The organism is Candidatus Beckwithbacteria bacterium, from assembly GCA_012797845.1.
Taxonomy (GTDB): Bacteria; Patescibacteriota; Microgenomatia; order UBA1400; family UBA1449; genus JAAZOH01.
Map to the genome: position 1 here is coordinate 1 of JAAZOH010000010.1, position 47,332 is coordinate 47,332.

Consider the following 47,332-nt stretch of genomic DNA (forward strand, 5'->3'; position numbering starts at 1 on the left):
AAAGTCCCTGGCCTCGCCTTGCTCACCATGAAGTCATGGAAAAATATGGCACTGACAAACCAGATTTGCGCCAGGATAAAAATAACCCTAACGAGTTGGCTTTCTCTTGGACTTTAGATTTTCCTTTATTTACGCAGCAATCTGAGGATGATTTTTTCCACGGTTCTGGTAGTGCCAAATTTGCTCCATCCCACCACATGTTTACCGCCCCGCATCCGGATGATATTCCTCTTTTAGACACTGACCCAACCAAGGTTCGAGGCTTGCAGCATGATTTAGTTTTGAATGGATATGAAGTGGGCGGTGGCAGCATCCGAATCCACCAGCCAGAAATTCAACAAAAGATTTTTGACTTGATTGGTTTTAGTAAAGCTCAAAGCCAGCAATTTGAACACCTACTTACCGCTTTCCAATATGGTGTCCCGCCTCATGGTGGCATTGCTCCTGGTTTTGACCGGCTTTTGATGGTTACTTTAGGCGAACCCAATTTACGGGAAGTTATGGCTTTTCCTTGTGCCACTTCTGGTATCACTGCTGTAGTTAATGCACCATCGCAAGCTACTGACGAGCAGCTCAAAGAGCTTGGGGTTCAGGTCCGCTCAATGGGTAGTAAGCCAGCTGGCTCAGTCTTTGAGCAAATCAAAAATTATCTGGAAACAGAAAAAGTTGCTTTCGAAATATTTGAGCATGAGCCTGTTTTCACCTGTGAGCAAGCTATTGCTATTTCTAAAACTAAACCAGAAGAAAACGCAAAAGCGCTGCTTTTAGAAGCTGACGATCAAGCCATTATGACCGTGCTATCAGCTGACAAAAAGTTAGATTTAAAAGCTCTTAAGCAGATTACCGGTAAAAAGGATGTTTCAATCGGTAGTAAGGAGTTGCTTAAAAAAGCTACAGGCTTGGAACCTGGCTCAGTGCCACCATTTGGCAGTTTATGGAAACTTCCGACTTATCTCGAAGAGGGTTTTAGTAAAGCTGAGACAATTTATTTTAATGCCGGCTCTCACACTCAAACTATTAAAATGAGTATGGCCGATTTTATTAAGGTAGAAAAACCTCAGATCGCCAGTTTTGCTAAATAAAAACTAATAGTTTCAAGTTTGCCTTGATACACAAGTTTTCGTGTTAAGATTAGTTTATGCCCAAAATCAAACAACTCAGAAAATTTTTCCAAAAACTGTTTAAAGCTAAAATTAGACTAATTGCCACAGTTGGGCTAGTATTATTTTTTTTCACTATTCCTTCTCGACTAATCTACTCTTTTCCACCGCTAGAACCCAAACACCCACCCAGTAGAGAGATTGATCTACAAATCCCGGAACCAGATCTATATCCAATCAATGTTACTGACGAAGCAGCCCCATATTTTTCAGCTCGCTCAGCTATAGCAGTTGATGTGGATAGCAAAGCGGTTATCTATATGAAAAATCCTGATGAAAAACTTTTACCAGCCTCAACTACTAAAATGGTTACAGCCCTGGTTGCTCTAGATAATTACCAACTTGATCAAGTTGCTAGCATTAGCTCACCACTACGGGAAGGTCAAATTATGGAGCTGTATGAAGGTGAGCAAATCACGGTCAATAATTTACTGCACGGTTTATTGGTCTATTCGGGCAACGATGCTGCTTATGCACTAGCTGAGCTTGATCCCAATGGGGTTGATGGATATGTCGCTAAAATGAATCAAAAGGTTATAGATTTAGGTTTAAAAGAAACTCATTTTACCAACCCAACTGGTCTTGATAATGGTAATCATTATTCCAGTGTTCACGACTTGGCATTAATTGGCGCTGAGCTAATGAGCAAACCGGAGTTGGCTCAAATTGTCCAAATTCAAAATGAAGTTGTTACTGATACTTCCGGAGAAATAACTCACGAACTAACTACAATCAATGAGCTTCTGGGTCAAGTTGAGGGGCTTAAAGGCATAAAAACTGGCTGGACTGATGCAGCCGGGGAATGCTTAGTTTCCTATACTGAACGAGATGGTCATAAAGTTATCACTGCCGTTTTGGGTAGCTATGACCGCTTTGGCGAAACTCGAAGTTTAATCGAATGGGTTTTTGGCAATCATGAATGGAAGAAAGTAACGTTGCCAAAAGAGATTAATCCTTAGGAAACTTAACAGCAACAACATTGCCATCATTAACTATTGCTCTGCCCCCTTTTTCACCAAGTTGTTTAAACCCTTCAATTGTTTTTATAGAGTTCGTTCTTACTGTTCCTACAAGTTTGCCAGCTGCTTTATCGGGATCAACTCCAGTCAATCTAGCTTTGACCTCGAATTGATTTGGAGATTGCCTATTATGTTCCATAAGATATTAATTGAATTATAATAACATTACTCCACCATTACAAAACTATCTTTAGTTTTATTGAGTTCATCAGCACTGTAACTAGATAAACTAAAGTATTGATTATCTATAGATCGCTTGAGTAGATATGTTTCTTCACCAACATCATAAAAGTCTAAAGAAACTGTTTCGCCATTGCTTTTACCAATAGCCAAACTAAAGATTGGGTTTCCAAAAGTGTATTCTTGTAGTTCCGGCTCCAAAACAAGATTTTCAGACACTAGTGGATTAAGTTTCATCACAAAAGTATTTAAACCATCATTGTTAATCTTACTTTCTTGATCGTCTTTAAATTGCCATTTACCATCTTCTATTTGATCAGCTTCAAAACTACCATTAGCGCTAGAAAAGGTTAGGTTTTTAATATCTTTACTGTCAATATCAACCACATCAAGATTAAACCATTGATGAGGATCAAAACTAATAGTAGGTAAGTTTCGCAAACCATAAATAGTAGTTTGATCTGGAATTCTAACTGTGGTTTCTGTGCCCGTAGAGTTACCAATCCAAATCGTCAAGGTTTTCCCTGAACCATCTTTTAGCGTTACAACTTTGGCTGTATCTTTAGTCAGAGAAAAATTTTCTTGCAACTGCTGCGACTCACCAACTATGATTGGCGAAGTTGTAGGTAAAAAGCTGGCAACCAATTCATCAACTTTAGCTAAATCCGCTGATTTGCTAGCTACCTGCCAACTACCGTCTTTTTTAATAAACGTTAGACTTTGACCTTGCTGAGCTAAATTAATATAGATAGGGTTGTCTTTATCAAAACCTTGAACATATTGTAAATAGTTATTTGGTTGATGAGCGCGATAGTTTTGCCATAAATTTCGGCCAAAAATAGCAGCAATGCCAATCAGTAAAACTAGAACTAGTTGCACTAAAGTTTTTGAATTCATGTATTCGTGTCATTCTGAGTCCTGAGTTTATCGAAGGGCGAAGAATCTTTTTGATAAGATCTCTCTGGACAAGCTCGGGATGACAAAATTCCACTTAAACTTTATACGTTCTCTTAGCTAATATTCTTCTTCGTCGTAAATACCAAACCCCAAAAGCAGCTACCAAAATTGGTGGCGCAAATAAGTTTCCATACTGAACTATGATTGGCTGCGATGGCTTAGTAAAAGTAAAGACCGGCGTATCACCAATTTTTCGCGGAATACTAGCTAAATCATCAGGAGCTGCTGTCCAATCTATAATAGCTGAAGTAAAGTTTTGATTGCCAGGATCTCGACTCATAAATTGATCAGAAATAAAATCACTGTCTCCAACCACTACTATTTTTGAGTTTTGCTTAATTGCGGCCGCGGCCACCAATTCTTGAGCTTGCCCACCCGTAAACGTTTCGTCGGTAAATTGCTCTGGCAAAATAGTGTAGCTGCCGCTTTGTACGCCACCGTTAGGGCTAGTTTCTAAAAGTTTAAATTGATTAACATCTTTAATCTCATTTAGTTTTAAACTATTGGCCCAAGCCATACTCACTGATTTCACTTCACCTAAACCAGGAAAATTAGTATCAGCCGGAATGGCTTTGATCCATAAAGGATAAGGCACTAAGTAAGAAATTCCATTACCTCCACCCAAAGAAATCGTTTCATTTAAAGCTGTATCATAAACAATATCTTGATTGAGCGTAATACCATAACTATCTAAGATTGATTCAAAGCCAGTGATATAGGGAGCAGCCGAGCCAGTACTAGGATCAATGTGGTGATTTTCTATAAAAAGTAAAGCTTTACCACCACTTGCTAAATAATCTTTAAGCTTAGCGGAAGCCGTAGCTGATAAAGGTTCTTGCAAACCATAGATCATGATAGCCTGAGCTGAAATAGTGGCTTCAGGCTGATCCAAAGAAATACTAGTCAAATTATATTGGGTTTCCAGATTTTGCCGCAAAACCTCAATACTATTATCGATAACAGGTTGTGCCTGCGGCAGTGTGTACATAGCTAGGGTTGACTGGTTGGTACTTGTCATTTTTCTAATCCGTCTGGTCAGCTGGTATTCCAAATCTGAAGTATCTTGGACAAATGGAATGGTTTCTTTTTTATCACCATAGCTGATTTGTAATCCAAAGTAACCAGCTTGGACCGCATAAGCATTTACTCCCAAAGTATTAAACTGGATTTCCTGGATCCCATTTTCTACGGCCAAATCTTTATCTTCTTTATTAGTGTCTGGATATTTAATGGTAACTTTGACCTTACCTTGGCTCAAACGACTATAGTCAGTCAAAACATCTTTAACTTTTTGGACATTGCTTTGAACTGGACCTGGCAAATTTTTAGATACATACAAGGTTACATTCACAATATCTGGCAACTGGTTTAACGTTTGTTTAGTCCCCTTAGACAAGGTAAAAAGTCGATTAAAAGTCAGATCTAAACGAATTGGATATGAATACATCAAAACATTGGCCACGATAGCAATACCAATAATTAAACCTAATCCTAAGTTAAGTTGGCTACGTTTAGCTAAATTTTCAGTAGTTTTACGCTGGGACAATCTAATCACCGCTATCATTAAAAAAGCACCGGTTAAGCTAATAAAGTAAAGTAAATCTCGCAAATCCAAAACTCCCCGACCAATATTTTCCATATGAGGCAGAATAGCCAGTTGAGTGATAAACGGAGCAATAAATTGCGGTAATGACAATAGTACAAAATCAAAACCGATGAGAATAAAAACAAAGTTAATAGCAGCTGCCAACAAGAAACTAGAAACCTGAGATGAGGTCAAAGATGAAGCCGCAATACCAATAGCTAAAAAAGCTCCCCCTACAAATAAAGCTCCTAAATATTGAGCAATTACCACCCCAGGATCAGGATTCGAAAAAATAAAAGTGGTAATGGGCATGGAAATAGTTGTAGCCAACATGACAGCAAAAAAGCCTAGAGAACCCAAAAATTTACCCAATACAATTTCTAATTCGGTTACCGGATGGGCATAGAGTAGTTCTAAGGTTTTGTTTTTTTGCTCTTGGGCAAAAGTTCGCATAGCAATCACTGGCGCAAACAGCAGTAAAGCAAAAGGCAAAAAGTCAAAGTAGGGTCTCAGTGAAGCTTGGTTAGCTAAAAAAGCACTGCGAAAATAGAGAAAAAAAGTAATCAGCAAAAAGGGCGCAATCAAAATATAGCCCATGCTGGAGTTGAAAAAACTCAATAGTTCTTTTTTGGCAATAGAAATAATGGGTTTTGCATTCAACATATGTTTCCTTTACTCTTGAGTTAGCTTCGTAAAAATATCCTCCAAATCAACCTGTCTTCTCGTCAATTCATACAGCTTCCAGTTTTTGGTTTTAGCCAGCTCAAAAATCGGTAATCGTAGGTCTTCATCACTAGAAGTAGTGAGATAAAAACGATGCCCTACATCTTCTTTACTTTGTTCGATAGTATCTAAACCAGGCAAGGCTTTTAGATCAGTTTTTATATCCTTGCCACTGGCTACAAATTCATAGCTTTGTTGACCAGAAGCCAGTTTATCCAACTGGGAAGTTGGCGAATCAGCTACAATTTGACCCTTGTTGATAATGATAATGCGCGAGCACATTCTCGTAATTTCAGATAATACGTGTGAACAAATTATCACGGTGCGTTTTTTACCAATTCCTTTAATAAGATCATGAATTTCCCGACGTTGATTGGGATCAAGACCTTCAGTTGGTTCATCAAGGAGAAGAATTTCTGGCTCAGCCAAAATCGCCTGAGCTAATCCGGTTCGTTGTCGATATCCTTTGGAAAGCTCAATAATTGGACGGTAAAAAACGTCACGAAGCCCAGCTGCTTCAACTGCTTTTTTAATCTTTTGTTCACTATCTGTTGGAGTGATTTTTTTGATTTTAGCCCAAAATTTTAAAAACTCTTCTACAGTCATATCGTCATAAATTGGATTGTTTTCCGGTAAATAACCAACCTGACCATGCTGACTGACGTCTTCACTAAAAAAATCTTGACCATTAACCAAAACCTGACCCTTGCTGGGTGGCAACACTCCAGCAATCATCCGCACAGTTGTAGTTTTACCAGCTCCATTGGGACCCAAAAAACCTACCACTTCACCTGGCTGAATTGAAAGACTAATGTCCTTAATTACTGTTGTACTATCAAAGGTTTTGGAAACTTGCTTGAGTTCAATCATGTTCGTTTTATCATCTCGAACGAAGTCGAAATTCTCTTAAAAAACTTCTCAACTACGATCTACATGACAAAAACAATCTTTTCAATTTAGTTTTTATAGAACAAGTTTAATTTTTTTTCAAGTAGTTATTCGACTTTCAAAAGTTCTATTTCAAAAACCAAAGTCGCTCCTGGTGGAATTGATCCTATCCCTTGATCTCCATAAGCCAGTTTAGCTGGGATAAATAATTGCCGTTTACCACCTACTTTCATTCCCACAATACCCATATCCCAACCCTTAATCACTTGACCAGCTCCAATTGTAAAACTAAAGGGCTCACCTCGATCCACAGAACTATCAAATTTTTGACCATTGGTTAAAGTTCCGGTGTAATGAACAGTAACTTTAGAACCTTCAACTGCTTCAGTCCCAGTTCCTACTACTAAATCTTTGCCTTGCAATTCATCAACCGTGGTTAGCTCTTGTTTTTTAAGCTGAACCTCTTCTGAGTTTTGAGATTGCTCTGCTGTAGCTGGAGACTCAATATCCTCTGGATCAATTTGTAAATCAGGCATATCTTCTGCTCCCAATATTGGAGTACCTGGTTCCCGCAAAGGTCCACTATTATATTTTTTGGCAGCTTCTGCTTGAGATTTTTTACCAATTGTTAAATCACTAGAGACATTAGTGAGCGTATCGTTTTGCCCACAGGCAGACAGTAGTAATCCCAATAAAATAATCAAACTGATAAAGGTTTGTTTCACTTTCATAGCCAGGATAGATATAGCGCAAAGTTTGACAGAAGTAAACTATTAAAAACCAATCAGAATAGTTAGGGTGTTATTTTTGATTCGAGCTACACCACCATCAATTTTTTCTTCAATCTTTTGACCACTCTCTTCTTCAATTTGAATAGTTCCCTCAATCAGTTCTGTATAGAGTGGTGTGTGCTCTGGGAGTAGGGCTAAATCAGCAATTTTACCTGGAGCAAAAACCCGTTTAGCTTTACCTTCATAAACAACATGGTTCGGATCAACAATAACAACATCAAGAAAATTCTGTTTCTTAAGTGGCATATTTTTTAGCCTTCTTTGGCTCGCTTTTGAGCATCTTCAATTTCACCAATCATATAAAAAGGATCGTCAGACAAGTCATCATATTTACCTGATAAAATTTCCTTAACCCCTTTGACCGTGTTTCCTCGTTCCACATAAACACCAGGCACATTAGTAAATTGCTCAGCTGTATAAAATGGTTGGCTCAAAAATTTTAAGATTTTTTTAGCCCGAGATACGGTAATTTTTTCAGCCTCAGACAATTCGCCCTCTCCTAAAATAGCAATAATGTTTTGTAAGGATTTGTGCCGCTCCAATACTTTTAAGGCTGCCTTTAAAGTATTGTAATGTTCACTTCCCAAAACGCTTTCATCCAAAGTTGAACTAGATTGCAAGGCATCAACTGCCGGAAAGATTTTCATCTGAGCAATTTTTCGGGACAAAACCACTACTGAGTCTAGATGAGAAAAGATAGCCTGAATAGCCGGGTCTGAAAAATCATCAGCTGGCACATACACAGCCTGAACAGATGTAATAGCTCCTCCAGGCGTTGAGACAATCCGCTCCTGGATTTCACCCAGTTCTGAATTCATAGTTGATTGATAACCAGTTTCTGAAGGAATTCGACCTAAGACTGTGGAAATCTCAGCTCCGGCCTGAATAAATCGGAAAATATTATCAATAAAAAGCAGGATTTCTTTACCGGTTAAATCACGAAAATATTCAGCTAAAGTAACTCCGGTCAACGGGGTTCGAAACCGCATAGCCGGATATTCATTCATTTGCCCTAAAACAATTGCTACATTTTCCAACACATTTGTTTCTTTTAAAGTTAAAAATAGCTCATTACCTTCCCTGGTTCGTTCACCTACTCCAGCAAAAACCGATTTAGTACCATGCTTGACCGTAGTATTGTGAATAATCTCGGTCACTAGCTGGGTTTTACCTACACCAGCTCCTCCAAAGAAACCAATTTTGCCACCTTTAATAAATGGGGTTAAAAAATCAATACCTTTAATTCCAGTTTCAATAATCTCAGTCGGGCTTTTAACTTCATCAAAGGTTGGGCTGGGTACATGAATAGGAGCCGTTTCGGTAGTCTTAATGGGTCCAAGCTCATCGAGTGGATGACCAAAAACATTCACAATCCGACCTTGCATAGATTCACCTACTGGTACTCGCAATACATCGCCAGTATCTCGAACCGGCAAACCCAAAGACAGCCCTGAAGATGGTAACATTGAAAGACATCGCACTGTATGGTTTGATAAATGTTCAAATGCCTCAAGTATCAGCTTTTCTTTATTTTGAACTTCTAAAGCATTGTAAATATCAGGAACATGGAGGGGAAAATGGACATCAACCAAAGCTCCACGAATAGACACGATTCGACCAATGTGTTCGATTTTTCCATTATTTTTTGTGTCTTTTGATTCTGTCTTAACATTAGGAGAGGCAGGTGACATAGACTTACTATACCATTTCTCTATTTGACTTTGAAAAGCACTAGACTACGTTCTTTGGAGAAATTAATCACTTCTAGCTCCGAACCAGCAAAGTTAATAAAACGTTGATTTTTTTTGACCAGACTTTTTTCTATCGTTTGATCTTTAGCTTCGGTATTTAAATTGTACACAATGTATTTAATCCCAGCTTTTTTAAGATAACTAGCAATAGCTTGGTAATTTCCATCACTAGCTTCATACAAACCATTAAATTGGTCCAAAAAATTATCTGCAATCACCCGGTGAAAATAATCATCAATAAAGTAGTGCAGGTAACCACCCACCATTAGCACATATTTTTGACCAGAAACAATTTCCGGATCAGTATTAATGACAGTTGCCATAGCTAAATGATTAGTCAAAGTTGCATTAATCATTTGTTCTCGATCAAGTTTGCCAGTTGCAAAATAAAGTTGGGCTGAATGACCATAACGTTTTAGATCAATCAACAAGCAAAATAAGCAGTTGATAACAACTAGCCACATAATAGTTTTATGGATTTTAGGAAAAGCTCGGCTACCATCAATAAGTAGGGCGAGCAAAATTGAAAGACCAGCAAACATACCAATGCCATACCAAACTCCACCCTTACCACCAATTACCCAAGCCAATACATAGGTAATGGAATACAAACTAACAATGATAGCTTTTGAACCCATGTTAAGTTTTTGATAGGTTTTAGGAAAAAGAAACCAAGCTAGTAATAGCAGTGGTAACAAGACTAAAAAGAGACTAGTAATATGTAAATTAAGTACCGATCGGTTTTGCAACATGGTCACATCCCAAGGTAAAGAGATATATCGAGCTATAGGAATTTGTGCTAAATTTTTAGGTAAAAATCGCTCTAAACCAAACCAACCGGTTTCATAGCCTTCATAACGACTGAAATCTTCATAGATACCAGTAAAAATAGACTCATCTAAGTTTTTTACTCTTGCTCTTTGTAAAAGATTGCCCCGATTAACAATAAAGTCATCACTCCCCCAAATAAGATCTGAATAATGGATATGTTGCCAGTGATGTTCTTGTAAATGGATAAAAATCCAAGGAGCCATAACTAAAATAGCTACCAAAACTGCCAACAAACTAGTGCTTAAATTTTTAACGATTTGTTTTTTATTGGTATTAAAAAACAAATCGTATAGATAGATAACCAGCATAGCTAGGGCTGCAAACCCAGCAACGACTTTAATTGTCATTGAAAAACCTAAAAACAAAGCACTAATAAGTAAATAAATAAATTTTCGCTTTTTTCTCCACTCAAAATAAGCCAGCCATGAAAGCACAAGAAAAGCTAATAAAGTTGCCTCAACTCGAGGTTCCCAGGTATTGTAAAAACTAAATAAAGAAGTGGAGTATAAAACAGCTATTGCTAAAAATCCCACTGTCTAATTTTTGACTTTTTTACCAACTAAAATAATTGCTACCGAACTTAGCAAACCTCCCCAAAGTGCTACATACAAAGCTAGCATTTCTCTAAACTGAGACAGGCTAAAAAAATCTGCCACTAAATATGCGCTACTGTATATCAACTCAACCGGATAGGCATATTGTCCATGAATAAATTGGCCACTACGAGCCAATTCCTTAGCTACCGCAAAATACTGCACCATACTATCCCAACCTCCGGGAATTGCCTGCATCATAATAGAAAAATTCAAAGTCAGTACCACAAACCAAAACCAAGCTCCCCAAAATTGCCAACTTTTTAAACTTGTCTTCCAGGTAAAAGTTTGTAAGCCTAAAGTTTTAATTTGAACAAAATTAAAGTAATTCAGTCCAATTCCAAATAAAAAAATTGCAATAACTAAGAAAGAGTTGAACATATTTATCAACGCCAAAATTAAAAATACGAAGGTCAACACAACGTAGCCAAAACCAAGCGATAAAACGACAGTTTGAGCCGATAGTTTTTTATTTGTTTCCATTTTTAAAAGCCTGTAAACAAAACTACCAAAACCATAACAAGCAAAAGTCAAACTAAGCAGCCAAAGTAAAATAGTTATGATTTTAAAACATAAACTTATACTGACTAAAAAAATGTCTGAGAGAGATACAATCCCTTTCATGAATCCACTAAACAACAAGCCATTAAAAACCAGAACGGCAAAAAAGATAAACAAATCCAAGATCGTAAATTTAATATGTAACTTTTGTCCTTGAATTTGATTGCGGCTATGTAAATAGGCTAAAAAACCACCGGTATAAAGAAGGGGGATAAGTACCCACACACTACTATTTTTAAGCGTTGGCAGGTATTCGGAATGAAATTGGGGATTATAGTAATAAAAGCTGACAACACCAATCCAAAGCAAGCTTAGAGCCAAAAATAGATACTGCAAAACTTTCATAAATTTAGAATTTATAGTTACTCAGCCCACAACGCTCTACCAGCCTGAACTTCTTGAATTTTTTTATCAATTTGCTTACGCCGGGCTTTGTTATACTCCATTTGTAAATCTTTGAGCAAGTCTTTAGCGTTGTCTGAAGCAGTTTGCATGGCTACCATTTGTGCTGAGTAAAGCGATAATTTAGAATCTAAAATTTGCTGACGGAATAGTGAATATCGCAATTTAGCTGTCACACTTTCAATAAGATCATCTAAATCTGGTTCAAAAATAAATTTACCTTCATTTTCTTCCTCTTTTTCCTTATCTTCCTCAGTTTCAATGGCTGGTTCTGCTAATTCCAAAAAGACTACTTCCCTTGTGGCGGTATTAATGTATTTAGAATAAACCAGATAGATTTGGTCATAATACACAAACATGCTAATTAAACGCTTTAGATCTTCAATTTGCACTTCTTCCGGAATATCATATGGATAATAATTGAGATTGGGATTTTTACTAACTTGTCTACGAAAATAATCTTGGCCTTTTGAGCCAATAACGAAGTAATCAGCTTCGAGATGTTCTGGCAAAATCTTTTCCAATTTAGCAATAATTTCAGTATTGTACGAACCGCATAACCCCTGATATGAACTAACTACAATAATGGCCTCGCGACGCTTAACGCCAAATCGTTGACTTAATTTTTTATCAATCTTTTCTAATTCTTCAATAAATTGAAGTTGCTTCTCTCGCTTCAGCTCCCGCAAAATCAAAGTAGCTTCATCTACAAAACGCCGACTGGCTAGCACTGCTTTGCGCAAAGAGGTCATCCGCATAGTTGCAATTTGTTGCAAGCTATTGGCAAAACCGCCAACTGAAGCTACCACTATTTGTTGCTCTTTAATTTCATTGACTTTAGCCATAGCAGTAAAAACTAAAAACTAATCGCATAATAAGAAATTTTTTAATAGCGCAGAGATTTTTACACTTTTTCAAGGCATTATTTGTCGATAGTACTAGCCGTACTTGAGGCAAATAATAACGCAGAAAAAATGTAAAAGATCAAGTTGATAAAGATTTGTCATTGTGCAATTAGTTTTAAGCGCTTTTTTCCTGAACTGGAGTGCTTTGATTTTGATTAGCTTGACTTGGGGCGGGCGTAGTTGCCTGAGGTGGTTGGGCTTTATAAAGTGCAAAAAGCCGATCGACTTCGGCATCAATTTCTTTAAGATCTTTAGCTTTATCACAAAGGGTAATAAATTCATCACCAACTTGCTTTCGATAAAAGATCAGGAAGTTTTTCCTAAAATCTCCTAGCTCGGTTAGCTCCATTTCATCTAATTTACCCGAATTGGCCATGTATAAAAATATAATTTGCTCATCCCAGGAATAGCTAATCTCAGAGTTTTGAGCCAGCATTTCTCTGACACGTTTACCTCGATTTATTTCTCGTAATGTTTCTTCAGCCACTTCGGTATTGATAGTTTCAAATGATTTTACTTCAGCATAACGGGCTAAAGTTCTTGAGGTTAGTTCGCCTATTTTTTTCATAAGTGAAGTTTGGACCTTGCTTCCAATACGGGACACTGAAGCTCCGGAATTAACTGCCGGTAAAATTCCTTCATGCATCATATTGGCATCGAGATAAATATGACCATCCGTAATTGACATAAGATTAGTAATAATATAGTCGGAAATATCCCCAGATTGAGTTTCAGCAATTGGCAAAGCTGTGATCGAACCAGCTCCTAATTTTTTACTAATTTTAGAAACTCGTTCAAGTAGTCTGGAGTGCAAAAAGAAAATATCACCAGGATAAGCATCTCTACCAGGAGAACGTTTAAGTAGTAGCGAAACCTGACGATAAGCTTTGGCTTGTTTAGAAAGGTCATCGTAAACAATCAAAGCATTTTTACCTTGATACATATAATGCTCAGCAATAGCTGTACCCACATATGGAGCCATATATTGTAGGGACGGTGGCTCATCAGAAGTGGCAATAACCATAGTGGTGTATTCCATAGCTTTTCGTTCCTGTAGTAGTTGCAGTGTGGCTTTGGCTTTGGCAGCCTGAATTCCTACCCCTACATATACGCAGATAATTCCATGACCTTTCTGGTTGCTAATAATATCAATAGCTAAACGACTCTTGCCAGTTTTGCGATCACCAATTACTAGCTCTCTCTGTCCTCGACCGACAGGAATGGTAGTATCAACCACCATAACTCCAGTTTTCAGTGGCTCATAAATTGGTTCACGAGCCATAACTGAGGGGGCAGGAAATTCCACATCGCGGTAAGCTTCTGGTTTTATACTGCCCTGCTCATCAATCGGTTGGCCCAAGGGATTAATAACTCGACCTAATAGAGATTTTCCTACTGGCACTTTTAGTTTTGAGTTATTAGCAACAACCTGATCACCTTGCTTGATTTTGGTGTAATCGCCCAAAACTACAGTTTCTATATGAGTATCCTCAATCCCCAAAATCATAGCTTTTTCCGTTCCAGTAGAAGTTTTAACAGTTACAATATCTTCAATCCGAGCATGGGTAAGACCAGCTACTTTACAAACTCCATCGCCAATATAAATAACCTCACCAATCTGAGTAATACCTTCTTCAACTTCTTCAGGAAAAGAAAAGTCTAAAAGTTGTGTAAAACTGGTTTCAGCTTCTAGGTCTCGCTTACCTAGATTTTCAGCTTCTGCAAAAGGATCATAAATGAACGTATTTGGAGGAAGTACAGGATCTAATTCTGGCTTGATATGAGTACTTTGTAGAACTGATTCCAACGTTGGTGCAATCTTTTTAGCAGGCATAAGTAACTTTATTATAACGTACCAAACTAGGACATCATATTAGAATTAGTAATTGCAATTTTATATCAATATTCTTAAATAGATTAAAAAGTATCAAAATTTTCACGATATTTTAATATTATTTAAGATAAAAACAATAAGACTTCCTCTGAAACTCCTACTTGACAATGCCTGATCAAACTCCTTAGTATGGAATATGTAGTATTAATTATTAGCTTATTCTCAACGGGTAATACGTTGAGAAAGGAGGTGAGATTATGAAAACTGCCCGAATTTTATTAGGCACATTATTAGCATTTGTACTGGCTTTAATACCAGGCTCTGCTTATGCAGCTGGTTTACTTGAAGATATTACTATCAATATGTCTTCAGCAGCACCCAGTACTTCATCAACTCATACCTATTCCCTAACAGTAGGAAGTGATAGTACTACTATGAGGACAGTGACTTTAAGTTACTGTAAAGAGGCCTCCGGAGCTTGTACAGCTCCAACTGGTTTGAGTTTAGCTAGCGCTACTCTCGGAACTATGGGAGGAGCTTCTGATGGCAATTGGAATTTATCAACTGCTGATAATGTTGCTACCTTAACTCACACAGACGTTGCTTCATCAACAGATGCTTGGAGTGATGGTGATGTTATTATTTTTGATATTCAAAGTATCACCAATCCAACTGTAGCAGGCTGTAGCGGCTCTGGAGGCACATCTGGAACCTGTTATATTCAAATTGCTACTAAAAACTTAACCGGAACAACTATTGATGATGGGGTTGGTTCAATCAGTGTTATTACTGAAGTTACCGTTACCGCTAGAGTTGATCCTACTTTCACTTTTGTAGTAGCAGGAGTAAATAGCAGTACTGTCAATAATGGCATTACTACATCAGTTAGCTCTGCTTACAATACTCTGCCATTTGGTAATTTAACTGCAGGCACCCCTAAATATGCTGCACATAAGTTAAATGTAACAACCAATAACAATGGGGGTTATTTTATTAAAATGAAAATGACCACTCAAATGACAGGAAAGTATAGTGGTAACAATATTGATCCATTTGCTTACAATAGTGTTAGCTGGTCATCACCAGCAGCTTGGACAAATCCAGGTGCTACTACTCCAAATACCAACACTGCTTGGATTGGAGCTAATACCACAGATACTGATATCTCTGGTTGGTCACTAAGTCCATCTGGTAAGTTTGGTCCAGTTCCAACTGGTTCAGATAATTATGTTGTGGTTATGCAAGATGCAAATCAAGATGATGGCTCAACAGCTATATATGTTACATATGCTATTCAAGCCAATACCTATCAACCTACTGATCTGTACACTGGAACTTTGATGTATAACGCTTTACCGACGTACTAAACAAATCTACAAAGTTTGTTTATACGTCCGGACGTAGAATGTAAACACCCCCTTGGCCAAGGGGGTGTTTTTTTATTGTTTAGCACTTGACTGAGGTAGCCAATTATTTATTTATCCGCTATTATTGAAATAAGCAATTATTCGATTGCTTATTTTTCTATGGTAAGAGTTCTCAATAAACTAATATCAAGTTTTATAATCATCTTATTTTTGTTTTACATTTTCCCAAGCTCCTCATTTGCCTGGTGGGATAGTTCATGGCAATATCGTTTTAAATATACAATAGATAACTCTGGTGTTGGAGAAACTTTAACCGATTTTCCACTTCATATTGATTTAACCAATGACGCTCCAGCCCATTTCTGGGCTTATGTCGCTGCTGGGGGCACTGATATCAGAGTTATCGATGAAAATGACAGCACTAACCTTTCTTCCCAAGCTCATTTAGAGGGTTTTGATAAAGCTAGCTCCAAAGGACATCTTTGGGTAAAAAAAACTATTACTACCACCGGCAATGCCGATTTTGTCTGGGTTTATTATGGGAATTCTGGAGCTAGCTCTGCTTTCTCCGACACTACTAAACAAAATACTTATAACAATAATTATGCAGGTGTCTGGCACTTGGACGAAACCTCCGGAACACATTACGATGGTACGACCAATAACAAGGACTCAACTTCAATAACAATAACCACTCAAGGCAGTGCTATTGGTCAAATTAATGGTTGTGATTTATTTGGCGGTAATTCCGATTCGATCTCAATGGGAGATGTTTTAGATTTTGAACGCACTAATCCCTTCACCTTTGAAGCCTGGATAAAAAATTCAGCGACACATCAGGAACCAATTATTTCAAAACTTGCTAGTTCCTCCCCGAATAATGGTTTTGAGTTTGGCTATAACGCCTCAACTCCCAATGTTCTCTATTTCGCTTTAGCCAACAATTATAGTACTAATGCTATTGTTGCTTATGGCTCAAAGGCTGTAAACGATGGAATATGGCATTATGCGGTAGTGAGCTACAATGGTTCATCTAATGGATCTGGAGTAAATTTTTATGTTGATGGTAGCTTGGGCAATGGCTCTGTTCCCAGAAATAGCCTTAGCGCTACAACACTAACTGCATATGATTTTAAAATAGGTTATCGAAGTTCAACTATCTACTCTGGAAACTCCAATGTTGATGAGGTAAGAGTTTCCAATATTGTGCGTTCCGCTGAATGGGTCGAGTTTGCATATAAATCTGATGGGGGAAATGGTGGAAGTAGCGAAGATACTCAGTATATTATTTCTGCAGAACCAACTGGAGCTGATGTGGTTTTAGCTAGTGATTGGTCAACAAATGTTGACAACTCGGCCACAGGCGAAGGTCAGACTGGGGTCGTAGCAGTAGGAGTTCAAAATGAAAGTTATCGCATTGCTACATTTAATGCTGATTTTGATCAAAGCTTAGACTGGAGTGATTTGACAGTAGACAGTGATGGTAGCAAGGCTTTATTCCACTATGATGGTGGTTTTACTAGTTTACCGGGATCTTCGGGAAGTACCTATACCCTTTACATTCCCACAAACAATAAACCTTACATTAGAATTTGCCCAGACGCCACAAGTCTTGAAGAAGTTACAAGTGCTTGTAGTAATGGTTATCTTTTGACAACTAATGACATTAATGTAAGCAAGGTGATTGAAGGTGAAACTGAGTACTATAAAGTCTCAGGGCTTAGTTCTACTGGAGGAGAAGGCGAAGATCCGAGTATTAGTTTTTCTGTTATTGGAGTTGGAGCTAGTACTGTTACTAATGGTATCACCACTTCAGTAGGAAGCGACTATAATACTTTACCTTTTGGTAATTTGATTTCAAATACTCCTAAGTATATGGCTCATTATCTTTCAGCCAGCACCAACGCAAACTCAGGCTATACTGTTTATGTCAAACTTTTAAACACTCTTCAGGGCGAATATCCAGCAAATATGATTGATCCTTTTGATGGTAGTTGGACTACCCCTCAAGCTTGGTTTAGTCCAACCGGAAGTGTTCCAAATATTAATACGGGTTGGATCGGAGCTAATACTAGCGACACTAGAGTTTCCGGCTGGAGTGATGGCTCTGGGAAATTTGGCCCTTTAAGCACTATATCTCATCCGGTTATGTACTCATCAACTATTGATACCGGTACAAATGCTTATGTTACCTATGCCATTGAAACCAATGTCCATCAACCTTCAGATTTATATATGGGAACCATTATCTATAATATTTTACCCACTTATTAGAAAAAGTATTTAGAGAGTTCGTTTGTTTTCGACTAAATTATATTGCACTGTTGCTGAGCTTTCACTTTGTTCAAACCGCAATTCAATAAGATCAATGTCTTTGACATCAACTTTTCGTTTATAAGTAAAATGACCAACTGAATCGGTTTTAACCGCATGAACTTCAACCTGTTCTCCTAGTACTGATTCTCCACTCCCATCTTTATTTTTTGTTTTAGTGTTGTAAGTACTAGGGGTAACAACTGCCGAAACCATCACATTTAAGTTTGCAGCCGGCGCAGCTCCTGAAACAATCAGCTCTCCAGATTCTGATGCATAAGAAACATCTGCAATTTCAATTGGAGCTATTTTTGGTTCTTCTTGCTGAGGTACAGCTGCTTCTTGGATTTTAGCTACGGCTTCATTAAGTTTTTCTTCTGCAATTTGCACTTGCTCTTCTTTAGGTTCATCCAGCTGGCCAGCATACTTAGAAGCAGTATAAATCCCCACAGGTAATATCAAAACCATAAGTAGGATTAGAATTTTATCTAAAAAATCAGTTTGCATAATGCTTGCCCTAGCTTTAGTAAAAGTGTTTAAATAATAAAGGAACGGGTATATAAAACATGTAATCTAAGCCATACTATAGCAAGCTACCTATGTCCAAGCAAGTTATTATTCATCCAAGCATCACTGGTTTTTTACTTATTTTTGTACTGCTAATCCAAATAGCATTCACTCGTTTTTTACCTCAGGGAAAAGTATTAGGAATTAGCCTGGATTTAAATGAATCAAAAATTATTTCTTTAGTAAATTTACAGCGCCAAAAAGAAGGACTAACACCTCTTAAACCAAACGATAAACTGGCGGCGGCGGCTAAGGCTAAAGCCAATGATATGTTTGAATTTGGCTATTGGGATCACTATTCTCCAACCAAACGCCCTCCTTGGACTTTTATTTTAAATGCTGGTTATGATTATCACTATGCTGGTGAAAATCTAGCCAAAGACTATTATGACGATCAAAGTTTAGTACAAGCCTGGATGGACTCTGAACCCCATAAGGCCAATATTTTAAATAAAAATTATGAAGATATTGGCATTGCCATTATGCAGGGCGAACTCAATGGCAAAGATACGGTTTTGGTAGTCCAAATGTTCGGAGCTCTTTTCCCTGCATCTTTAACTGAGAGCGAACGTATTACTCAAGAGCTTGGCGCACCACTCCTTGATTCTAAGCTTGACCAAGCAAATACATTTGTAAACACTAATTTTCAAGCCAGTAAGATTGTAGCGCTTATTGTTATTGGTTTATTGTTGGGCCTTCTTATTTATGATGTAACCAAGAGTCATCGTTTTCGCAATTTTAGCCGTAATACCAAACAATACTGGGGGCATTTTTTATTTCTATTTGCCCTAGGGATTATTATTATTTTAACCAGACAAGGTAGTATTTTATGAAAGATATTTTGCAGCTTTTTATTGTTATTTGGCTGGCAATTTTTGCTTATTTACTTTTTCCCAATCAGCAATTGATCCGTTTATTTATTTTAATAACCATGACTTTAGTTTTTATTGCCTGGGGTTTAAAACAACATATTGTCAATAAAACTTTATCTTTAAATATTATTTTAGAATACTGCTTTTTAGGCCTGCTTGGTATTGCGCTGGTTTCTTTTTTACTTTACTATAAGTAATAGCCTGTTAATTAGTAATTTAAAACACATAACAAGAAATTGTTATGTCCTGCCCATGAATAAACATACTGCCCCCCATGTTGCCTGGTTTGATGAAATCGACCACGACAGCATTCCTCTAGTCGGCGGCAAAGGTGCTAACCTTGGCGAGATGACCAAAGCCAAAATTCCGGTTCCACCTGGATTTTGTGTTACTGCTCCAGCCTACTTTTATTTTTTAGAAGCCAATAATTTGCGTGACGAAATCCGCAGCATTTTAAAAGGAGTCAATATTAACGTGGGCAGATCACTCAATGCTGCTCGTGACAAAATTCAAGCTCTTATTTTGAAGGCAAAAATCCCAGAAGATTTGGAACAGGCAATTGTTGAAGCTTACAAAAAAATGCCTCAAAAAGATCAAACTCTAGTAGCTGTTCGTTCTTCAGCTACAGCTGAAGACTTACCAGATGCTTCTTTTGCCGGTCAACAAGCGACTTACTTAAATATCCAAGGTACAAAAGATGTAGTCAGACATGTTCAGAAGTGTTGGGCTTCACTCTTTGAATCTAGAGCTATTTTTTACCGAGAAGAACGAGGTTATGATCACTTTAAAGTAGGTATTGCTGTGCCAGTTCAGAAAATGGTCCAGAGTGAAGTTTCCGGAGTTATGTTTACGATTAATCCAGTCAATAATGATAAAACTTCTATTGTGGTCGAATCCATTTTTGGTTTAGGCGAAATGATTGTTCAGGGTAGTGCTACTCCTGATCATTTCGAAATTGATCGGCGCAATTGGAGAATTATTCACAAGGAAGTTTCCGATCAAGATATTGAGTTGATTAAAGTCAATGGCATTACTAAAGAACGCAAAATACCAGAAAGCCGAATTGGTAAGCAGAAATTGGAAGACAAACTAATTGTTAAAGTTGCTCAAATTGGCGAACAATTGGAAAAGCATTACCGTTGGCCTCAGGACGTAGAGTGGGCTTTTGAAGACGATAAGATTTATATTGTTCAAACTAGACCTATTACCACTCAAGACGCAGTAGCTAAGAAAGTTAGTATTGCGGAAACGACTGTAATGGCTGAGACTAAAAAAGCTGCCATTTTATCGGGTGCTGCTGCCAGCCCAGGTGTTGCTGTTGGTACAGTCAAAGTTCTTAAATCACCAGATGAAATTGATAAAGTTTTGGAGGGTGATATTTTAGTAGCCCCCATGACTACTCCAGACTACGTTCCAGCTATGAAACGAGCTGCTGCTATTGTCACTGATAAAGGCGGTCAAACTTCCCATGCTGCTATTGTCAGCCGAGAACTGGGCGTGCCCTGTATTGTGGGAACTGACAAGGCTACTGCCAAGCTTAAAATGGGTCAAATTATTACCGTTGATGCTAATAAGGGTAATATTTACCTTGGTAAAATTGAGATCAAACATCAGAAAATGTCCTTACCTCAGGGTATTAAAGCTATTACTGATATCAAAACCAAAACCAAGGTTTATGTGAATTTGGGTGAACCAGAACTGGCTTTTGATACTGCCCGTAAATATGTTGATGGCGTTGGTTTGCTAAGAGCCGAATTTATCATTTCTGAATACATTGGTATCCATCCTAAAAAATTAATCAAGGATGGTCGAGGTAAATTCTTTACTACCAAATTAGCTGAAGGCTTGGAAGAGTTTTGTCGGGCTTTTTACCCAAGGCCAATTATTTATCGGGCTACTGATTTTAAAACCAATGAGTACCGGGAATTAATTGGCGGCGATGAATACGAGCCTGTCGAACCAAACCCCATGATTGGCTATCGAGGCTGTGATCGTTACATCCAAGATGGTGAAGTCTTTGATCTAGAAATGGCCGCTATCAAAATGGTAAGAGAAAAATTTGCCTGGAAAAACCTCCATGTCATGATTCCTTTTGTACGAACGGTTGCCGAAATGAAAGAGATCAAAGAAATGATGATCAAAAATGACTTAAAGCGAACCCCTAACTTTAAGTTATTTATGATGGTGGAAATCCCTAATACAGTCTATCAACTGGATGATTTTATTGATGTGGGTATTGATGGAGTTTCTATTGGCTCTAATGACTTAACCATGCTTATTATGGGAGTTGATCGAGACAATGAACAAGTAGCTCACATCTATGATATCCATGACAAAGGTCCTTTAATGGCTTTGGAAACTATTTGCAAAACCTGCAAGCGCCGCAAAATTCTATGCTCAATTTGTGGCCAGGCTCCTTCTCTTTACCCTGATATTACCGAGAAGTTAGTCAAATGGGGAGCAACTAGTGTGTCTGTTAGCCCGGATATGGTTGATAAAACTAGAGTCATTGTCTACCAAGTCGAACAAAAACTTAAGAAGCTTAGAGCTGCTAAAGAAACTAAAAAAGGAAAAAAGTCTAAGTAGTTTTTTACTCTTGCATAATAAGCTTTTTTTTGCCAATATACACAGGTGCAAACAATGCACCTGTGTTTTTATATGACCGATAATCTTCAAAGTAATATTACTACTTCACCTAAAAAACGTTTAGTTAAAATTGGCTTAATTATAGTTATCGGAGTCATTTTTGTTACTGGAGCTTATTTGCAAAATCAAAAACAGCAAACTAAAAAAGTTATGGGAGCAAAAGCAGCTAGTGCTCAGTTAGTTTATACCTCCAAAGCTACTTTCAAAACAAAAACAGCTCCTTTTATGCAGAAAACTTTTGTTAAAGTTTCCTTTCTCCCACCTAAACAACCATCGCCAGTTTGGCTCGAATTAGCTACCAAAGATAATGTAGAGGGAGTTAGTCTATTAGTGTATCACCCCCTGCTAGCTAAACTTGACTGGCCTTTTATTGAAAATACCAAAATGACTCTGTATCAAAGAAAGCCTATATATACTTCAATTGATGAGTTTGCTAAAAATCCACCTACAGACAAAATCGTAGTTTTTGATGACTATATGCCTAGAGCCTTAATGTCTAATTTTAAAAGCTTGAGTGATACAGAAAATTTGGATGGAGTTGATTTTATCGCTACAACTCATCACCAACTATTCGAAGAGGATGGATTTTTAGTCTATGAAGCTATGGTTGATGCCAGCGGGGCAAAAATAGAAAATGATCAAATGACATGGAATATGTTTATGCCTGAAGTTTCAGAAAATAATCCAATTACAATAAAGGGGGTTGACATAACCTATAATCAACCTGCTATGATAGAGTCACAATAAATCTGCTGCCCTTCTTGTAAAAAAGAGATTTTTATTATTTTGTTTTCCTGCCCTAGACAAAAAAAGATAAATACCCTACCATGGATATGGTGTGGACAATATTTGACAAAACGTTTCTAACTGAGATAATATCAAGAAAATATATGAACCACCTCAATAATCTGATGCACAACACTTTTAAAATATTTCTAATAGCATTTTTCTTTGTCTTTTATGTTATTATTTCAAATAAATTTGTTTTAGCTCAAGGTACTAGTTTAACGATAATTCCCCCCAAATTTGAACTTTTTTCAAACCCTGGTGAAACAATTAGTGAAAAAATTAGAGTCAAAAATAATTCTGATGCCCCTCAAACCTATACCGTTTTAATAGAGGATTTCACTACTTCTGGAGAAGAGGGCGATGTTGTTCTAGAGGAAGAACAATCCGATACCTCTTATTCACTAGCAAAATGGATTGAACCAGCTTTTAAAGATGTAATTCTACAACCGAATGAAGAAAAAAGTTTATCATTTGTAGTTAACGTGCCTCGTAATGCTGAGCCTGGTGGTCACTATGCTTCAATTTTATTTCAAAGCAATCTTGAAGGAGTAAATGTTGAAGGTGGTGCCTCAGTAGCACAACGAATTGGTAGTTTGGTTTTATTGCGAGTATCAGGTAATGTGAATGAAAAAGCTGCAATCGAAAATTTTTCTACTCCAGCCTATCAGGAAAAAAGCCCTATCAGTTTTCTACTTAGAGTAAAAAATGATAGCAATACTCATATCAGACCCCAAGGAACTATTGTTATTACTAATTTATTTGGTAAAAAAGTAGCTGAAATTCCTCTTCAAGGATTAAATGTCTTACCGGGAGCAATTAGAAAAATGGAAACGATTTGGGACGAAGGTAATGTTTTAGGAGTTTATACAGCAACTTTAATTGCTACTTATGGACAACAAAAATTGCCACTTACCGCTGCAGTTCGTTTCACTGTAATCCCCAAAACTTTACTTATAATTGGCTTTGTTGGTGGCGTAGCTTTGATTGGTTTTATTCTAACACTCATTATGGGTCGAAAGCGGTTTGCCAAAATGATGCGGGTCCTTATGAAAGGTTAGTTTATTTGACTTTTTTCTTCCTCTTCCTCTTGCTACAATTTAACATATTAGACGTATTGCCAAAAAGGTATTTATTGGCAAATAATCAATCGTATCTTTATGAGTCTATCTGCCAAGCTGTTGACTATATTTTGTTTTTTAACTCTGATTATATGTTTATCATTTCATTCTCTGGCAACTATTATTCCTATAACCTTAGCGGTAGGTGAGCTGGAAGATGCCCAGGATTTACTCAACAACGATCAGGAAGGTCTTGTAGGCGTTGAACACGCTATTAGTTTTAAGCTTCCATCTGACGCTCAACACATCAGATCATCAGACTATGTAATTGTTTCACTGTATAATTTTGACGCAATCACTTTGCCTACCTCACTTAGCGGTGATTATTTAGGTAATCCTTCTTACTCCCTTGATGAGAAAGATATTAAGATTACTGGGATCTATTTAAGTCCTGGTGGTACTTTACGTATAGTCGGAGTTACTGCTACCAATCCTAATTTAGAAGCTCATTTTAATGTCACGATTACCGTATCTGAAGATGAAGAAGGAGCTATTATTAAAAATATTATCCATATTCAGGCAGCAGCCTTTGATGGCTCGGTAACGGTCACTGCGTCAATTGCTCCACCTGTCGCTTCACTTAATATTAGCGGTTATTCAGCTCCAGATACTTTTATAACCCTTACTGAAAATGGAACCACGATTGGTACTGATGTAGCAGATGCTGAAACAGGGTTATTTAGTAAATATTTAACCGGCTTAGCCAGTGGTAATCATAGTATTACTATTTATGGCGTAGATAATAATAGTTTAACTACTTCTCCCTACACCTTCTCGGTTAGCACTCCACTTTACCAAGTTACAAGTGTTACTGGATTACTTCTTTCGCCAACAATTCAAATAGATAGCACAACCATCGTTCAGGGTGATAACCTAATTGCTCAAGGTTCCACTATCCCATCTGGAGATATTAGCCTTTTTACTGAATCACCACTTTCAACTTACTATACAACAGCAGATTCAGTTGGTGCCTGGTCATACACTATTGATGATACGAGCACTTATAATGTTGGTGATTACCGGGTATATGCATTGGTTCAAAATAGCATTGGTACTCAAAGTTTGTTTAGTAATTCACTACAGTTTTCGGTAACCGCTAGTTCTAGTGCTACCCCAAGCCCTCCGGCTTGCAGCATTGATCAAGGAGATCTCAATTGTGATGATGCAGTTAATTTGATCGACTTTTCTATCCTAATGTATTACTGGGGAACTGATAGTTCTTCTGCAGATATTAATGAGGATGATATCGTTAACTTGATTGACTTCTCTATCATGATGTACTACTGGGGTACATAAGCAAATTTCTTCATAGATTCACACTATCTTTCTGCTTGCGAAGCTATCTCAAACTTGCTAATCTAATATAAGGAGTATTAGTAATTTACCACTTTGCTTTGTTTGTCATTGCAATGCCAAACGTAGCGTATGTAAACCTGACAAGGTTTTGTTTGGTGTGATGCAATTATTGGATATATGGAAAGCAAAGTGATTTGATTTCTGCCATGGCTCGAACTAAAAAATACCTGTCTTCACCGAGTAGTTCGGCAGCAAAGAGGGGGTTTTATCGCCCTTTGCGTCGAATTAGTGATAAGCCTGCTGCTAAGGTAGTTTTGTCTTCGGCTAAAAATACAATTAATCCAGATAATGCAACTAATACTGAAATTGAGGAACTAAAAGCTCAGATTCAAAAAGCCCAAGACTTAAAAGCTGAACTGGAGCAAAAAATCAAATCTGAGCTAAATGATTCATCACATGAACCAACCTACCAAGCTCTGTCCAGAAATCTAAAACCACAGTCAGCTGAGGAAGAGTCAGAGCCTCAAATTTCACACCTCAAACCATTACATGCTCAACAGCAAGAAACAGAAGAAGAGCCTGATTTTACAAGTCATAGTGGCGATGAAAAAATGTTGCTATTAGAAAAAGAACTTAATTATGCTTTAAAAAAAGAAGAACAGTTTAAACACCAGATTTCCGAAATGAGAGAAGAGCTAGAAAAAGAGCGAGAGCAAATGCAACATACTATCAAAAACTTGCGCCAAGATGTCAGAGGTATGCAACCTTTACATGAAAATAAGTTTTTTTCAATTTCCCAGGAATTGCAGGAAGTGGTTTCTGCTATGAATCAACTTGTTGAAACTGAAAACACTCCCACCTCTTCGGCAAACAATACAACTCAAACAGCAGTTACCCCTGCTAATCAAACTAATAATATTGTTACTAACCAAGCGGCAGCAACTCCTCAAGGAGGAGAAGGAAGTCCGGCTGAGGCACCTACTAATACTCAACCTCAACCCTCCGCCAACCAGCCGACTCCTGCTGATCAAGCTCCTGGGACAACAACCCCAGAAACACAAGCTGCTCAACCTGGGAATACAGAACCAGAGCCTAAGAAAGGAGGTCTACTTTCAAAAATTCCCAAACCAGTTAAAGTTCTAGCAATTGCTTTAATTATTGTGACAGCTTTAGGAGGAGGCGCTTGGTATTTCTTAAATCGTAAAACTGAAGTCGATACTGCCCTTTTACAGGAATATTTACCCGAAGGAGTTGAAGCCCCTCAACCACAAGTTGCTGGTGATAGTACGGTTGCTGAACCAGAACCAACAGCTAAGCCAACTCCAACTCCAAAGCCAGAAGCCAAAAATAAGGGCAGTACTCCAGAACTAAGTCTTGAACCAGAAAAAGATAAATACGAGGAGTCTCAAGCAGACATCTCGTTTGCTGATACAAAATGGGATACTTATGTTGACCAGGAATTTGGCTTTGAGTTAACGTATCCTAAAAACGTAGTCAATATCGTTAGGACTGATAGCAGTATTACCTTTATTAGGAAAACTGGCTATGTTTTTAAAATCCAAATTATTGAAACTGCACTAGATCTAGCTGAGTATTGGAAGCTGATTAAAGCTAGCAGTTTAAGTTATAAAGTTAAAGAAACTACCTTTAGAGACAAACCAGCTCTCCTGCTCGAGCTTGAAGATTTTTCTGATTATCCTGGTGATAAGTATTTGGTCAAAACCTCAGAAAACTATGTTTTAGACATATGGTATGCAACTTATAGCAACACACTTTCTGACGATGATGCTAAGAGAATTGATATTATGCTCAACTCCATGAAGTTTATCGATGAAAAAGAGGAATAAATCATGAAATTTACAGACTCTCATTATTTTACTTTATTACTAATCTTTGCCGTAATAGTCATAGCAGCTTTTGGCCTTTTTTCATTACTGTCAGGGGGGTTAAATAAATCAGGAAATATTTTAGGTCAAAAACATAAAGTAGGCACATATCAAATTGAAAGTGATCAACAGGTATCAGTTTCTATCCCTTTTACAATGCGCTTTAATGTTGACACCAAAGGCAAGGCTGTTAATGCGGTTGGGCTATACGTCAACTTTGACCCCAATATGATTGAGATTATTAACTTAGAAACTGCTCAGTCATTTTGCCAATTCTACCCAGAAAATAAATTTAGCAATAGCGAAGGTACGATTTCGATTGGCTGCGGAGCTCCTAATCCAGGTTTTACTGGTAAAAATACGATTGCTGTTGTCAAGTTTTATCCTAAAAATTTGGGTGAAACAATTATTAAAGTTTTACCTAAAAGCCAAATTTTACTCAATGACGGCAAAGGAACGGACATTTTTTCCGGTCCCATTGAACACAAGATCACTATTTTAAATAGTATTTAAACTTCATTTCACAATTGTTTTATTGTCTGATTAAAAAGTATTCTTCATTGCAAAATTTTCTCAAACTCCTCATAATGTTAAGATAAGTTCAAGTTTTTTGAGCTGGTTTTTATATGAGTTTGATTAAATTATTTTCAGCAACTGTTTTGGTTTTTATCTTTTTGCTAGCATGTACACAATCTGTATTTGCTAATCCAAACTGTTTTATCACTACTTCCAATCCAAATATCGATGGCACTGACCCAGTAACATTTAATATTTATCTAGATACTGATGGTGATCAAGTCGGTGCAGTGCAAATTGCTGTTGGCTATGATAGTGAATATTTTGGAACAGCTTTAGTAAGTAGCTATGGTTCTGTTTGCTCCATGTGGGCTCCAGCTAATTCCGTTCCTCCTGGTGAAAATCTTATCCGAACCACTCCTTACATATATAGTAACAAGGCTATTTTTAGCTGTGGAATTTTAGGACAAGGTTATAATGGGACCAGTGGTTTGATCGGCAAACTAACACTCACGCCACTAAAAGATGGCAATACAACCCTAACATTAGGTAATGCCTTTTTCGCTTTTTTGGGTTCTTCTATTACTCCAGGTGCCATGAGTAATTATCCAGTAGTTATTTCCAATACCTTCACCGACCCTGATGCCACCCCTACTCCTACCCCATCACCTACGCCAACCACTATTGCTACTTCTTCAGCTACTCCAACTCCCATAGTAACCACTGAAACAATCTTTGATGATGTCGAGGTGGTTGATTTTCAAAATAATACTAGCTCTGGTTCTACAGGAAGTACCACTGTCGGTTCAGATAATTCAGAATTAGATATAGTTGAAGAAGATAATACTATTCCAGCTCCCCCACCCATGACTCCAAGAGCCAAGGCTACTCCTTTTGCCACTCCTGATATCAACTATATGGCTCCAGATACTATGCCGGTTGGAGAAGTTTTATCTGTTCAAAACTTAAGGGATCTTCTTGTTCCAGGGAAATCTCAGGCAGATAAAACCGTAGTAATGATCAATTTTATTTCCACCATAACTTTTCTAGTTTTAATTGTCTTAATCTTGTGGAAAATGATGATGAGTACTCGAAATAATAAGTTGAAAAGTCGCTACATCGAAGAAATGATTTCTGGAGAACTCTCAGCTCTCGAAAGCAAAATGGCTATTGTCAAAGAAAAAGAAGGGCAGCAGAAATTCCAAAGTGATTTTAATGAGTCGGTCGAAAAAATCTTAGAGGAATTCAAGGAAGGAAAAGATAAAAATGACGAAAAAACACCAAAAGCATAAACTTGCTTTAAGGTGGTACACTATCACTATCAGCTAAAGTATGAATAAAACAACTAAATTGGTATACCTACGTTTTGTTTTAATTTCCTGCCTTTTCTTGACCGCTTGTAATCCTTCAATTAATTTGGATCAGCTTAAAAATTTAGGAAGTCAAAAACCCGAAGATACTATCTCTCAAGGTAACATTAATTCAGAAGATATTTTAAAAGCAGATCGTTTAGTAGCTTTGGTTTACCAAAATAAACTCTATCTAGCTGATCCTGATTATCCCAAACCTTACCCAATTTACGAATTCAAGCATCAAGAACAGCCAGTTCGTCAAAAACTTGATACTTTTGAAATTAGTCCTGATAAGCAGTGGGTAGTTTGGTATACACCTGGTAAAGGAGTTTTAGCTTTAGATACCAGTACTAAAAAAGTGCAAGTAGTTAATCAACCTAGCGATTTTTTAAATACCAATCCATACTTCGAATTTGACCAGGGTAACAACTTATACTTCATTACCAATAACGGCAATACTTTAGTAAAAACGAACTTAACATCCGGAGAAAGAAGTAGTGTCGCTATACCTTATCCATACGGGAACGTTTTTAAAGTATCCCCTGATCAGCAACATATTCTGTTTATTTCCGGATATGGTCAAACTGAAGGTGAGCCTCAGTTTATGTTTACTGATAATAGTGGAAATTTCTTAGTACAATTTACCACCAAAACTAACTTAGCTGACCGACATCAAGTCATTTGGACACCTGATTCTAGAGGAGTAGCCATGATCAATGGCCAAAATTTGGAATACTATAGTGTCAATGACCCTAACTCGGCTCAAGTTCTTTTTTCAGTCGGTGAAGGTGACCGAATTTTAAATATTAATCGAGTTGGTAATGATATCTATCTTTTTACCAGTCAGGGGTATTGGCATGTCTATGATTATGCTCAGGGCAAGGAAGTAGCCCGAACTCCGATTGCTATTGCCAAAGAACTCAATAGTCCAGTTTTTTATCCTTGGAAAGAAAAGCAGCTTCTTATAGAAGAAACGCTCCCAGAAGGTGAAGCTCAATTTAACCGCCTTTGGGTTAGTGATTTAAAAGGGAATAAGAAAATGGTTATGGATAAATATCACGAAGTTATTGTCAAAACCCAGCTCCAGGATCTAGATTAAATATTATTTGACAGTCATTGCTTCTAGTTGTCCAAATTCTTTCTTAGTTTTTTCAAACAGTTTATCAAATAAACTCTTAGAGTAAGAGAAATGCAACATATCTTTAACTTGAGGAGTTTTTTCAAACCATCCTTTTTTATAAAAAATTCCTTTATCAATATTTTCAACGCCATCATTAATTGCTTGAATGAGTCGACGTGTTCGCAAAGGATTAACATATTCCAGTTTATCAGCATCAAATAAAACTTTAGCTTCAAGGCTTATCTGTTTTTTCCCAAAAGAATGACTTTTTATAACCTTCAAACATTTTTTTATAAAAGAATTGGAAAAATGGTTTTTTTCTAAGCTTTTAATTATTGCTATTTTTGTCTCCAAGTCACGATCAATATCGTGCCACCAAGCACTAATAATAACCACTGGTAATTCTACAGATAATTTTTCAGCCTCAATAATAAACAGGCAGTTTTGACATACTTGAAAGTGATGAATCACATCATGAACAATATCAAATGGATTGTGAATAAGTTCCTGCTGGGCGTCTAAAATAGCCCGAGTAATATTTCCTGAAGATGGCATAGCAAGTAATTAATTTGCAAACAACGCTACTTTTTTCTTTAACTCCTCAATGGTTTGTTTTATCTGCTGATTATTGGGATCATGTCGCAAAATATTCTGATATTCCATTAGAGCCTCGTCGTAATATCCTCCTCTGGTGTAAAGCTCAGCTAGTTCAATTCTGGCTTCCAAACTTTCCGGATTACGTAAAGTGGCTTTGAGGATTTTTTGATAAGCCTCATCTAAGTCACCTAATTTTAAAATACTTTGTCCAGCCTCAAGTAGCTGGGCCGAACTAGAGCTTTCCTGACCCAAACGATACTCAGGATTACCTTCATAGCCAGCTAGGCTTGCATACAAGTCTCTAGCGTTCTTATAATCGTCTTTCAATGATAAAGCTAGTTTGAAATTTGTCCTGGCGTCAGCTTTATCATTTAAATAGCTATAGATCATAGCTGTCAAAGTATGGAAATTAGAAAAATAATCTTGCTGGCCATTACGCCAAAAATCTTTGGGTGATTTTTTATCAGATAACAGCTCTTTGCTAATTTGATAATCAAAAGTGCCGACTTTATTGGGAACTTTATCCACAACTTGGAAGAGATAGCCTTTGGGAATTAAGAAAAATGGATCTCCTTCCATACCAATAAAAGAAATATAAAAACCAACTGCATCAGATAAAAATACAGGTCTACCTTTATATAAATTCCAGGAAATAATATCAGCTGAAAAGTATGGATTGTCGGTTCCAACTAAATAGTACAGTTCAGGATGTCTTTGAACATAATAATGTTTGATATAAATATTTTTAGTAACTAATGACACATCTGGCCTAACGCCCTCAACTTCTTGCATATACATCATCGAAAAACAGGAAAAATCAGCAAAACAAACAAGCACTGAATCTTTGGGAACACTTTCTAAAACTTGCTTAGCATAATTCCAAGCATGACGATTATTTCTTTGTACACCAATCGAGTAGTTATCATAAACTGCCCAACTAATTAGAAGCACGCCCGTTAAACTTACGACCAAAATTGCATTGACTGTATTATTTTTAAAATACCGCCACAGCAGGTTAAGTCCCGCCCAAAGACCTAAAATGATAAAAATTCCCCAAACAGTCTCTCCTAGCAAGTATTGCCGATGGGCTACTCCTATAGCACTACGATATTCCAAATTATTGGGATCGTTTTCCGGCATAGTCATATATATACCGATAAAAAAGCCTGAACATAAAAACCATGTAGCTAAAATAGTTCCTAATTTCCAATTTCTTTTGAAAAGATATGCAGCGCCTCCTAAACCGATAAAGGCTCCTAAATAACTAAAATGCTGATTGAGGTAATACCAATAAATTGGGATATTGTTAATAAATTTACTAAAAATAAAGCCGCCTAAATAAGCTGCTCCCTGCACATTTTTTTCTGGAATAAAGCCAGTATAAACTTTGCGGGTCACCTGTCCCCACCAACCCGACCAGGTTTGAGGAAAATACCAGGAGACATTAGCTTGGTGACTGTTAAGCCAAAACAGTATCAAGTTAACTCCCAAAAAAGCTCCAAATCCCAAAACGGCGGCGGCAATTAATTTAATTACTCCATATTTAGACCAAACTTTTTTTTCCAAAAATGTTAAAAGCAAAGCTACTGCAAAACCTGGTAATAAAAGAACAAAAACATGAACATGTGAAACACCAATACCAATTAAAATAGCGGTGAGAAAAAAGCATAATAATTCTTTAAACGTCGCCTTCGAATCAGCTAAAGCAAATTTCCGCCAATAAAGCGTAGTTAAAATTGCCGCAGCTCCCAATAAATCATTGAGAGGACCTACTTCCGTCACTCCGGCATAGAGCCAAAACATAGCAGAAAAACCTAAAAACAAAGAACCAGTAGCAGCAATCAGGGTTGGTAATAACTGATTTGACTCTTTTCCCTTTTTATCATTATCTAGTGGTAATAGCCTGGTAAGTTCAAGGCCAATTAAATAAATAGCCAAAACTGTCAAACTATGAAGCAAACTATTAAGAATATTAGCTCTAAAAGCAATAGTGCCAGGAATTGGTAATAAAGTAAAAAGTTTAATTAAAACTACCATCAATGGATAACCGGAAGGGTGAGCTGAACCAAGAAGATAGCCAACAGTAATAAGCTCATCACTATCTGCATAACCGGGATTAGTTCTACTAGCGCTAAAAATATAAACAAGCAATGAAATAAACCATACCAAAAGCGCCCCAATAGTTTTAAACGATGGTTTTTTCATAGTTTTGTCAATTTTCCGAAGTTAACTGGCCAAAACACTGGGCAGCTTCTTTGTTGTCGGGATGATATTTAAGTATATTGCTATATTCTAAAGCAGCCATATCATATTCTTCAAGTTGTTCGTAGATTGAAGCCAGTTTTAACCTAGCTTTGACATCGAGTGGCTCCATGGCTACTGCCCCATAAGCTCCTATATATGCTAAATCAAGTCGCCCTCTTTTGATAAATTCATCTACATTTTTTAAGACCTCATCTACTGTTTGTCCTGATTCTCCAGGACCAAAAGCTTCAACTGGTCCAGCATTTTCAACATAACTTCTGGAGGCTTCAATTTGGTTGTGTGAAATTTGCGGAATTTGAAATAGTAAGTCTGAAGCAATATTGAGCTCATCTCTGACTTTAGCTCGAAATCCCATTTTTTGGTACATTACACTATTAAAATTATGAATTCTTGCAAAAATTGTTTTGATCCAAGAACGCATTAGGTCTTTTGAGCTAACATGAGCTTTTTTTAAATCCAGCGATAATTGATAATCAGTTTTTGGCAGAGTTTCAGGAACTGTTTTTACCAGCTGACCATAGTAACCATGCGGTATGTAGTACAAGAAACCATAATGCATACCCAAGAAATTGTAATAGGTTTGATCTATATCAGTAACAAAAACTGGTCGCTTACCAACATTCCAAGTTATGTAGTCTAAAAGCAGGAATGGGTTTTTATCATAACCATAGCCTCGTAAATTTGGATATTTTGCTAGTTTATCAGCCACCAAAGGATATTGAACTGGCAGTACAATCACATCTGGTCTTACATTATTAACGCTTTGTTCATATAAAAGAGCAAAGCAAGCAGTATCAGTAAAACAAGCTAGCATTGAATCTTTAGGTAAGTTAGATAACATCTGGTGATACAGTCGACTAACGATATTAAAATGGGATAAATCAACCTGACGATAATTGCTTTGTACTTGCCAAAGCAAAACTATGCTTGCCAAAGCAATAACGGTAATAGTAGCCAAACTGCCCTGTTTTGGCTTAAGTAAAAAGGTTAAAACTTTACGCAGCCGAACTAAAACCCACCACCAACCAACCATAAGTGGAAAAACTAAAAAGATATATCCCATGAGATAGAGTCGCATTGTTACTGCTTGCATCCCAATATCACCAGTAAAGCCTAAATAAAGAGGTAGCAAAATAGCTGTCGGCACTAGCCCCGCTAAAACTAACCAACCAAAACGTTTTAAATCTTTAAGACTAAGCCATAAACCAATCGCTATCATAACTAAATTGATGAGGCCAAAGTGGCTGAGAATAATTTGAATATAATGAGGTAAGCTTTCTAAACTCTGGCCAATATCAACAGACAATTGATATGGTGTAGTTTGAACCCCAGTACTAAGATTGGTACCGGCAAAATCCTGTCTAAAAATATGGCCCAGTAAACCTGATAGGCTTTGTTCAAAACGCCAACTGACTATAGCGCTATGGCTATTCTGCCACCATAAAATACCGGCTGAAACTAGTAAAGTTGCTAGAAAAGGAATTAATACCCAACTAATTTTTTTTATACTCAGGTTTTTTTTGACAAAAATCAGTAGGGTAATTATTGATGGTAGCAACAAAATAGAGAGTTGGTGATGAGCTAAACTTAGACCAAAACTTCCGCCTAGAATTATCCACCAAATCTGAGTTTTTTTGTTTTGCGCTAAGGTAAAAATACTAACAGCAGATAACAAAAAAATAGAAATTAAAAAGTTACCAAAGGCATATTTTTCCGGCACTACTCCATAAAGCCAGATCAAAAAAGATGAACCCAACATTGCAACTGGCAAAAAACTCAATAACACCCTATCCCATAGAGTTGAAAAAATAGTATTTTTAGTAAAGATATTGGCTTGCAAATAAGCAATGCTTCGCCACAAAACCAGAAAAAGTATCGACATTGTGCTAGCTGTCAGCAAAGCTGTAAGCACACTCCCTCTAAAGGCTACTGAACCAGGGATTGGCAAGTTGGTAAAAAAATGAAGTAATAAAGTATATAAAGGATAACCTGGTGGGTGCGCTACTCCAAAATGATATGCCACCGCCAACAATTCATCGCTATCCGCATAAGAAACATTGGTTCGCGGAGCCGTTAATATGTAAAGAATAAAAAACCCTAAACCTACCGCTACTGTTCCTAACCAAGCCATATTTGGCAGCAATGCTTCAACCCTAATTTCAACACTGGGTTTTTTAGTTTTTGTAGAATTTATTTTTTTATTTTGGGAAATATTTTTTCGGATAATCTTTTTTGCTATAGTTTTCTTATTAGATACTTGTTTTATTTTGTTGGATTTAGTTTTTTTTGTCTTAGTTTTCATAAATACACGATTGTTTTTTAGCTCATAATACTCATAGCATAATAATGGTCAAATTAAAATCAGTCAAATCAAAAATCTACCTTTTGAAGAACTAGTTTTTTCTTGGCTAAAACACCTCTTTACAAAGACCCAAGAAACGTTCATAGTTATTAATAAGCTTAGTGTTAATAAGGTGTTTTTCTTCTATGGTATACCACTCTCTACAACGTTACTTTACCCCAAAATGGCAGGCTCGTGTGGTTCCTAGTTCAGCTGCCTTTAAGTTTAATAACGGTGTTATCGTTGCTAATCTTTGGGAACTCAAACAAGCATTGCGAGTTGTCAGAGAAGACATTATCGCTGAACACGTTAATGATAAAAAAAATGATTTGGCTGACTGGGTTCAAAATGTAGTCAAAGATCAAGAATTGGCAGAAGAATTGCGCCGAACTACTACTCGTTGGGGTTTAATTGTTGGTCTGGAACGGCAAATGATGCGGACTATTAACTTGCCTTGGTATGTGGCTGATCGCTGGCTTCAAAAAACTGATTTACCTTTTTACTTTTTCAATGGTAAATCAGCTGCTAGCTTAGATGAGCTGGAAAAAGTTTTAGGAGAAATTGAAGACAGCGTTGTTGACTTTCATCTTGAACGTGACCCTAACGATATTGCCAAATGGGTAAATGATGTTATTGGTGATTACCTTTTAGCAGAAATTTTATGCGAAAGCACTTCTCGAGAACAAATGATTACTTTTGTAGCTGATCATATTGTTATGCTTCGCGATGCACTTGAGTGTAAATAAGTAGACTTCCCTGCTAGCTTCATATTTTTCTTTTTGATACAGTATGGGCATGAGAAAAAGTTCAAAACTTAAAACTCAAAGTTCAAAATTTTTGGAACAAAAAGAGTTTATTTTTATTGCTAAATATGCTAATTGGTTGGCATTAATCGCTATATTAATTTATAGCCTTTTAGTTTGGTGGCCAACCAAGCTTCTACCTTATCATTGGGATAGTGCTGGCTTTGTAATCAATTCAGCTGTTGATCTACTTAAAACTAATTTTAATCCTTTAATTGCTCCATATTCAGACTTTGCTCATCCACCGCTACTAATTGCCTTGCTAGCTCTTTCATGGAAACTATTTGGTCAGCATATTATTGTCTCTCATCTACTTATGTTTTCTTTTTTACCGATTTTAATGTTTAGTACTTATTTAATTGGTAAAAAAATTACTGATTCCATTTTGGGATTGGTAAGTGCTTTTATTATTGGCACAGTGGCAGTAGTTGTTGCTGAATATGGTTTGATTTACATAGATCTGCCAGTAGCTGCTTTGGGGACAGCTTTTTTAGCAGCTTGGCTGCATCGTAAACATTTCCTGGCAGGAATCATATTAAGCCTGGCAGCACTGATTAAAATCCCAATTTTAATGCTTATTATTCCAATTCTTGCAGCTGATTTTTTAGAATTTGGGAAGAAAAAGCTGGAATGGAAAAAATTCCTACCATTATTGCTACCAATCACAGGCGTGGTAATTTGGCTCATATATCATAAAAATGTTACTGGCTGGTGGTTAGTTATGCCTGGCCGCGGTAGTTTAATTCCTAAAACCATTGGTCAATTTTTAGCTTCTTTTGGTTTTGTTTCTCAAAATTTATTACTAAACCAGTATCGATTTAGTTTACTTATCCTAGGGCTGAGCGGCTTTTTATACGTCTTAAGTCTTAATCCTAAAATTCGTATTGTAAAACCAGTTTCCACCTTGGGTTTAACTATTATTACTGGAATTATGTTTTTTACCTTGGCTGGAGAATTTGGCTTAAGATATGGAATTTTCTTATTACCAGCTTATGTTCTAACCATGATGTATTTTGTTCATCAAGCATTGCCTCAAAAATTATATTTATGGCCTGTGGGGATAATGATTGTCATATTATTTCTTTTTACTTGGCATCCCAAAATCGCAGCTACACAGGATTATGAATTTAGACCACCGGAAAATCTAAGCTATCAAGATCTCATTTCAATAGGCAGGCAGGCAGCGTTATTCGTCAGTGTTAACTTTCCTCAGGCCAAATTTTATGGTGGTTTTCCGGAAAATTATCAGCTAGAGCAACCATACCAAGGCTATGTTGATCAAGGGCTAGATTTCTCCCTATGTAAAGATTTTAAACCAGAACTTGATAAAATCCAGATTATTTATCTCCACCCTTACTCACCCACTCAAATTCCTTGCCGTCAATTGCTTGATATGGTTCCCACGCTACCGCTTAATAAATTTGAAAAAAACGGTAAGTGGCTAGAACTTTACATGGTTGATGCTAGTGCTACTGCTCAACTTATTAAGACCAATACGGATAGCGCTCATGCTCAAGAACCATAGACTTCAATCTATTTATAAATCCTCTCAAGCCTTACTACCTTTAGTATTTTTCTGGTTTGCTAGTATTGTAGGAAATATTTGCAGCTGGGCACATAATCTTATTGCCAGCCATAATTTGAACTTACCTCAATTTGCTAACTTTACAATTTACCAGACATTTCAATATTTATTTTCAATTTTTACGGTTTCTTACATGATCGCCGTCAATCGTTTTGGTTCTGCATACTTCAAAAGTAAATCTAGCAAAACTATCTCACCTGTTTATTTTTCATTGTTTTTTAGCATAGTTTTGGGCTTAGTTAGCTCAGGACTTTACTTGCTTACTATTTCTTGGTGGACTAAGTATTTACACTTTTCGGCAATCACCTGGTTTTTCCCACTTAGTACTTTATTATTTTTAATTTCTGTCCCGCTATCTTGGACAAGAGGTATATTTAATGCCCAAGAGCAATATGTGACTAGTGGTGTCTCACACCTACTGGAAAGCTTTTCCAAAATCATACTGGCAGGATTGGCAACGCTAATTTTTTACAAGTTTGCTTTTATCTCTTTGGCTTTACCATTTTCTATGCTTATTGCTTTTGTTATAGCCTTGTTTCAGCTTAAAAAACCTTTGCAAATTTTATTTGCTAAACCTATAAAACTTTCAATTTCTAAAAGTTTTTTGCATTTTTATCTCCAAGCTATTGTGTTACAAATTGGCGCTCTAACGCTTATTAACATCGATGTCTTACTGGTTAAACATTATTTTTCTCCACAGCAAGCTGGGGTTTATGCACTTTTAAGCTTAGTCGGCAAAACTATTCTCTTTGGTAGCCAAAGTTTCGCTTATTTACTTATTCCTATTGTTTCCAGCAAAATTGAAAAGGGAGAAGCTACTCAAAAAGCTTTTTTTCTGATTTTACTAATTACTACTGGCTCTGCTGCCCTGGCTTCAGCTTTGTTTTATTTTTTACCAAACCTGGTTTTGCGACTTTTACTTGGTTCGCATTATCAACTGGTTTTACCATATTTAGGCGCCTATCAATTAGCCATGATTGGTCTGACTATTGCTTTAACTTTTTCTGTATACCATCTGTTAAAAAAGCGGTTTTTATACACATTACTAGTCGTGATAGCCCTTGTATTTGAGACTGTACTGATTATATTGAGACATCAAACATTGACTCAGGTAGTTGGCAATGTTTTACTTGCAGCTGGAACACTTTGTCTTTTCATGATAATAATGCATATGCATAAATTTATAACAATGCTAAAAAACGGATATGGCCAGAACAATTAAAGTCAGCCTTGGTGTTTTTGCCCACAACGAAGAAAAAAATATCAGCAAGGTTTTAAATTCGATTTTAAAACAAAAAACTGAAATTGCTCAGATCACCGAAGTTTGGGTGGTTTCTTCTGGTAGCCATGATAAAACCAATCGAATCATCAGACAGTTTTCTAAAAAAGATAAACGGATCAAGCTTATGGAACAGTTTAGTCGAATTGGTAAAACTTCAGCTGTTAACACTTTTATCCGCCGGGCTAAATCTTCGGTTTTGGTCATTATTAGTGCTGATCTCAGGCTTCATACTCATGCTATTGAAGAAATCATTACTCCATTTTTACATGCCAATATTGGCATGGTCGGAGCTCATGCTATTCCAACTAATATTGCTAGCAATCCCATTGGCCAACAAGTTAGACTACTATGGAAGCTTCACCACTTAGTTTCCTTGCAAAACCCCAAATGCGGAGAGATGGTAGCATTTCGGAAAGTGATCCGCCTAATTCCTAAACGTTTCTTTGATGAAGCCACGCTAGAAGTTTTATTAAAACTAATTGGCTATAAAGTTATTTATGCTCCTAGAGCTATTGTTTATAATAAAGGCCCCAGATCAACTCGAGAATTTATCCGTCAGCAGAGACGCAATTATGTTGGTCATCAATGGATTCAGAAACATTACAACTACCAAGTAGCTACTATGGATACGACTAAAATTGGTCCTTTAATTATCAACTATTTGTTGACCAATCCTCGGGATTTTGTCCCTATGATTTATCTGCTGCTTTTACAGTTTGTCAGCCGTACTTTGGGCTGGTTTGATTACTATATTTTTGGTAAAAATCCCTTTGTTTGGAAAATGGTTAGTCGGTAGAAGAAAGTTTTTCTTGCTCAAGATGGTAATCATTTTTAAAATGAGGATTCTTAATAGCAGCAATAAAAGCTACGTCACCCCAAGTTACCGGCAGAGGAAAACCAAATACAAATAATATTTGGGTTGGTAATTGCAAAAAAAGTTTTTCAAAAAGAGATAAATTAATATGTTTGTAAATTGGGTTTAAAAATCCGCTCATCCAGCGTTTGACTGGCAACAAACCATTGGTTCTTAAACGTTGTTCCCAATCCTGAGCTGAAAGCAAATAAATATGGCTGGAATCTTGTAAACATTCCCAGGATTGTAATTTTCTGCGCAACATTAAGGAGCTGGCATTGGGAAAACTAACAATGAGTTTGCCGCTTGGTTTTAGAATTCGATGCATCTGAGAAAAAATAGCAGTATGATTGGTCACATGCTCTAAAACATCAAAACAAGTGATGATGTCAAACTCCTGATCAGGTAATTTTTTCAAATCATAAATGGACAGTTTTTTGAAAGAGGCTTTTGGAGCTTTTTTCTTAGCTAGCTTTAAAGCTTGAGTTGAAGTATCAACACCCAAACAAGCAAAATGATTTTGGACATGTTGTAAAAATTTAGCATCACCACAGCCAATATCTAGTAGCTTGGCTTTTGGTTTTTTTTGAGCAAGAAGGTAAAAAAATATCGGCCCTTTTCTATCTATAAGTGAAAGTAAATAGGTGTGAAATTTATTCTTTTTTTCAAATTTTTGATAATAAGAAGTATCAAAGTGGTTTTTCGAAGACATACTTTTTTCTACTATGGTATATATAAGAGAATAACAAAATAATTATAAACCAATCTAAAATCAAACGCGCCTCATTATAACAAATCATAGTCCTACCATAGCTATATGCATATTGTTTTAAGTTCAATTTATCATGTTTCAGCTTACTTAGGCGGCAATGAACAGTATGCTCATCACTTAGCTCTAGGCTTAGTTCGAGCTGGACATCAAGTTAGTTACCTAACAGCTATTGCTGACAACACTAAATCTTTTCCTTACCGCTTGGTAATTAAACCAGCTACATTTGTAGCTGGCAAACCACTACTAGCCTTACCTTGGTTGTCAACATTATCAGGTTTATCAGCAGATATTTTTCATGCTAGTGGTTCAGGCTTGCCTTTACTTAGCGTTGCTGCTTATTATCGCTTTCGTCACGTCCCAACTGTCTTAACCTATCAAGGTGATACTAATCCCCAAACTCCCTGGTTTAAGCTTGGTAGTTATATTGAGAATTGCGGCATTCACCATCTGTTTGACCAAATTATTACCACCTCACCATATTATGAGCAGCTTTTACAAAAGCGTTGGCCAAACAATCAGATTCGCTTTGTTCCCATGATGCTAGCTGAACATTTTTCCCAAAAATTACCAAACAAAATTTCTGTGCGTAAAAAGTTAGGCATCTCTTCTCAAACAAAACTAGTCTTATTTGTCGGAGCTTTGAGTAGCCATCAATACTACAAAGGTGTCCAGGTTTTACTTCAGGCTGTCCAAACTTTGCCCAAACATTACGTGGTCCATATCATAGGCGAAGGAGATCAAAAAGCCGAGTATCAAAATATAGCTAAACAAATGGGACTTGAAAAACGAGTGGTTTTTCCAAGTCATATTAGCAATAAAGACTTGCTTAGTTACTATCTCGCAGCTGATATTTTTACCTTACCTTCCACCTCCAACTCGGAAGGTTTCGGTTTGGTACTTTTAGAAGCCATGGCCTGCCAAACTCCTACGATAACAACTACCATTATTGGTTCAGCTCCGTGGTTTCAAAAAGAACAAATTACCCAACTTATTCCCCCAAATAATCCTCAGGCTTTAGCTAAAGCTATCATAAAAAATATGAACAAACCTGACAAAAATAGGATCAAACGGGCCTGTAGTTTTGCCCGCAGTTTAACTACACAAAACATGGTTCAAAAAACACTCAAACTTTATCAAGATTTACTATGAAAAAAGTAGTTTTATTTTTAAATGAAAACCCGCTACCTAAAATGTTCACCACGGGATCAATTGCTGGCAAAGAGTTGAGGCTGCGAGCTGCTTTGCCGCAAATTGATGAAGTACATGTCATTGCTCGCCAAGGTCAAAGCGTCGTAGATCAAAGCAATCAAAGCATCGGTCCCTTAGAAAAAAAAGTATTTATTCATTTGTTGCCACCTTGGCCTTATTATTTAGCAGCTCTACCGCTTTTTTTCTGGGGATTATACTGGAGTTTAAAACTTAAACCTATTTCCATCGAAGCTGAAAGTCCCATCATTTCCGGACCAGCTGCCGTTTTGCTAGGAAAATTATTAAAAAAGCCAAGTTTAGTTGAAGTTAGAGCTAGCTATGACGAACTACCTAAACATAAGCTTACTTTTTTACCATTGCCAGTAAAACAATGTTTACTAAACCTAGTTTTAATTCCAACACTTAAACATGCCAATATAGTTATTGCCAATTCTAAACTATATAAAAAACAATTAGCCAAACTGGGTATCAAATCTTACGAGCTAAATCCCGGTCTACAAAATACACCTAAGAAAATCCAAAAATCAAAACATACAATTTGTACTATTGGCTATTTGGGTCGGCTCGTTCCGGAAAAAGGAGTTGATATCCTTATTGAAGCTTTGGCTCAGCTAAATAGTTTGAATTTTAGATTAGAAATTGCTGGCCTTGGCCCCAGTCAAGATAAGCTCAAACAACTTGTTAAAAAAAGAGGCTTAATTAAAAAAGTTTCTTTCTTAGGTTTTACTAATAATTTTAAAGCTTTAGCTAGTTGGGATATTTTAATTAATCCCAATCTGGTCAAACATCCTTTAGAAATGGTTAATGCCGAAGCTGCTTTTATGGGAGTTCCGGTACTTTGTTTTGGCAACCAAGATTATCCCGAAACGGTAATAGATGGTCAAACTGGCTTAAAAATTAAAAATGTCAATTCTAAAGCTTTAGCTCAAGCTTTACAAAAACTAATAAAAAATTCTAAATTAAGAAAAAGACTAGGCCAACAAAGCCAAGCTTTTGCCCTTAAAAACTACTCGTTTATTAGCCAGGTTAAACGACTCAAGCAGTTCTATCAAGAAAACAATATCATCTAAATCATTTATCCACTCCTTTAAAATCCATTTACCAAGTTTTTGTTTTATCAATCGCTTTTTTATGGAAAAGAAAAGTGTTTTATTTTTTATTCATTAATCTTTTCTGATCTTTCCAACATTTCTTGAAGTTTAGTATTAACTTTATCTGCTACAAAAGCATTCCCTTTAACATTGTAATGACCAGCAAACATGCTTTCTATTTCAGAAGAATGTAATGCTTGAAATTCTGGGGTCAAATCTAAATAAGGTATTTTCAATTCATTGCTTATTTGTGGCAGCAAAACTCGCCAGGCATTTAAGCTCACCATGTCATCCTTTGTTGGCAAATATAATATCAGTAGTTTGGTGTTTTTTTCTTGAGTTAGTTTATTCAAATCGGCCAGCATTGCTTTAACAATAGCTTGTTGCTTTTGCTGGCTATATTGCGAAACTTGAGTTGGTTTTGCTAATAATGTATTGATAAATGGTAATTTTTCAGCTACTTTTTGTAGTAGTGCAATTATCCGCAATTTACTACCAGCTTGAGCAATGCGAATCGCACTACTACTTTTCTCAAGACTTAGTGGATAGTTAGCAACTTTTAACTCATTTCCTTTTAGATCTAAAATTGGCTTACTGTAGCCATAGAGCGACTTTTCCCACATCCGATTAAAATCATCGCCAATAACCGCCAAGACGACAATATTGCTATCTAATTTAACCCCGTCACGCTGGTACCATAAATAAGCCTGATCAACTCCATAACCACCTTGTCCCATATTAACGGTTTGGTAATTTTGATTTTGGTTTTGCAATTCAGCGCACCAAGTCTGGTCATTATCAACTCCATAACCCATGGTAAATGAATCACCCAGGCAAATAATCCTGGTTTTCCCGTCCGGGATTTTTTGGCTAAAATCTTGGCTATTCCGAAAGCCCTGGCTATTGGTTTGAAAAAAAACTCCTGGACCATACTTATTGGGCAAATCAACATTGGCTTTGCTAACCCAACCTAAAAGCTGGTCAGGCTGGGTATGGCTGGCTTCGGAGATTGGCAAACTATCTTTGATAAAAAGTACAGTACTAGCCAAACCTTCTACTAAAGCAAAAAGTAATAAGGTAATAAGCAGTATTAATAAAATCGAAAGCAATACTTTAAGACCTTTTTTTTCTTCCGCTGGTGGTTTTTCCTCTTTGGGATCAGGTTCACTCATAAGCTTTTTTAAGCATATCATACTTACGGTATACTAAGTCTGAAATTACTTATGTTTTATTTTTCGAAAACAGTCAGTCTTCAAAAAATTTTAGTTTTATTTATTTTTGTTTTCTCTTTGGTAGTGTATGTATCAACCACAGCTACCTTACCTCAAAACCATGCTGATAGTAGTGAGCTAATCACTGCCGCTTTTACCAAAGGTATTGCCCATCCTCCTAGCTACCCACTCTATACTTTTTTACTTGGCTTAGCCATGAAACTACCAATGTTTACTCCGGCTTACTTAGCCAATTTGTTTTCAGCCTTTTGGCAAAGTTTGAGCTTGGTTTTCCTGTTTTTGGCTCTTAATAAACTTTTGGAAATTGTAAGTAAGAAACAAACTGTAGCTAGCCAAATTATAGCCTTGGCTACAACTTGTATTTTCGGTTTTAATTCTTTAGTTTGGACCTATGCCACTCTAGCTGAAGTTTTTAGCTTTAATCATTTCTTTATTTCTCTCTTCTTGTACCTAACTTTGCTATGGTACCAACAGTATAAAAAAGCCAAAAAGATTAACTGGAAGCTTTTTTATAGCTCTATTGTTGTCTTGGGATTAGGAGCTGCTCATCACCAAACTATTTTGTTTTTCTTACCAGGTTATGTGTTCTTTTTATTTTTAGAAGTCAGAAGAAAAAGCCAGCTTCAGCAATACTTAATAAGTTTAGGTCTTGGCTTACTCAGCTTTCTACTACCTTTTTCATTGTTGTGGTATTTTAACACTCAAGTCTCACCTTTTTCCTGGTATTTTGAACCAAGCCTAAAAGGGGTTTGGCAAATTATCTCTCGAGCTTTGTATACCCAAGAAGGCTCTGCTATTGAAACCTATGCTCATGAATTTAATATAAATCATTCTCTTATCGCACTTTGGTTTTATCTTAAATATCTAGCTTTTTATCTGACCATACCTGGTTTAGGGTTGGCCTTGCTGGGAGCTATACAAACTTGGCAAAAATCAAAATCGCTAAGTTTGTTTCTGAGTCTAACCTTCTTTATTTCCGGCCCTTTGCTAGTTTTTTATCTCAAATTTCCTTTACCAAATACTGGGTCAGAAATTGCTTATTTTTGGGGCACAGCTTTACGGCTACGGATGCTTTTGCCCAATATTCTAGTCATAACCATATTAATAGGTTTGGGATTATATTTTTTTTATCAGTACGCAAATAAGTTTGTCAAAATAAAAAAACAGTTTGTCTCCTACCTTCCTCTTGTTTTTCTTATCCTACCTTTATATCTAGCCGCAAGTAATTACCAGATTAATAATTTGAAAGAAGATAATTTTGACTACCTTTTTGCCAAAAAAGTCTTAACTGATTTACCAAAACAGGCAATTTTAATAGTAGATTCAGATCGGGTTTTTAGCTTACTGGAAATGCAATTAGTTGAAGGTCAAAGACCAGATGTCACTATAGTACCAGTAACTCTAGAAATGCGCTGGCCTTGGTGGCAAAAGCATAAGCAAGAATTAATTTTGGGAGATTATAGCGATCGACAAATAAGGGTAGCCCATATTATTGCTTGGCAGCTGAAACGAGGTAGGCGGGTTTTTATCTTTGATCCAGAAACCAGATTGCTGGATATACTGGGAGTTGAAGGCAATCCATTTTATGCTTCGGTTTATGGTTATAGTTTAGAAATTAGCAAAACTCCAAAACCATTCATTAGCTATGACTATGGTTTGACTAAACAACTGGCTAATCATGTTTTTTCCGATTACAGTTGGTGGAACTATGGTCAACGGGCAACTTTTTTAGGAACTCATACTATTTTTAGCTATTTAGCTAACAAAGCCAAAGAACCAAAACTTGCCAATGAGCATTTGCAACTGGCTTTAAGCTTAAGTAGTTTTTCTCAAACTCAAAACCAGGTTTATAAAATTTTTCACAGCTCTCAACAACTTACTCATTCCTATCTAGAAATTCCTCCTTCTTCAGCTGAAACATATCTGGAAAATGGGCAAAAAAGTATGGAAATTAATGATGTAAAAACTGCTAATCGTTATTTTTTTAGAAGTGTTTTATTGGATCCACTTGATCTAGCTGCTAGACAGTTACTTATAGAAAGTTATAAGTTACTTGGTCAGCATAACTTGGCAAAAGAAGAACAAGCGGCTTTACATAAAATAATAATTCCCTAGCTTAATACATAACAGGTATATAAATCAGTCATTGATTTTTTCTATCTTGATTTGTACAATCCAAGGTGTTTGCTTGTCCTGGTAAAAAACCAAACATGCAAACTATTTATTATGGGATTGGCTATTTCTATTGCCGCCGAACCTGTCCTCCACATTGGTAATATTGCTATTACCAATTCCTTGCTTTCCACTTTTTTTGTTCTTCTTTTCTTTGTCAGCATTACCTTTGCCTTTAGTTCTAAAACCATAACAAGCTTTCCCAAAGGTAAAAGTCTCCAAAATATTCTTGAAATTATTTGTGAAACTTTACTTAGTTTTTATGCTTCTATCGTAGGTGACAAAAAGGCGAAAGCCTTTTTTCCTTTTTTAACCACTCTATTTCTCTTTATCTTAATTAGCAGTTGGTCTGGACTTTTACCGGGAGTGGGATCAGTAGGTATCAAAGAATTCCATAATGGCGAAGAAATTTTAGTTCCTTTTTTCCGAGCTCCAACCGCTGATCTGAATACCACCATTGCTCTAGCCATTTTAGGCGTAGCTTTCACTCAATATCAGGGCTTACGACATCTAAGCATTCATTACCTTAAGAAGTTTTTCAACTTTAGCAATCCTATGTTTACCTTTGTTGGTTTGTTGGAGCTAATCAGCGAGTTTGTCAAAATTATTTCTTTTGCTTTCCGGTTGTTTGGTAATATTTTTGCCGGGGAAGTTCTACTGGCCGTGATGAGTTTTTTGTTGCCAATTGTCGCCCCATTACCATTTTTAGGCTTGGAAATTTTTGTAGGTCTTATTCAGTCATTGGTTTTTGTCATGCTGGTACTTGTATTTACTGGCGGAGCTACTGAAGCTCATCATTAGACTTATTGTAAAATAAAAAATGTTACAGAAACGAGGTATTTTTGATCAATTTGCAAGGAACTAAATATTGATAGTACTAACTGTACTTGAAATATTTAGTGACACCGAAAATTGTCAAAAAGACGAGTTGGTGTGTATTTGCTTATTTTATAATAAGTCTAATAATAATTATTAATATAATGGAGGAAAACATATGGCAGATGTACTGCAAATGTCCGAAGCTATTAAAGCTTTAGCCGTTGGTATTACCATTGCAATTGGTGGCGCTATGCCAGCTTTTGGTATTGGTAAAATTGTTAGTAAAGCT

The 47,332-nt window shown here is 36.7% G+C and carries 40 protein-coding genes; 23 read left to right on the forward strand and 17 right to left on the reverse strand.

What is annotated here, in order from left to right:
* Positions 1–1,082, forward strand: a 1,082-nt coding sequence (locus GYA49_01420) for a hypothetical protein (GenBank protein NMC35683.1), incomplete at its 5' end; no start/stop codon positions are given.
* A gap of 56 nt (positions 1,083–1,138) precedes the next feature.
* Entirely contained in the window at positions 1,139–2,119 is a 981-nt protein-coding gene (locus GYA49_01425) for a D-alanyl-D-alanine carboxypeptidase (protein NMC35684.1), read from the forward strand.
* Here GYA49_01425 and GYA49_01430 read toward each other — a convergent pair.
* From GYA49_01430 to GYA49_01480, 11 genes are all read right to left on the reverse strand, one after another.
* A complete protein-coding gene (locus GYA49_01430) occupies positions 2,109–2,318 on the reverse strand; it encodes a hypothetical protein (protein NMC35685.1) in 210 nt (69 codons plus the stop codon). The two genes, GYA49_01425 and GYA49_01430, sit on opposite strands and share 11 nt — an antisense overlap.
* A 26-nt stretch (positions 2,319–2,344) precedes the next feature.
* Positions 2,345–3,256 (reverse strand): DUF4340 domain-containing protein, encoded by a 912-nt coding sequence (locus tag GYA49_01435; protein ID NMC35686.1) that lies wholly within the window; start codon positions 3,254–3,256, stop codon positions 2,345–2,347.
* Positions 3,257–3,350: 94 nt separating this feature from the next.
* Entirely contained in the window at positions 3,351–5,564 is a 2,214-nt protein-coding gene (locus GYA49_01440) for an ABC transporter permease subunit (GenBank protein ID NMC35687.1), read from the reverse strand.
* Between the two features lie 9 nt (positions 5,565–5,573).
* Positions 5,574–6,494, reverse strand: a complete 921-nt coding sequence (locus GYA49_01445) for an ABC transporter ATP-binding protein (protein ID NMC35688.1) — start codon at positions 6,492–6,494, stop codon at positions 5,574–5,576.
* Positions 6,495–6,619: 125 nt separating this feature from the next.
* Positions 6,620–7,048, reverse strand: a complete 429-nt coding sequence (locus tag GYA49_01450) for an FKBP-type peptidyl-prolyl cis-trans isomerase (protein NMC35689.1) — start codon at positions 7,046–7,048, stop codon at positions 6,620–6,622.
* Positions 7,049–7,285: 237 nt separating this feature from the next.
* Entirely contained in the window at positions 7,286–7,549 is a 264-nt protein-coding gene (locus GYA49_01455; GenBank protein NMC35690.1) for a hypothetical protein, read from the reverse strand.
* 5 nt (positions 7,550–7,554) lie between these two features.
* Complete coding sequence (locus tag GYA49_01460; protein ID NMC35691.1) at positions 7,555–8,994, reverse strand: F0F1 ATP synthase subunit beta; 1,440 nt, start codon at positions 8,992–8,994, stop codon at positions 7,555–7,557.
* 20 nt (positions 8,995–9,014) lie between these two features.
* Positions 9,015–10,418 (reverse strand): glycosyltransferase family 39 protein, encoded by a 1,404-nt coding sequence (locus GYA49_01465; GenBank protein ID NMC35692.1) that lies wholly within the window; start codon positions 10,416–10,418, stop codon positions 9,015–9,017.
* Positions 10,419–10,421: 3 nt separating this feature from the next.
* Positions 10,422–11,384 (reverse strand): hypothetical protein, encoded by a 963-nt coding sequence (locus tag GYA49_01470; protein ID NMC35693.1) that lies wholly within the window; start codon positions 11,382–11,384, stop codon positions 10,422–10,424.
* Between the two features lie 17 nt (positions 11,385–11,401).
* Positions 11,402–12,286, reverse strand: coding sequence for a F0F1 ATP synthase subunit gamma (locus GYA49_01475; GenBank protein NMC35694.1), 885 nt, complete (start codon positions 12,284–12,286; stop codon positions 11,402–11,404).
* A 175-nt stretch (positions 12,287–12,461) separates the two neighbouring features.
* Entirely contained in the window at positions 12,462–14,180 is a 1,719-nt protein-coding gene (locus tag GYA49_01480; GenBank protein ID NMC35695.1) for a F0F1 ATP synthase subunit alpha, read from the reverse strand.
* A gap of 257 nt (positions 14,181–14,437) precedes the next feature.
* Here GYA49_01480 and GYA49_01485 point away from each other — a divergent pair, with 257 nt between their 5' ends.
* Positions 14,438–15,547, forward strand: coding sequence for a hypothetical protein (locus GYA49_01485; protein NMC35696.1), 1,110 nt, complete (start codon positions 14,438–14,440; stop codon positions 15,545–15,547).
* 210 nt (positions 15,548–15,757) lie between these two features.
* Positions 15,758–17,821 (forward strand): LamG domain-containing protein, encoded by a 2,064-nt coding sequence (locus GYA49_01490; GenBank protein NMC35697.1) that lies wholly within the window; start codon positions 15,758–15,760, stop codon positions 17,819–17,821.
* Between the two features lie 9 nt (positions 17,822–17,830).
* Here the strand turns inward: GYA49_01490 and GYA49_01495 are convergent, their stop codons facing one another.
* Positions 17,831–18,367: a hypothetical protein gene (locus GYA49_01495; GenBank protein NMC35698.1), complete on the reverse strand. Its 537-nt coding sequence runs from the start codon at positions 18,365–18,367 to the stop codon at positions 17,831–17,833.
* Positions 18,368–18,459: 92 nt separating this feature from the next.
* Between GYA49_01495 and GYA49_01500 the strand changes: the two genes are divergently transcribed.
* The 10 genes from GYA49_01500 to GYA49_01545 all read left to right on the forward strand — a co-directional run bounded on the left by GYA49_01500 (position 18,460) and on the right by GYA49_01545 (position 30,001).
* Positions 18,460–19,260 (forward strand): hypothetical protein, encoded by an 801-nt coding sequence (locus GYA49_01500; GenBank protein ID NMC35699.1) that lies wholly within the window; start codon positions 18,460–18,462, stop codon positions 19,258–19,260.
* Entirely contained in the window at positions 19,257–19,496 is a 240-nt protein-coding gene (locus tag GYA49_01505; protein NMC35700.1) for a hypothetical protein, read from the forward strand. Before GYA49_01500 ends, GYA49_01505 begins: the two co-directional genes overlap by 4 nt.
* Positions 19,497–19,551: 55 nt before the next feature.
* Positions 19,552–21,885, forward strand: a complete 2,334-nt coding sequence (gene ppsA / locus GYA49_01510) for a phosphoenolpyruvate synthase (GenBank protein ID NMC35701.1) — start codon at positions 19,552–19,554, stop codon at positions 21,883–21,885.
* A 72-nt stretch (positions 21,886–21,957) separates the two neighbouring features.
* Positions 21,958–22,692, forward strand: coding sequence for a hypothetical protein (locus GYA49_01515; protein NMC35702.1), 735 nt, complete (start codon positions 21,958–21,960; stop codon positions 22,690–22,692).
* A 143-nt stretch (positions 22,693–22,835) separates the two neighbouring features.
* Positions 22,836–23,792: a DUF916 domain-containing protein gene (locus GYA49_01520; protein ID NMC35703.1), complete on the forward strand. Its 957-nt coding sequence runs from the start codon at positions 22,836–22,838 to the stop codon at positions 23,790–23,792.
* Positions 23,793–23,891: 99 nt separating this feature from the next.
* Positions 23,892–25,148 (forward strand): hypothetical protein, encoded by a 1,257-nt coding sequence (locus GYA49_01525; protein ID NMC35704.1) that lies wholly within the window; start codon positions 23,892–23,894, stop codon positions 25,146–25,148.
* Positions 25,149–25,354: 206 nt separating this feature from the next.
* A complete protein-coding gene (locus GYA49_01530; protein ID NMC35705.1) occupies positions 25,355–26,995 on the forward strand; it encodes a hypothetical protein in 1,641 nt (546 codons plus the stop codon).
* A gap of 3 nt (positions 26,996–26,998) precedes the next feature.
* Positions 26,999–27,547 carry a hypothetical protein gene (locus GYA49_01535; protein NMC35706.1) on the forward strand — a complete coding sequence of 183 codons (549 nt, stop codon included), beginning with the start codon at positions 26,999–27,001 and terminating at the stop codon, positions 27,545–27,547.
* Positions 27,548–27,660: 113 nt separating this feature from the next.
* Positions 27,661–28,842 carry a hypothetical protein gene (locus GYA49_01540; protein NMC35707.1) on the forward strand — a complete coding sequence of 394 codons (1,182 nt, stop codon included), beginning with the start codon at positions 27,661–27,663 and terminating at the stop codon, positions 28,840–28,842.
* A gap of 40 nt (positions 28,843–28,882) precedes the next feature.
* Entirely contained in the window at positions 28,883–30,001 is a 1,119-nt protein-coding gene (locus tag GYA49_01545) for a hypothetical protein (GenBank protein NMC35708.1), read from the forward strand.
* 3 nt (positions 30,002–30,004) lie between these two features.
* Here the strand turns inward: GYA49_01545 and GYA49_01550 are convergent, their stop codons facing one another.
* From GYA49_01550 to GYA49_01560, 3 genes are read right to left on the reverse strand one after another with little or no spacing between them, the layout of a single operon-like run.
* Positions 30,005–30,577, reverse strand: coding sequence for a hypothetical protein (locus GYA49_01550; GenBank protein ID NMC35709.1), 573 nt, complete (start codon positions 30,575–30,577; stop codon positions 30,005–30,007).
* 9 nt (positions 30,578–30,586) lie between these two features.
* Entirely contained in the window at positions 30,587–32,824 is a 2,238-nt protein-coding gene (locus GYA49_01555) for a DUF2723 domain-containing protein (protein NMC35710.1), read from the reverse strand.
* A 7-nt stretch (positions 32,825–32,831) separates the two neighbouring features.
* Positions 32,832–35,186: a DUF2723 domain-containing protein gene (locus GYA49_01560; GenBank protein ID NMC35711.1), complete on the reverse strand. Its 2,355-nt coding sequence runs from the start codon at positions 35,184–35,186 to the stop codon at positions 32,832–32,834.
* Positions 35,187–35,371: 185 nt separating this feature from the next.
* Here GYA49_01560 and GYA49_01565 point away from each other — a divergent pair, with 185 nt between their 5' ends.
* From GYA49_01565 to GYA49_01580, 4 genes are read left to right on the forward strand one after another with little or no spacing between them, the layout of a single operon-like run.
* On the forward strand, positions 35,372–35,971 hold the full coding sequence (locus GYA49_01565) for a hypothetical protein (GenBank protein NMC35712.1): 600 nt from the start codon (positions 35,372–35,374) through the stop codon (positions 35,969–35,971).
* 49 nt (positions 35,972–36,020) lie between these two features.
* Complete coding sequence (locus GYA49_01570; GenBank protein NMC35713.1) at positions 36,021–37,553, forward strand: hypothetical protein; 1,533 nt, start codon at positions 36,021–36,023, stop codon at positions 37,551–37,553.
* Entirely contained in the window at positions 37,537–38,835 is a 1,299-nt protein-coding gene (locus GYA49_01575; GenBank protein NMC35714.1) for a hypothetical protein, read from the forward strand. Before GYA49_01570 ends, GYA49_01575 begins: the two co-directional genes overlap by 17 nt.
* Entirely contained in the window at positions 38,819–39,691 is an 873-nt protein-coding gene (locus GYA49_01580; GenBank protein NMC35715.1) for a glycosyltransferase, read from the forward strand. The genes GYA49_01575 and GYA49_01580 overlap by 17 nt, the downstream gene beginning before the upstream one ends.
* On the opposite strand, the gene GYA49_01585 is transcribed toward GYA49_01580, so the two are convergent.
* On the reverse strand, positions 39,681–40,460 hold the full coding sequence (locus tag GYA49_01585; protein ID NMC35716.1) for a class I SAM-dependent methyltransferase: 780 nt from the start codon (positions 40,458–40,460) through the stop codon (positions 39,681–39,683). The two genes, GYA49_01580 and GYA49_01585, sit on opposite strands and share 11 nt — an antisense overlap.
* 105 nt (positions 40,461–40,565) lie before the next feature.
* On the opposite strand from GYA49_01585, the gene GYA49_01590 reads away from it, so the two are divergent.
* Positions 40,566–41,669 (forward strand): glycosyltransferase family 4 protein, encoded by a 1,104-nt coding sequence (locus tag GYA49_01590; GenBank protein NMC35717.1) that lies wholly within the window; start codon positions 40,566–40,568, stop codon positions 41,667–41,669.
* Positions 41,666–42,799: a glycosyltransferase gene (locus GYA49_01595; GenBank protein NMC35718.1), complete on the forward strand. Its 1,134-nt coding sequence runs from the start codon at positions 41,666–41,668 to the stop codon at positions 42,797–42,799. The genes GYA49_01590 and GYA49_01595 overlap by 4 nt, the downstream gene beginning before the upstream one ends.
* Positions 42,800–42,885: 86 nt before the next feature.
* On the opposite strand, the gene GYA49_01600 is transcribed toward GYA49_01595, so the two are convergent.
* The gene (locus GYA49_01600; protein NMC35719.1) at positions 42,886–43,992 is read right to left on the reverse strand and encodes a hypothetical protein; all 1,107 of its coding nucleotides are present in this window, start codon (positions 43,990–43,992) and stop codon (positions 42,886–42,888) included.
* 51 nt (positions 43,993–44,043) lie between these two features.
* Here GYA49_01600 and GYA49_01605 point away from each other — a divergent pair, with 51 nt between their 5' ends.
* The 3 genes from GYA49_01605 to GYA49_01615 form a co-directional block, all read left to right on the forward strand.
* Positions 44,044–46,167, forward strand: coding sequence for a DUF2723 domain-containing protein (locus GYA49_01605; protein NMC35720.1), 2,124 nt, complete (start codon positions 44,044–44,046; stop codon positions 46,165–46,167).
* Between the two features lie 111 nt (positions 46,168–46,278).
* Positions 46,279–47,025, forward strand: a complete 747-nt coding sequence (atpB, locus tag GYA49_01610) for a F0F1 ATP synthase subunit A (protein ID NMC35721.1) — start codon at positions 46,279–46,281, stop codon at positions 47,023–47,025.
* A gap of 193 nt (positions 47,026–47,218) precedes the next feature.
* Positions 47,219–47,332: ATP F0F1 synthase subunit C (locus GYA49_01615; GenBank protein NMC35722.1), on the forward strand; the 114-nt coding region annotated here is incomplete at its 3' end.

Bases quoted from the DNA above. Each gene is read 5' to 3' on its own strand.
- GYA49_01425 (NMC35684.1), top strand. From the start codon at position 1,139: ATGCCCAAAATCAAACAACTCAGAAAATTTTTCCAAAAACTGTTTAAA.
- GYA49_01430 (NMC35685.1), bottom strand. From the start codon at position 2,318: ATGGAACATAATAGGCAATCTCCAAATCAATTCGAGGTCAAAGCTAGA.
- GYA49_01435 (NMC35686.1), bottom strand. From the start codon at position 3,256: ATGAATTCAAAAACTTTAGTGCAACTAGTTCTAGTTTTACTGATTGGC.
- GYA49_01440 (NMC35687.1), bottom strand. From the start codon at position 5,564: ATGTTGAATGCAAAACCCATTATTTCTATTGCCAAAAAAGAACTATTG.
- GYA49_01445 (NMC35688.1), bottom strand. From the start codon at position 6,494: ATGATTGAACTCAAGCAAGTTTCCAAAACCTTTGATAGTACAACAGTA.
- GYA49_01450 (NMC35689.1), bottom strand. From the start codon at position 7,048: ATGCCTGATTTACAAATTGATCCAGAGGATATTGAGTCTCCAGCTACA.
- GYA49_01455 (NMC35690.1), bottom strand. From the start codon at position 7,549: ATGCCACTTAAGAAACAGAATTTTCTTGATGTTGTTATTGTTGATCCG.
- GYA49_01460 (NMC35691.1), bottom strand. From the start codon at position 8,994: ATGTCACCTGCCTCTCCTAATGTTAAGACAGAATCAAAAGACACAAAA.
- GYA49_01470 (NMC35693.1), bottom strand. From the start codon at position 11,384: ATGAAAGTTTTGCAGTATCTATTTTTGGCTCTAAGCTTGCTTTGGATT.
- GYA49_01475 (NMC35694.1), bottom strand. From the start codon at position 12,286: ATGGCTAAAGTCAATGAAATTAAAGAGCAACAAATAGTGGTAGCTTCA.
- GYA49_01480 (NMC35695.1), bottom strand. From the start codon at position 14,180: ATGCCTGCTAAAAAGATTGCACCAACGTTGGAATCAGTTCTACAAAGT.
- GYA49_01485 (NMC35696.1), top strand. From the start codon at position 14,438: ATGAAAACTGCCCGAATTTTATTAGGCACATTATTAGCATTTGTACTG.
- GYA49_01495 (NMC35698.1), bottom strand. From the start codon at position 18,367: ATGCAAACTGATTTTTTAGATAAAATTCTAATCCTACTTATGGTTTTG.
- GYA49_01500 (NMC35699.1), top strand. From the start codon at position 18,460: ATGTCCAAGCAAGTTATTATTCATCCAAGCATCACTGGTTTTTTACTT.
- GYA49_01505 (NMC35700.1), top strand. From the start codon at position 19,257: ATGAAAGATATTTTGCAGCTTTTTATTGTTATTTGGCTGGCAATTTTT.
- ppsA (NMC35701.1), top strand. From the start codon at position 19,552: ATGAATAAACATACTGCCCCCCATGTTGCCTGGTTTGATGAAATCGAC.
- GYA49_01515 (NMC35702.1), top strand. From the start codon at position 21,958: ATGACCGATAATCTTCAAAGTAATATTACTACTTCACCTAAAAAACGT.
- GYA49_01520 (NMC35703.1), top strand. From the start codon at position 22,836: ATGAACCACCTCAATAATCTGATGCACAACACTTTTAAAATATTTCTA.
- GYA49_01525 (NMC35704.1), top strand. From the start codon at position 23,892: ATGAGTCTATCTGCCAAGCTGTTGACTATATTTTGTTTTTTAACTCTG.
- GYA49_01530 (NMC35705.1), top strand. From the start codon at position 25,355: ATGGCTCGAACTAAAAAATACCTGTCTTCACCGAGTAGTTCGGCAGCA.
- GYA49_01535 (NMC35706.1), top strand. From the start codon at position 26,999: ATGAAATTTACAGACTCTCATTATTTTACTTTATTACTAATCTTTGCC.
- GYA49_01540 (NMC35707.1), top strand. From the start codon at position 27,661: ATGAGTTTGATTAAATTATTTTCAGCAACTGTTTTGGTTTTTATCTTT.
- GYA49_01545 (NMC35708.1), top strand. From the start codon at position 28,883: ATGAATAAAACAACTAAATTGGTATACCTACGTTTTGTTTTAATTTCC.
- GYA49_01550 (NMC35709.1), bottom strand. From the start codon at position 30,577: ATGCCATCTTCAGGAAATATTACTCGGGCTATTTTAGACGCCCAGCAG.
- GYA49_01555 (NMC35710.1), bottom strand. From the start codon at position 32,824: ATGAAAAAACCATCGTTTAAAACTATTGGGGCGCTTTTGGTATGGTTT.
- GYA49_01560 (NMC35711.1), bottom strand. From the start codon at position 35,186: ATGAAAACTAAGACAAAAAAAACTAAATCCAACAAAATAAAACAAGTA.
- GYA49_01565 (NMC35712.1), top strand. From the start codon at position 35,372: ATGGTATACCACTCTCTACAACGTTACTTTACCCCAAAATGGCAGGCT.
- GYA49_01570 (NMC35713.1), top strand. From the start codon at position 36,021: ATGAGAAAAAGTTCAAAACTTAAAACTCAAAGTTCAAAATTTTTGGAA.
- GYA49_01575 (NMC35714.1), top strand. From the start codon at position 37,537: ATGCTCAAGAACCATAGACTTCAATCTATTTATAAATCCTCTCAAGCC.
- GYA49_01580 (NMC35715.1), top strand. From the start codon at position 38,819: ATGGCCAGAACAATTAAAGTCAGCCTTGGTGTTTTTGCCCACAACGAA.
- GYA49_01585 (NMC35716.1), bottom strand. From the start codon at position 40,460: ATGTCTTCGAAAAACCACTTTGATACTTCTTATTATCAAAAATTTGAA.
- GYA49_01590 (NMC35717.1), top strand. From the start codon at position 40,566: ATGCATATTGTTTTAAGTTCAATTTATCATGTTTCAGCTTACTTAGGC.
- GYA49_01595 (NMC35718.1), top strand. From the start codon at position 41,666: ATGAAAAAAGTAGTTTTATTTTTAAATGAAAACCCGCTACCTAAAATG.
- GYA49_01600 (NMC35719.1), bottom strand. From the start codon at position 43,992: ATGAGTGAACCTGATCCCAAAGAGGAAAAACCACCAGCGGAAGAAAAA.
- GYA49_01605 (NMC35720.1), top strand. From the start codon at position 44,044: ATGTTTTATTTTTCGAAAACAGTCAGTCTTCAAAAAATTTTAGTTTTA.
- atpB (NMC35721.1), top strand. From the start codon at position 46,279: ATGGGATTGGCTATTTCTATTGCCGCCGAACCTGTCCTCCACATTGGT.